Genomic DNA, 57,331 nt, shown 5'->3' with positions numbered 1-57,331 from the left:
CGGGTGGTGCCGTGGCGGGCGGTGCGGTCGTGGGGGTGTCGCGGCGGCCGCGGTCGGGGGTCTCGGGCCGGGCGGGTCAGGCCTTCCCGGCGGTGGGGTCGACGATGCGGACGCCGAAGTGGGCGCTGAGCGCGGTGCAGGCGCGGCAGGGGCCGGCGAAGCCGCCGTGCAGGGGGTCGCCGTCCTCGCGGATGCGCCGGGTGGTGAGTTTGGCGTGTTTCAGGCTCTTGCGGGCCTCGCCGTTGCTCATGGGTTTGCGGGAGGCACGTTTGCTCCGGGCGGCGTCGGCGACGGTGATGTGCCGGGAGATCAGGATGGTCTCGGCGCAGCGGCCGGTGAAGCGGTCGCGCTGGGCGCTGGTGAGGGCGTCGAGGAAGTCCTGGACGAGGGGGTGCAGGGCGGGCGGCTCCTCGCCTCGGGCGGCGGTGCCGGTGAGCGTGGCGCCACGCACGGAGAGGGCGGCGGCGACCGTCGGGAGAATGCCGTCGCGGCGGTGGCGGAGCGCGGGCGCGTGTGGTGTCTCGGCGCTGCTCCAGCCGACTCTGGGGTCGCCGGAGGCGCTCGTGTGCGGTCCCGTCTGCGTCGCGTTCATGATCGTTTTTCCCTCCCGTGCATCCCCCGGAAACTCACAGAGTGCCAAATGCCGTGCCTGCTGCGGAAGCTGGGGCGGTGTGACACACCCCGTCCGGGGCAGTGCGTCACTGCAGGGTGACGGCTGGTCACGGTGGGGCCGGGCCGGCGGGTGGCGGCCCGGTGACCGGTGACGTCGTACCGCATAGGCTGTCGGCACGCCGCGATGCGCGCGGTGGACGCGTTGGAGAGAAGTAGGGATACGGGCCTCGGCGGGGCGGAGCAGCGAGCCGGTCGCCGTGGGCCGTACAGAGTGCCGCAGGGGGCAACAGCCATGACGACAGGTCGGCTCGGGCTTGGGGTACCACCCGGCCGCCAGGCTGGGGGACAGGCCGCGCCGCCGAACGCGGCCTATGCCGGGCAGGTCGTGCACTTTCCGGATCCGGTCCGGGCCGCACGTCACCCCAGAGGGGTGCGGGTGGACGACCGCGGTTTCCCCGAGTTCTCGCCGTACGCGCGGGCCGCGGTGGAGATCGCGGAGCCGCCGCAGGGGTTCGGGGTCGACGAACTGCGGCTGACGGACTACGTGTCCGCGAACGCGGCGATGGCGGCGTCGGGGCACGAGTTGTGGGACACGGTGCCGAACGTGGCCACCCCGCACGGCTGGACGTGGCACCACGTGACCGGCTCCCGGCGCCTGGAACTGGTTCCGGTGGAGGTGAAGGCGCTGCTGCGCCACCACGGCGGGATCGCGACCGCGAACGTCGACCAGGGCAAGCGGGGCACCCGCCCGTTGCAGGAGACGCGGCCGGCGCACTTCCGGCTGCCGAAGTCGGGTGCCGCGGTGTTGGAGCAGCAGGTGCAGGGGGTCGAGGAGGACCTCGGGTACCGGCTGCCGGGCGCCTACCGCTCCTTCCTGAAGGCCGCGGGCGGCTGCGCGCCCGTCGGGACGGCCCTGGACGCGGAGTTGGGACTGCTGGTCGACCAGCCGTTCTTCACGGTCCGCGAAGAAGCGGCGGTCAACGACCTGGTCTACGTCAACAAGTGCCTGCGCGACCATCTGACCAAGGACTACCTGGCCGTCGGCTTCGTCCAGGGCGGACTGCTCGCCGTGAAGGTGAAGGGCGAGCGGGCCGGTTCGGTGTGGTTCTGCGCGTACGACGACGCACGGGACGTGGATCCGTCCTGGCCGCAGGCGGAGCGGGTGCAGCGGCTGCTGCTGCCGTGCGGTGAGGACTTCGACGCGTTCCTGTCCCGGCTGGCGGGTTCGCCGCCGGAGCTGGAGACGGTGGCGAACCTGATGGTGGACGGCGGTTTCGTCCGTGCCGTGGCCGTCTCGTCGGTGGGAGAGTGAGTCGAGCGATGGTGACGTTCGCGCAGGCGCAGGAGCGCGCCGAGGAGTGGATCAACGGGGATGTGCCCGCGTACCAGCACCGCGAGGTGCGGGTACGGGAGTTCGAGCTGGGCTTCGTGGTGTGGGCCGAGGACCGTGAGGGCGGCCCGCGCCTGGACGGGGGCGCGCAGCGGCTGGTGATCGCCCGGGACAGCGGGGAGGCCACGCTGTGGCCCGCGCTGCCGGTGGGCGAGGTGGTCCGCCGGTACGAGGAGGAGTACGGCCGGGTCGAGCCGGCCGCCGGCGCGGCCCCGGCGCCCCCGGCACGGGTGGACCTGAATCAGACGTCCTTCCTGCTGAGCCCGCCGGAGTGGCTTCAGGAGGCGGCGGACCGGATGGGCATTCCGGACCGGCGCGGTGACTCGGGCACGGGTGGCGGCGCGGCTGCCGCCGCCGCGTCGGCGGAGGCGGCCGGGAGTGGTCCGCTTCCCCAGACGCAGGCCGGGGTGCCGCTGGGCGCGTCCGCGGACGCGGGTGCGCCGGGTGCGCCGGCCGGGGCGACCCCGTGGGCGGGTACGGACACCAACGCCGACACCGGGGACGACCGTTCCGTACCGCTGCCGGCGACCGTGTTCGCGCCGCCGCTGAGCGGCTCCGACGACGACACCCCGCCGCCCGCCGCCCCGCCGGACGCCAAGACGGCGCTGATGGCGGGCGGCAGCGCGCTCCCGCGCACGGCGTTCTCACCGGCGGTCGACGATCCCAACGGGCCAGTACCGCCGGGCACTTCGCCTGCGCCGGGTGCGGGGTACGGGTATCCGCAGGGGCCGGGTGGACCGGGTGGCCCGGCGGCTCCGGGTACGCCGCCTCCGCCGTCGGTGCCGGGTGTGCCGCAGGGCAGCACGCCTCCGCCGGCGTCCGGACCGGTGGGTGACGCCGGGTACGGGTATCCGCAGGGGCCGGGTGGCCCGGCGGCCCCCGGTACTCCGCCGCCGGTGCCGGGTGCGCAGGTGCCGGGCGGTGCCGGTCACGGGCGGCCGCTCGCGCCCAACGCCGGTGACATCGCCGACGCCGCGACCAGCAAGGCGGCGCCTCCGCCGCGCCGCGGGGGCGGTTCGACCACGCCTCCGCCGCCGGGTGCTCCGGGCGCTCCGGGCGCGCGGCCGGGTGGTCCGTCCACGCCTCCCCCTCCGGGCGCCGCGGGCGGTTACGTGCCGACCCAGATGGTGTCGTCGCTCGGCCCCGACGGGCCCGAGGGCCTCACCGGTCCGGGCGCGCCCGGCGGTACGCCCCCGGGCGGCGTCCACCACGCCGCCACGATGCTCGCCGACCCCGGCCAGAGCGGCGGGGGTGCCCCGCACCCGCCGGCTCCGCCCGGCGCTCCGGGTGCTCCGGGCGCACCGGGCGCACCGGGTGCTCCGGGTGCGCCCAAGCCGCCGGGTGCCGCCGCCGGCGCGCCGCAGCCGCCGACGCCCCCTGGCACTCCGGGTGCTCCTGGCACTCCTGGCGCGCCCGGTGTTCCTCCGGGTGCCACTGGCATGCCCGGCGCCCCGGGCGCGCCTGGCGCCCCGGGAGCCGTGCACCACGCGGAGACGATGCTGGCCGCGCCCCCCTCGGGCGGCCCCCACACGCCTCCGCCCCCCTCGGGCGGCCCTCACACGCCTCCGCCGCCCCCGGGCGCTCCCGGCGCCCCGGGCGGCCCTGGCGTGCCTGGTATGCCTCCGGGCACCCCGCCGCCCATGCCGCCGGGCGCGGTACCGCCGCCGGGCGCGCCGCCCATGCCCGGTCAGGCCGTGCCCGGTCAGCCGCCTGTCCCTGGTCAGGCGATGCCCGGTCAGCCGTCCGTTCCCGGGCAGCGTCCCCCGGCCTACGGCTACCCCCAGCAGGGGCAGCCGACCGTCGGGCCCGGCTACCAGGCCGTGTTGCGCTACCGCGCGCACGACGGTTCCGAGCAGCAGCTGATCCGGCGCTCCGCGCCCGGCACGCCGCACCCGGAGTGGCAGATCTTCCACGAGCTGCGGGCCATGAACGTGCCGCCGGACCGGGTCCTGGAGCTGCACACGGAGCTGGAGTCCTGTGAGTTGCCCGGCGCTTACTGCGCGCGGATGATTCGTGAGCAGTGGCCGCAGGCCCGTATCGCGTCCATCGCCCCGTACGGCACCGACCACGCGAGCCGTCAGCAGGGTATGCAGCAACTGCTCGCTCACCAGGGTGAGTTGCACCAGGTGGCGGATGGTCCGGCCCGTCCGGGACCGGTTCGCGCACCACTGCCGCCGGTGCAGCCGGTGCCGCCGATTCCCCCGGAGGGGATCGCGCAGGAGCTCGCCGCGGCGTTCGGGCCGGGTGTCTTCCGGTTCGAGCAGGCGGCGGTCTCCCGCCAGGGCGTACCGCCGGTCGTGGCGCACACGCTGGTGGTGGCGGGTCTGCCCATGGACATGGGGCCGTTCTTCTGGGCGCAGGCTCAGCCGGGCCGTCCGGTGCCGACGCTGGCGGAGCTGGCGGCCGAGCGCGGGGTGCAGCCGGCCTCGGACGCGGGTTCCTACCTCGTCATGGGCAGCGACTTCGGCAAGGCGATCTGCGTGCAGTACGGCACGGCGAACATCGTGGCGGTGCCCGTGAAGGCGGGTCCGGGCGGTGCGCCCGTGGCGCCGCAGTTCGTGAACACCGGTCTGCCGGAGTTCGCGCGCTGCCTGGCGCTGCTCGGCCGGATGTGGCGGCTGCGGTTCGGCCTGAACCAGGAGCAGGCGGGCCGCTGGACCGTCGACTTCCAGGCGCAGTTGGCCGCGCTCGACCCGGCGGCGCTCGGTTCGCCCGAGAGCTGGTGGTCGGTGCTGCTGGAGCAGATGTGGGACGGGCTCCTGTGAGCGTGTGAACGTTCGGCCCAGGGGGCCGGGCCCGGTCGTGTGACCGGGCCCGGCCCTTTTGTGTTCGAGGCCGACCGCCGCTTCCGCTCGGAGTGTCGCGTTATGAACATTTCCGCCCAATCCCTCAAGATGTGCGCGAAATCACCGACGGCGGGAGAGGGGTCCAGGATGGGCAGCGCACCGATGTCGCTCCACGGCTTCGTGGTCGTACGGGGAGGCGGCTACCGCCCCGATCAGGTGAAGGCATTCGCGGACGCCCTCTCCGACGACCGGGACGCCGGCTGGGAGCGGGCCGCGCGGCTGACCGTCCTGGCCAGGAACATGGAGGAGGAACTCGCGGCCCTGCGGGAGAGGGTCGCGCGACTCGGCGAGCAGACCTACGAGTCGCTGGGCGAGGGCGCCCGGCGGCTGTACGAGCTGGGGCTGGAGGAGGCGCGTACGGTCCGGGAGCGGGCGCGGCAGGAGGCGGACGAACTGCTGGAGACGGCGCGGACGCACGCGGACGGCGTGCTCCAGGACGCGCGGGCGCACGCCGACGCCGTACGCGCCGAGGCCGACGAACGGGCCCGGCAGCGGCTGCTCGCGGCCCAGGCGGAGGCCGACGACATCCGGATCTCCGTGCGGCGCGAGATGAAGGAGTCCCGCGGCGAGGCGCTGGCCGCGCTGCGGGAGATGCGGCAGCGCACGTCCGGGATGCTCGCCGAGCAGTCCCGCGAACAGGCGGACGCGCTGGTCGACGCGGAGCAGGAGGCGACGGAGCGTCAGGCCGCGCTCGAGGTGGACCACATCGAGCGGGTGGCGGCCGCCGAGAGGGCGCTGTCCGAGGCGGAGCAGGCTCTCGCCGACGCGCGGGAGGAGGCCGGGCGGGAACCGGAGGAGGCACGCGCGCTGGCGGCGGAACTGCTGGCCGAGGCGCGGCTGCGCGCGGACCGGATCGCCCACGAGACCGAGCGGGTACTGCGCGAGCACGGCGAGGTGTGGGACGACGTACGGGTCCAGATGGACACCGTGCAGGACAGCATCACGGCACTGAAGGAAGGAGCGTGGGCCGAGTAGCGCCCCGCGGCCGGCCGCCTACTCCTTCAGTACCGGGAAGCGGCGCGGCGCCAGTACCAGCAGCACCGTGAACGCCAGCGCCGCCGCGCACCCCGCTCCCACGTACACCGCGTGGACCGCGTCCGCGATGGCCCGCCGTGTGGCCTCCGGCGCCGTGCCCGAACTCAGCGCCCGCGTCACCGAGTCCAGGTCGCTCGCGCCACCGAGGCGCGTGGCCAGCACCCCGTTGGCGACCGCGCCGAAGACGGAGGCGCCGAGCGTCTGGCCGGTCTGGCGGCAGAACAGGATGGAGGCGGTGGCGGTGCCCCGCTCCGACCACCCCACCGTCGACTGGACGCCCACGATGAGGGGGAGCTGGAACAGGCCGAGGGCCGCGCCCAGCACCAGCATCAGCGCGGCGGGCTGCCAGGCCGCGCCGGGATAGGGCAGGAAGGGGAAGGCGAACAGGGTCAGCGCCGCCGTGCCGATGCCGAGCATGGCGGTGTTGCGGAAGCCGATCCGCCGGTAGACGTGCTGGCTGAGCGCGGCCGACACCGGCCAGCTCAAGGTCCAGACCGACAGGACGAATCCGGCGGCCACCGGCGCCAGGCCGAGCACCGACTGGGCGTACGTGGGCAGGAAGACCGTCGGGGCGACCATCAGCAACCCCAGCGCGCCCAGGGCGAGATTCACCGCGGCGATCGTACGGCGGCGCCACACCCAGCCCGGGAGGATCGGCTCGGCCGCCCGCCGTTCGATCACCACCACCGCGGCGGCCAGCGCCAGCCCCGTACCGAACAGGGCGAGCGACGGCGCCGACAGCCACGGCCACGCCACCCCGCCCTGCACCACCGCGGTGAGCAGGGCGCCCGCGCACGCGAACACCGCCAGCGCGCCCGTCCAGTCGACGCGCGGGCGCGACCGCGGCTCCCGCTCGGGCTCGCGCAGGTGACGGACGATCAGCCACAGGGCGACGGCGCCGATCGGAAGGTTGACCAGGAAGATCCAGCGCCAGTCGGCGTAGGCGGCCAGGACGCCGCCCAGGGCCGGTCCGGCGATCGCCGACACCGCCCACACCGTGGAGAGCTTCGCCTGGATCTTCGGACGCTGCTCCAGCGGGTACAGGTCGGCGGCGAGTGTCTGGACCGTGCCCTGCAACGCCCCGCCGCCCAGGCCCTGGACGACGCGGAAGGCGATCAACGCGCCCATGCTCCAGGCGCCGGCGCACAGCAGGGAGCCGACGAGGAAGACGACCGCGCCCGCGACGAGCACCGGTTTGCGGCCGAAGGTGTCGGACAGCTTGCCGTAGACGGGCAGAGTCACCGTCACCGCCAGCAGGTAGCCCGAGAACAGCCACGAGAACACGGAGAAGCCGCCCAGGTCCCCGACGATCTGCGGCACGGCCGTCGACACGATCGTCGAGTCGAGGGCGGCCAGCGCCATGGCCAGCATGAGCGCGGCGACGACCGCGCCCCGCCGGTCGGTCGCGCCGGGTCGAGCGGCCTGCCGTGTCGCGGGTTCGGTGCTGCCCACTCCGGATCCTTTCCCCCTGCATCCATCTGCCTCGGACAGCTTCCCACTTGACCTTCACGTAGCGGGAGGGCGGAGGCTGAGGGGGCCGGGAGGCGGAGGCGACCCTGAGAGCGTGTCCACCCATGGGGGGAGACCCCCTAGGGGAAGCTCCGTACCCGGGGTCGGGGAGGGTTCGTACCGACGGAGGACGAGCGGGGACGGGGGCGGTCCTTAACCTGGCTTTACGCCGCGTGGGGCGGTACGCCGGAGCGGCGGGGGTGGGGTTTTCCCCCGGAGAAGACTGCGCTGAGCACCAGCGCGCCGGACACCCCCCGTCGACCAGACTCGACGGCGTACCGCAGCGCACGACGTACACGCACCGACTCGATCCATCGAACGCGGCTCACCACCGCGATCCACCACCGCGATTCACCAGCAGACGCCACTCGCCACCAGACGCGTTTCACCACCAGACCGACATAGGAGACTTGACGTGACAACGGCTGTGACCATTCCCAGGCACGGGGGTACTGGAGGGACTACGGCCGTCGCCGCTCGGGCGCGGCAGGTCGTGAAGGCGTACGGGGCCGGGGAGACCCGTGTCGTCGCCCTCGACCACGTCGACGTGGACATCGCCCGCGGCCGGTTCACCGCGATCATGGGCCCCTCGGGCTCCGGCAAGTCCACGCTGATGCACTGCCTCGCCGGCCTCGACACCGTGACGAGCGGCCAGATCTTCCTGGACGAGACCGAGATCACCGGGCTGAAGGACAAGAAGCTCACACAACTGCGCCGGGACCGGATCGGCTTCATCTTCCAGGCGTTCAACCTGCTGCCCACGCTGAACGCGCTCGAGAACATCACCCTGCCCATGGACATCGCCGGCCGCAAGCCGGACCGGAAGTGGCTGGAGCAGGTGGTGGAGACCGTGGGCCTCGCGGGACGGCTCAGGCACCGGCCCAACCAGCTCTCCGGCGGCCAGCAGCAGCGCGTCGCCGTGGCCCGGGCCCTGGCCGCCCGGCCCGAGATCATCTTCGGTGACGAGCCGACCGGCAACCTGGACTCCCGTGCGGGCGCCGAGGTGCTGGGCTTCCTGCGCCGGTCCGTGGACGACCTCGGCCAGACGATCGTGATGGTCACGCACGACCCTGTGGCCGCCTCCTACGCCGACCGCGTGCTGTACCTCGCCGACGGCCGGATCGTCGACGAGATGAACCAGCCGACGGCCGATCAGGTCCTGGACCGCATGAAGGACTTCGATGCCCGGGGGCGTACGTCATGACCGTCCTGAAGACCTCCCTGCGCAACTTCTTCGCGCACAAGGGACGCATGGCGCTGTCGGCCGTCGCCGTGCTGCTGTCGGTGGCCTTCGTGTGCGGCACGCTCGTGTTCACCGACACCATGAACACCACCTTCGACAAGCTGTTCCAGGCGACCGCCTCGGACGTGACGGTGAGTGCCAAGACCTCGTCCGACACCGGCGAGACCACCTCCCGCACCGGCAAGCCGCCGGTCATGCCGGCCTCCGTGCTCGGCGAGGTGCGCCGGGCCCAGGGCGTGGGGGCCGCCGAGGGGACGGTGTTCTCCACCTCGGTGACCGTCGTCGACGCCGACAAGGACAAGCTGTCGCCCAGCAGCGGCGCGCCCACCATCGTCGGCAACTGGAACGACAACGACTCCCGCACCATGAAGATCACCTCCGGTGCGGCGCCCAGGGGCCCGGACCAGGTGATGGTCGACGCCGACACCGCCGACAAGCACCACCTGAAGCTGGGCGACGAGATCGGTGTGATCACCGCGGTCGGCACCCACCGCACGCACGTGTCCGGCATCGCCGCCTTCACCGTCACCAACCCCGGCGCGGCGATCTTCTACCTGGACACCAGGACCGCCCAGCAGACCCTGGTCGGCCGGACCGACGTGTACACGAACGTCAACGTCACGGCTGCCAAGGGCGTCACCGACGAGCAGCTGAAGAAGAACGTGGCCTCCGCGCTCGGCGCCGGCTACAAGGTGCAGACCGCCAAGGAGGTCGCCGACGCCAACCAGAAGGACATCGAGAGCTTCCTGAACGTGATGAAGTACGGGATGCTCGGCTTCGCCGGAATCGCCTTCCTGGTCGGTATCTTCCTGATCATCAACACCTTCTCGATGCTGGTCGCCCAGCGCACCCGTGAGATCGGCCTGATGCGCGCCATCGGCTCCTCCCGCCGCCAGGTCAACCGGTCCGTGCTGGTCGAGGCGCTGCTGCTGGGCGGGGTCGGCTCCGTGCTCGGTGTCGGGGCGGGCGTCGGCATCGCGGTCGGCCTGATGAAGCTCATGAGCCAGATGGGCATGCACCTGTCCACCGACGACCTCACGGTCGCCTGGACCACCCCCGTGATCGGCCTGGTCCTCGGCGTGGTCGTCACCGTCCTCGCCGCCTACCTGCCCGCCCGGCGGGCCGGCAAGGTCTCCCCGATGGCCGCCCTGCGCGAGGCGGGGACCCCGGCCGACGGCAGGGCCGGGACCGTACGGGCCGTCGTCGGCCTGGTCCTCACCGGCGCCGGCGCCGCGAGCCTGTACGCCGCGGCCAACGCCGACAAGGCCACTCAGGGCTCGGCGTGGCTGGGTCTGGGCGTGGTGCTCACCCTGATCGGCCTCGTCGTCGTCGGCCCGCTGCTCGTGGGCGGCCTGGTCCGGGTGCTCAGCGCGGTCCTGCTGCGGATCTTCGGCCCGATCGGGCGGATGGCCGAGCGCAACGCGCTGCGCAACCCGCGCCGCACCGGCGCGACCGGCGCCGCGCTGATGATCGGCCTGGCCCTGGTGGCCTGCCTGTCGGTGGTCGGCTCCTCGATGGTCGCCTCCGCCACCGACCAGCTCGACAAGACCGTCGGCACGGACTTCATCATCCAGAGCGACAACGGCGAGGTCATCACCCCGCAGGCGGTGAAGGCCGTGAAGGACGCCCCGGGGCTGGAGCGGGTCACCGAGTACAAGCTCGTGGACGTCTCCCTGACCACGCCGGACGGCCGTACCTCGAAGAACGGGATGATCAACGCGGCCGACCCGACGTACGCCCAGGACCTGCGCACCAAGACGGTCTCCGGCACGCTCGCCGACGCCTACGGGCCCGACTCGATGTCCGTCCCCGAGGGCTTCGCCAAGAAGCACGGCATCAAGCAGGGGTCCACGGTCGGGGTCGGGTTCAGGGGCGGCAGGACGGCCGAGTTCACGGTCCGCGCGATCACCAGCGACGACGGCATGATCGACAACGGCGCGATGTACGTCTCGATCGCCACGGTCGGAAAGTACCTGCCGGCCGACCGGATGCCGCTCGACCTGCTGCTCTTCGCCACGGCCAAGGACGGGCAGGAGACCGCCGCGTATCAGGCGCTCAAGTCCGCGCTGCACGACTACCCGCAGTACACCGTCCGCGACCAGACCGACTACAAGGAGGAGCTGCAGAACCAGATCGGCCAGCTGCTCAACATGGTCTACGCCCTGCTCGCCCTGGCGATCATCGTCGCCGTCCTGGGCGTGGTGAACACCCTGGCGCTGTCGGTGGTCGAGCGGACGAGGGAGATCGGCCTGATGCGGGCGATCGGCCTGTCCCGCCGCCAGCTGCGCCGCATGATCCGCCTGGAGTCCGTGGTGATCGCCCTGTTCGGCGCGCTGCTCGGCCTGGGGCTCGGCATGGGCTGGGGCGCGACCGCCCAGAAGCTCCTCGCCCTGGAGGGCCTGAAGGTCCTGGAGATCCCCTGGGTCACGATCGCCGGAGTCTTCATCGGCTCGGCCTTCGTGGGCCTGTTCGCCGCCCTGATCCCGGCCTTCCGGGCGGGCCGGATGAACGTTCTGAACGCGATCGCGACGGAGTAGCGAGCGCGACGCGCCCCCTCCGTGGACGGGGGTCACGGTGGAGCCCGGTGCCGGGAAGTCAGGGGGACTTCCCGGCACCGGGCTTGTGCCGGACGGGGCGGCGGGGGCGCGACCGGGGTTGTCCACAGCCCCCGCGGCCCGCCTGCCCGGCGGCGTACGCTGAAGGAATCCCCGGCCCGCGCACGAGTCGGGATCTTCGCGCTGCCCACCCTCGGACGGATTCGGACGGAAAGCCCCCCATGAGCCTGCACGGTCTGCTCGACGCCGTCGTCAAGGACCCAGCCCTCGCGGAAGCGATCACCGCGGCGGCGGACGGCAACCGCATGCACGTCGACCTCGTCGGTCCTCCCGCTGCCCGCCCCTTCACCGTCGCCGCCCTGGCCCGTGAGGCCGCCCGTCCCGTGCTCGCGGTGACGGCGACCGGCCGCGAGGCCGAAGACCTGGTCGCGGCCCTGCGCTCGCTGCTGCCGGCGGAGGGCGTCGTGGAGTACCCCTCCTGGGAGACGCTGCCGCACGAGCGGCTCAGCCCGCGCAGCGACACCGTGGGCCGCCGCCTGGCCGTGCTGCGCCGCCTGGCCCACCCGAACCCCGACGATCCGGAGACCGGCCCGGTCTCCGTCGTCGTCGCACCCGTGCGCTCGGTACTCCAGCCACAGGTCAAGGGCCTGGGCGACCTGGTGCCGGTGTCCCTGCGAACGGGGCAGACGGCGGACCTGAACAACGTGGTGGACGACCTCGCCGCCGCCGCGTACTCCCGCGTGGAACTGGTGGAGAAGCGTGGCGAGTTCGCCGTGCGCGGCGGCATCCTCGACGTGTTCCCGCCCACCGAGGAACACCCCCTGCGCATCGAGTTCTGGGGCGACGACGTCGAGGAGATCCGGTACTTCAAGGTCGCCGACCAGCGCTCCCTGGAGGTCGCCGAGCACGGACTGTGGGCCCCGCCCTGCCGTGAGCTTCTGCTCACCGAGGACGTACGCATGCGGGCGCGTGCACTCGCCGAGCGGCACCCGGAGCTCGGCGAGCTGCTCGGCAAGATCGCCGAGGGCATCGCGGTGGAGGGCATGGAGTCCCTGGCGCCGGTCCTCGTCGACGACATGGAGCTGCTGCTCGACGTGCTGCCCAAGGGCGCCATGACCGTGGTCTGCGACCCGGAGCGGGTGCGCACGCGCGCGGCGGACCTGGTGGCGACCTCCCACGAATTCCTCCAGGCGTCCTGGGCGGCCTCGGCCGGCGGCGGCGAGGCGCCCATCGACCTCGGCGCGGCCTCCCTGTGGTCGATCGCGGACGTGCGGGACCGGGCGCGCGATCTGGACATGATGTGGTGGTCGGTGTCGCCGTTCGCCGCGGACGAGACGGTGTACGACGGGGACGGGGACACGCTCAAGCTGGGCATGCACGCGCCCGAGGCGTACCGCGGGGACATCGCGAAGGCGCTCGCCGACACCAAGGGCTGGCTCGCGGACGGCTGGCGCGCGGTGTTCGTCACCGAGGGCCACGGCCCGGCCTCGCGCACCGTCGAGGTGCTGGGCGGGGAGGGCATCGCGGCCCGCCTCGACGTGGACCTCGGGCAGGTGTCCCCGTCGGTCGTGCACGTCGCCTGCGGCGGCATCGACCACGGCTTCCTCGACGCCGCGCTGAAGCTGGCCGTGCTCACCGAGACCGACCTGACCGGCCAGAAGACGGCCGGCCGGGACGGCGCGCGGATGCCGGTGCGGCGGCGCAAGACCATCGACCCGCTGAGCCTGGAGACGGGCGACTACATCGTCCACGAGCAGCACGGCGTGGGCCGCTACATCGAGATGGTGCAGCGCACGGTGCAGGGCGCGACCCGCGAGTACCTGGTGGTGGAGTACGCCCCGGCCAAGCGCGGCCAGCCCGGCGACCGGCTGTACATCCCCACCGACCAGCTGGAGCAGATCACCAAGTACGTCGGCGGCGAGGCGCCCACGCTGCACCGGCTCGGCGGCGCCGACTGGACGAAGACCAAGGCGCGGGCGAAGAAGGCGGTCAAGGAGATCGCCGCCGACCTGATCAAGCTCTACAGCGCGCGGATGGCGGCGCCCGGGCACGCCTTCGGCACGGACACGCCGTGGCAGCGCGAGCTGGAGGACGCCTTCCCGTACGCGGAGACCCCGGATCAGCTGACCACGATCGCCGAGGTCAAGGAGGACATGGAGAAGTCGGTCCCGATGGACCGACTGATCTGCGGCGACGTCGGCTACGGCAAGACGGAGATCGCGGTCCGTGCCGCCTTCAAGGCCGTCCAGGACGGCAAGCAGGTCGCGGTCCTGGTCCCGACGACACTGCTGGTGCAGCAGCACTTCGGCACGTTCTCCGAGCGGTACGCGCAGTTCCCGGTGAACGTCCGAGCGCTCTCCCGCTTCCAGACCGACACCGAGGCGAAGGCGGTCGTGGAGGGCCTCGGGGACGGCGCGGTGGACATCGTCATCGGCACCCACCGCCTGTTCTCCTCGGAGACGAAGTTCAAGGACCTCGGCCTGGTCATCGTCGACGAGGAGCAGCGCTTCGGCGTCGAGCACAAGGAGCAGCTGAAGAAGCTGCGCGCGAACGTCGACGTCCTGACGATGTCGGCGACCCCGATCCCGCGCACCCTGGAGATGGCGGTGACCGGCATCCGGGAGATGTCGACGATCACCACGCCGCCCGAGGAGCGGCACCCGGTGCTGACGTTCGTCGGGCCGTACGAGGAGAAGCAGATCGGCGCGGCGATCCGCCGCGAACTGCTGCGCGAGGGCCAGGTCTTCTACATCCACAACCGGGTGGAGTCCATCGACCGCGCCGCGGCCCGGCTGCGGGAGATCGTCCCCGAGGCGCGCATCGCCACCGCCCACGGCCAGATGTCGGAGGCGGCCCTGGAGCAGGTCGTCGTCGACTTCTGGGAGAAGAAGTTCGACGTGCTGGTCTCCACGACGATCGTCGAGTCCGGCATCGACATCTCCAACGCCAACACCCTGATCGTGGAGCGCGGCGACAACTTCGGCCTGTCCCAGCTGCACCAGTTGCGCGGCCGGGTGGGCCGCGGCCGCGAGCGCGGCTACGCCTACTTCCTGTACCCGCCGGAGAAGCCGCTGACGGAGACGGCCCACGAGCGCCTGGCGACCATCGCGCAGCACACCGAGATGGGCGCCGGCATGTACGTGGCGATGAAGGACCTGGAGATCCGCGGCGCCGGAAACCTGCTGGGCGGCGAGCAGTCCGGGCACATCGCGGGTGTCGGCTTCGATCTGTACGTCCGCATGGTCGGTGAGGCGGTCGCGGATTACCGGAGGCAGTTGGAGACAGGGGAGGCCTCGGCGGGAGGGGCGGAGGAGCCACCGCTCGAGGTCAAGATCGAGCTGCCGGTCGACGCGCACGTCCCGCACGACTACGCGCCCGGCGAGCGGCTGCGCCTCCAGGCCTACCGGTCCATCGCCTCCGCGAACTCCGAGGAGGACATCAAGGCCGTCCGCGAGGAACTCACCGACCGCTACGGCAAGTTGCCCGAGCCGGTGGAGAACCTGCTGCTGGTGGCCGGGCTGCGCATGCTTGCCAGGGCCTGCGGTGTCGGCGAGATCGTCCTGCAGGGCAACAACATCCGCTTCGCCCCGGTGGATCTGCGCGAGTCGCAGGAGCTGCGCGTCAAGCGCCTCTACCCGGGCTCGGTGATCAAGCCGGCCGTCCACCAGGTCCTCGTACCCCGTCCCAAGACCGCGAAGATCGGCGGCAAGCCGCTGGTCGGCCGTGAACTGCTGGGCTGGGTGGGGGAGTTCCTGGCGTCCATCCTGGGGTCGTAGCCCGCGCGTCTGTGGGGTCGCGGAGGGTGCGCGGTGCGCGCGTTCGCCCCTCGTGACCCCAGTACCCCCCGTGTGGCCTGGGCGTATTCCCCGCTACGGTGGGCACCAGGTGAAGGACGCCCGAACCAGGGGCGGGACCAGGCAGGTTAGGGGAGGGGCGCAGCGTGACGCGTCTGAGGGGCGGGGCGGTTGCGGCTGCCGTCGTGGCACTGTTCGTGACCGGATGCACGGAGCAGTTGGACGGCGGCGCGAGCGGACCGGAGCCGGCGAAGACCGGCGGCGAGGCGCTCGCCGCCGCCGAGTCGCTGACCGTCAAGGGGCGGTCGCCGAAGACCGGTTACGTCCGGGAGAAGTTCGGCACCGCCTGGGCGGACACCGACTCCAACGGCTGCCCCACCCGCGACGACATCCTCAAACGGGACCTGAAGCAGGTGCGGTTCACCGACGGGGACTGCAAGGTGTCGTACGGCGTGCTGGAGCGGGACCCGTACTCCGACAAGGAGATCGTCTACCGGCGTGGGCGCAGCCAGGTCGACATAGACCATGTCGTCGCCCTCTCGGACGCCTGGCAGAAGGGCGCCGCGTACTGGGACGCGAGCAAGCGCATAGCGCTCGCCAACGACCCGCTCAACCTGATAGCCGTGGACGCGAGCGCCAACCGCTCCAAGGGCGACGGCGACGCGGCGACGTGGCTGCCGCCCGCCAAGGCCTACCGGTGCACGTACGTCGCCGCGCAGGTCGCGGTGAAGAAGAAGTACGAACTGTGGGTCACCGCGGCCGAGAAGACCGCGATGAAGAAGATCCTGTCCACCTGCCCCAGCCAGAAGCTCCCTTCGGGTGGCAACCCGACGAAGGCACCGGAGCGGTTCCGGGCCCGCTGAGAAGCGGTCGGCGTCGCCGTCACGCGCCGTGACGCCCTGGGGCCGGGGAGGCGGGTATTCCTCCCCGGCCGGGGCGGCGGTCCGACCCGCTCCCCCCAGAGGGGTGACGGACCGCCGGAGGGGTGGTCGGGTGGGGCGCCGTTCGGGCGTCAGAGCTTGTCGAGGTCCAGGACGTCCTTGTCGGCGGGCGGCACCGCCTGGACCGGCTTGCCGTAGTCCGTGAAGGAGATGTTCTCCGGCTGCTTCGCCGTGGTGTTCTCGATCCGGAGCAGGTACGGCTTGCCCTCGGTGGCGACGTAGAGGGTGTAGCGGTCCTTGCCCTCGGCCTCGGTGAGGGTGAACGCGGGGGTGCCGTCGAGGGTCGTCGCCTTGCCCTTGCGGGCCGCCGAGCGGGTGTCGTCGAAGTCGGCGAGCAGTTTGTCGAGGTCGCAGAAGTCGGCCATGTCCTTGGCGTCGTCGCTGTCGGCGCCGGTCTTCACCCAGCGGTCGGCGAGCATGTCCACCACACCGTCGACCTCGGACTTGGACTGCCCCTTGCCCTCGGAGCGCAGGTACGCCTCGTCGAACTTCATGTAGACGGTGTCGTCTGTCCTGATGAGGCCGACCTTGCCCTCGCCGTACATGCCCAGGGTCCCGGCGCAGTGCCCCTCGCGGTCCAGGGCCAGGTCCAGTTCGATGGTGCCCTCGTCGTCGGGGACGCTGCCCTTCAGGGTGAGGGAGGTGGCGCTCCGGGTGGCCTTGAGCGCCCTGTCGACGATCTCCTGCCCGGACAGGTCGGCGAACGGGGCGCGTTCGGCCGTGGCGCCGGCGGATTGGTGTGCCTTGCCCTTGGCGTCGCCGCCCGCCGCGTCCGGCTTCTCGGAGCCGCACGCGGTGAGCGCGAGCGAGGCGGTGACGGCGGTCAGGCAGAGTGCGGCGGCGGTGTGACGCATGGGGGTCCCCCGAGGGTGTCGTGAGGTGGGTGAGCGGCTGCCGTGCCCTGGTGTCGGCACGGGCAGGGGGTGTGGTGCGGCGGGGAGCGCCGGGGACCGGGGGCCCGGTGCGGTGCGGTGCGGGGCGCTGGGTGCGAGGCCCCGAAGCGGTGCGGCACCGGGTGCGGGGGCCCCGGTGCTGGAGGGGGAAGCAGGGGATGAGAGGCGTGCGGCGCGGGGCGCGGGCCTGGTCCGCCGGCTCTAGAAGTTGCCGTTGCCGAGCAGTTCGCCGTCGGCGTCGTAGATCGTGACGAGGCCGTTCTTGCTGTGCTTCCAGTCCGCGAAGGCGGAGGCGATCAGATTGGCGGGACCCGTTCCCTTGCCCATCAGGCCGCCGGTGAAGTCGGTGTGGACGTCGACGCTGTCGAGGATGTCGTTCTGCTCGTCGGCGCCCTGGACCTTGGTGACGTGGGCGACGGCCTCCTTCTCCTTCGCGGTGCCGTTCTTGTTCACGAAGGCCTTGAACTGGTCCGCCTGGGAGCCGTTGACGGCGTCGGACTTCTTGTCCTTGGCGCCGCCCTTGCCGGAGGTGCCGCCGCTGGCCCCGTCGGCCGCCGCCGAACTGGACGAGCCGCTCTTGGAGTCGCCGGTGTCCGCGCCGCACGACACCGCGCCGATGATCGCGAGACCCACGGCGGCACCCATTGCGAGCTTCGTCTTCATGCCCATGAGAAATCCCTCCCCCAGGATGGCGGCCGCCGATCCGGCGGCCGCTCGTTCCGATGGGTCAATCAGAGCAGGCTTTGTGAACCGAGTCAACATGGCAACTCTCGATTCATCGATTCACCTCGTGAAGGGGGCTTTCGGGCGTCCTTGGGTATGCTCGACGCCACAGAGCCATCACGAGGGGAGCCGCGCGGGTGCAGGACAACGCCACTGAGGTGACCGCCGCCGGAATCGCACGCCTCGCGGGGGTCGGCCGGGCCGCCGTCAGCAACTGGCGCCGCCGTCACGCCGACTTCCCCCGGCCCGTCGGCGGCACCGAGGCGAGCCCCGCCTTCGGGCTCGCCGAGGTCGAGGAGTGGCTGCGCAAGCAGGGCAAACTCGCCGAGGTCCCGCTCCGCGAACGGGTCTGGCAGCAACTTGCCGGACATCCCGCCGGCCCCGTCACCGCCCTCGTCCACGCGGGCTGCGCCCTGCTCCTGATCCGCGACCGGCCCACCGAATGGCTGAAGCTGAGCGGCCTGACCGACACGCGTATGGCGGAGCTGCTGCCCGCCCAGCTCGCCAAGGCCCTCACCTGGCGGTTCGGTTCACAGATCGCTGTGAACACCGAGGGCGCCACCCCAGCCCCGGTCGACGCCGGCCACAGTTCACAGGCGTCTGTGAACACCGACGGCGTTCCCTCCGCCGCCGCACCCGGTTCCGGCCCGGTGGCAGCCCCCGTCGGCCACACCGGCCACGCGGCCCTGACCCCACCCGGCCCCGCCGAACTGGCCGCCTCCGTGCCGCTGCTGAGGGGCGTCGGCGAACTCGCCGTCGAACTCGGCACCCGCCGCGCCTTCGAGTTCCTGCTCGGACGGCAGCTCGACGCCAACCCCCGCCAGTACACGCTCACTCCGGCCGGGCCGGCCGCCCTGATGGCCGAACTCGCCGGCCGGCCCCGTACGGTGCTCGACCCCGCCGCCGGCACCGGCGCCCTGCTCGGCGCGCTCGGCTCGCCGACCGTCGTGTACGCGCAGGACGCCGCCCCCGACCTCGCCGCCCTCACCGCGCTGCGGCTCGCCCTGAGCACCGACGCCGAGGTGCACGCGCGCGTCGGCGACACCCTGTGCGCCGACGCCTTCCCCGGCCTCGCCGTGGACGCGGTGCTGTGCCATCCGCCCTTCAACGAGCGCAACTGGGGCCATGACGAACTCGCCTACGATCCGCGCTGGGAGTACGGCTTTCCCGCCCGTACCGAATCCGAGCTGGCCTGGGTCCAGCACGCCCTCGCCCACCTGCGCGACGGCGGCACCGCCGTCCTGCTGATGCCGCCCGCCGCCGCGTCGCGCCGCTCCGGCCGCCGCATCCGCGCCGACCTGCTGCGCCGCGGCGCCCTGCGCGCCGTGATCGCGCTGCCCGCCGGATCGGCGCCCCCGTACAACATCCCGCTGCACCTGTGGGTGCTGAGCCGCCCCGCCGCCGGAGCCCAGCCCTCGCCGCCCGAACTGCTGCTCGTGGACACGGCGGACGCCGCCGACGGGCGCGCCCGCGGCGACTGGCAGGCCGTGCGCTCCGCCGTCCTCGATGCCTGGCGGCCCTTCGACCGCACCGGCACGGCCGACGAGCAGCCGGGGCTCAGCCGCTGCGTACCGGTGATCGACCTCCTCGACGACGATGTCGACCTGGCCCCCGCCCGCCATCTGCCGCTCCCGGCCGACGGCGGAGCCGAGCGACTGGCCGACGTCGGCGCACGCCTGGGCGACACCCTGCGGCTCGCCGCCACCCTCGCCCCGCCGCCGCCCGCCACCGGGGCGCCGCCGGCGCGCTGGCCGCTGACCACCGTCGGCGAACTCGCCCGCGCCGGAGCCCTGGTCCTGCGCACCTCCGGCAGTTCCGGTCCCACGGCGGCGTCACACCCCCGCACCCCGGCCGCCGGCCGGCCGGCCCGCGCGGGCGTCCCCGTCCTCACCGACCACGACGTCCTCGCCGCCGCGGCGCCGTCCGGGGTGCTGCCCGACGGGGAGCCGGCCGAGGACATCGTGCTCACTGAAGCCGGCGACGTCGTCGTCCCCGTCCTCGGCGGGGGACGCGTCGCCCGCGTCGTCGACGAGCGCACCGCCGGGGCCGCGCTCGGCCGCAACCTCACCCTGCTGCGCCCCGACCCGGTCGCGCTCGACCCGTGGTTCCTCGCCGGATTCCTGCGCGGCACCGCCAACAACCGCCAGGCCAGCAGCTACGCGTCCACCGCGACCCGGCTCGACGTGCGCAGGCTCCAACTCGCCCGGATCCCGCTGGAGCAGCAGCGGACCTACGGCGAACGGTTCCGCGGGCTGGCCGCCTTCGAGGACGCCCTGCGACTGGCCGGACACCTCGGCGAGCAACTCGTGCGGGGCATGTACGACGGGCTGACCGACGGGACGGTCCCGCCCGGCGGCTGACGGACCGGCGGCCGAGCGGGCGGCGCGGCGGGACGGGGCTGGGCGGTGCGGCGGGAAAGGGAGACGGCAACGGTTCGGTACATCCCAAGCCGGTTCTCCGGGTTGACCGATACCCTCGGAACACGCTCGGAACACCCTTGGTTCCGCACCGTCCGCACCGTCCCCGCAGGAGCCCTGCCAGGGCCTCGGCACTAGGAGCAGTCATGCACGGCCCCGGCTACGCGCCGCCGCAGCCTCCGCGCCCCTCGACCGCGCTGGTGGTCGGGCTCAGGGTGCTGTTCGTGGCCCTCTCGGTGCTGAGCCTCGGCTTCCTGGCCTGGGGCACCATGCTGCGCGTCGCCTGCATGACCCGGGCCCGGCGCGACTGGGTCCTGTTCGCGCTGTCGCTCGTCCTCCTGTTCGTGGGGTGCGTGTTCCTCGGCGTCGACGGCACCGGCGAGGAGGGCGACCTGGAGACCTGGCGCGGCGACGTCGGTGTGGCGCTGCTCCTGCTGTCCGCGTTCGGCAGCGTCGGCTACTTCCTGTACCGGGACCTCCGCCACCACGAGGCCCTCCTGGCGGGTCGGGTCGCCCCCAGTGCCACGGCCGCCACCGTGGTGTACGGCTACCCGCCGTCCCCCGCCCCGCAGAGCTACGGTCCGCCGCCCACCCCGTACGGCCGGCCGCAGCCCGCGCCCTACTCCCCGCCGCAGCCGGGGCCTTACTCCCCGCCGCGGCCCGCCTCCTTCCCACCCGCGCCGAACCCGGCGCACGCCCCCAACGCGGTGCCCCAGCAGCCGCAGCGTCCCGCGCCCGCCCGGATCGACCAGGTCCGCGCCGAACTGGACGAGTTGAGCGACTTCCTGCGCGGCCAGGACAACGGCCCCGGCCATGGCGGCCAGTCCGGCCATGGTGGGCGGTCCGGCCATGGTGGGCGGTCCGGACCGGGTGGGACCCCGGGTACCGGGGACGCCGGGTTCACCACGAGCTGGGGCGCGGGGGACGACCGGTGACCGCACGCGTCGTCGCCGGACGCTACGAACTGTCCACGCTCATCGGGCAAGGCGGCATGGGCCAGGTCTGGACGGCCTACGACCAGCGGCTCGACCGCCGGGTCGCCGTCAAGCTGCTGCGCCCCGACAAGGTCGCGGGCCCCCGCAGCCAGGACGCCGCCGAGCTGCGCCGCCGCTTCGTCCGCGAGTGCCGCGTCACCGCGCAGGTCGACCACCCCGGCCTGGTCACCGTGCACGACGCGGGCAGCGAGGACGAGAACCTCTACCTCGTCATGCAGTACGTCGACGGCGCCGACCTCGCCGACCACCTCGCCGAACACGAGCCGTACCCCTGGCAGTGGGCGGTCGCCGTCGCCGCCCAGCTGTGCGCCGTACTGTCCGCCGTGCACGCCGTACCGATCGTCCACCGCGACCTCAAACCGCGGAACGTGATGGTGAAGCCGGACGGCACCGTCACCGTCCTCGACCTCGGCGTCGCCTCCGTCCTCAACGCCGAGACCACCCGCCTCACCCGCACAGGATCACCCATCGGCAGCCCTGCCTACATGGCCCCCGAACAGGCCATGGGCGGCGCCGTCGGCCCGTACACCGACCTGTACGCGCTCGGCGTGGTGCTGCACGAACTCCTCAGCGGCGATGTCCCGTTCGCCGCGTCCACCGCGGTCGGCGTGCTGCACCGCCACCTCTACGAGCCGCCGGTGCCCGTGCGCCGGCTGCGCCCCGAGATCCCCGACGCCCTCGAATCCCTCGTGCTGCGGCTGCTCGCCAAGGACCCCCAGCACCGCCCGGCCAGTGCCCAGGCGGTGTACGAGGACCTGCTGCCGCTGCTGCCCCCGCGCGGCCCGCACACCGGCGGACCCCTCGATCCGACCCGCCCCTTCCTGCGCCCGCACGCCCCCTGGCCCGACCGCGCCGTCATCCCCGCGCCGCGCCCCGAACCGCCCACCGCCAGGACCGGCGGCCACCACGATGTCGCCACCGCCGTCGACGAGGTCAAGCGGCTGCTCGGCGAGGGCCGCATCACCCAGGCCGTCGACATCCTCGGCGCGATCCTCCCGGCCGCCGCCGCCCAGCACGGCGAGCACTCCCCGGTGGTGCGCACCCTGCGCAAGCAGTACGCGGCCACGCTGATGGACGACGGCCAGTACCGGCGCGCCCTGCCCGAACTGCGACGCCTCGCCGACGAACGGGCCACCGAGGCGGGCGCCGCCGACCCGCAGTCCCTCCGGTTCCGCTACGACGCGGCGCAGTGCCTCGAACAACTCGGCGAGCCGGCCGCGGCGCTCACCGAGTACCGGGCCCTGCTGCCCTACTTCGAGAACCGGTTCGCGGAGAACCCGTACACGGCCGCCGACCCCGACCTGCCCCTCGAGATCCGCCGCCGCATCGGGCACCTGCTGCTCGCCCTGGGCGACCCGACCGCCGCCCACGACACCCTGCTGCGCCTGCTCCACGACGCGGAGCGGCGGCACGGACCCGTGCACCCCTTCCCGGTCGAGATCCAGCGCACCCTGCAGTGGCTGGGTCAGGTGCACGGCTGACCGGTGCGGTTCAGCGCGCGCACGGGATGTGGTTCGGCGTCCGTTCGGGGCTGCGGCTCAACGCCCGTACGCGGTGCGGCTCAACGCCCGTAGGGGTAGCCGTACGTGCCCTGCGGCACCGTGGGTGAGGAAGGGGCCGCCCCGTACCCGGCCGCTGCCGCCGCTTGCGGTATTCGCCGGTCGAACACGGCGAACAGCAGCATCCACGTCGCCATCAGCAGGCACAGGATGATCACGGCGCCGAGCACCGCGGCGGCGTCGCTGTCGTCGGGCACGAGGGACAGTCCCGGCATCACGGCGCACTCGTACAGGACGAACGCGGCGAAGGCGCCCCAGTCCGATCCGCGTCCGCGGCGGATCGCCACGTACAGGAACGGCACCCACACCAGCAGGCCCAGCGAGCCCCAGACCAGGACGGACCAGGCGATCCGCTGGAACCAGCCGGCCTCCAGCCGCTTGTCCATCTCCACCCCCAAGCGCTCCGCCACTCGGGGACGGAGTCGTCGCAGGGCAAGGTTAGGCCACGGCGGGGGGTGTGGAGGCCGCTTGTGGACGACGGGCCGGGTGGCGGGAAGGGGCGAGGGGCGCAGGGGAGCGCGCGGGCTCAGGACTCCTTGCGCAGGGCGCCGACGATCCGGAGCGTGAGCTTCTTCGCCGTCGCCGCCCCGTTGTCATGGCCGTCCGTCGACATGACGCTGACGACGTTCGTGCCGACGCGGGCCGCGACCAGGGTCGTGCCGTTCTCCCAGGACGGGTCGGTGAGGGTGAGGGTGTAGGCGCCGTCGCCCAGGCCGGGCGTGGAGCGGCCGGTGACCTTCACCTTGGTGTGGGTCTGCGAGTCGGTGAAGCCCGCGCAGTCCGTGGCCGTCCTCTCCACGGCCTTGAGGACGCTCGCCGCCGTCGTGCCCCGGTAGGTGTCGATCTCCTGGCCGATGTCCTCGGAGGTGTCCTTGCGGACGTAGTCGTTCTGGGCGAAGGACACGCCGGTGATCCCGGTGACGTCTATCCAGGCGGTGCCGCCCAGCTTGGTGCAGTCCGGCTTGGCCGCCGGGGCGTTCGACGGGGGCGTGTAGGTGTCGCCGGAGTCCCTGGCCCCGCTCAGGTCGACGGCGAAGCCGGAGGCGAAGAACGACGCCGGGGCGAGGGCCTTCTTCAGCTGGGTGCCCGTGAGCAGACCGGCGTTGGGGTCGCGGGTGGACCCGGAGGACGCGTGGCCGGCGGACCCGGACGAGCCGGTCGAACCGGACGAGCCGCAGGCCGTCAGGGCCAGGGGAAGAGCGGCCAGGGCGAGGACATGGGCGGCGCGGGACGCGAAGTGCATGTGAGGTGCTTTCTCGGGCTGGGCCACAGAGGAGTGGCCAGCGGACCTTATGCTGCCCGAGCAGGCCGGACCGTCGCCCGTCGCAGGTAACACGCGTGTTTTTGCTGCGTCTTGAGTGATTCTTGTGCCCTGCGAGGCGATCACTTTTCGGGCCGGAGACATTCCGTCGGTTAGCGTGCCTCCGCACACGCGCAACAAGCACGTACACGACAACAGGGGTGGGGATGGCCGAACACCGGCAGTCGAAGAAGCGCAGGTACATCACGTGGGCGGCGGCCGGGGCCGTCGTCGTCGCCGGCGCCGGGATCGCGGCCCAGACCTCCATGGCGGCCACCGCCTGGCCCGCCCAGAAGACCTTCACCGGCCGTGCCTTCGACACCTGCACGGCGCCCTCGCTGAGCGCCATGAAGGCCTGGAACACCGGCTACTACGGCGCCGCGGCCGTCTACATCGGCGGCAAGAACCGCGGCTGCGCCCAGCCCAACCTCACCGCCTCCTGGGTGAAGTCGGTCAGTTCTATGGGCTGGAAGCTCATCCCGCTGTACGTCGGCGCCCAGCCGCCCTGCCAGAAGAGCGCCAACCCCGAGCGGCTCACCGCCGCCACGGCCGCCTCCCTCGGCACCAGCGACGCCAAGGACGCGGTGGCCAAGTCGGCGGCGCTCGGCATCAAGGCCGGCAGCCCGGTCTACCTCGACATGGAGCCGTACGACATCACCGACAAGGCGTGCAACAACGCCGTGCTGACCTACGTCCGCGCCTTCGACAAGGAACTGCGCGCCAAGACGTACCGGGCCGGCTTCTACGGCTTCACCAGCTCCAGCGCCAAGGCCATCGCCACCGCGACGGACAAGACCGACCTGCCGGGCAACCTCTGGTACGCCCTGTGGGACGGCAAGGACACCACCACCACGGACTGGCCCTTCGGCAAGACCCAGTTCACCGACCACAGCCGCGCCCACCAGTACATGGTCAACAGCAAGGAGACCCGCGGCGGCTACACCCTCACCGTCGACCGCGACGCCTGGGACGCCCCGGTGGCAATCACCGGCTGATCCGGGACCGGGCGGTGACGCCCGGCTTCCGTGTCGGCCGACGTCCACTCGGACGGGACGTGGTGCGACGGTGCCCGAAGTCGTGGTGAATCGTTGGTCGAATGGGTTGGCCGGAGCCCGGCCGCTGCCTAATATCGATCACCGCAAGACTTTGTGCACCGCCGCACAATCTCCACCACGGGAGGTTTCCTTGCACCGCCGCCGTCGCACCGCGCTCGTCCTGTCCGCCGCGATCCTCGCGGCGGCCCCCCTGCTCACCGCCTGTGGAAGCGACGCGCGTCCGGGCGCGGCGGCCGTGATCGGCGGCCAGCGGATCACGCTCGGGCAGTTGCAGAGCCGGGTGAGCGAGGTGCGCGACGCGCAGCGTGCCGCGGTGGCCGACGAGGCGCAGTACCAGCAGGCTGTCGCCGCGACTGGCACCCTCACCCGGGACACGCTGCACCAGATGGTGCTCGACCGGGTGCTGGACCGCGCCGCCAAGAACGCCGGCCTCAGCGTCAGCCGCCGCGAGATCCAGCAGCTGCGCACCGGTCTCGAACAGCAGGCGGGCGGCGCCAAGGCGCTCGAGGACACCTGGCTCCAGCGGTACGGGGTACCGCCGCGGCGCCTCGACGACAACCTCCGCCTCCAGCTGGAGGCGCAGAAGCTCGCGGCCCATCTGAACACCGACGCCGGCCAGCCGGTCTTCTGGAAGGCGCTGTCCGAGGCCTCCGCCGAACTCCACGTCGACCTCAACCCGCGCTATGGCACGTGGGACGTCGAGAAGAGCACCCTCGTGAACGCCAAGACGCCGTGGCTGCGGGACGTCTCGGCGGTGGACGCGAAGCAGTCGGCCTGACCGGACGCCGGACGACCGGACGCCGGACGACCGGGCCTGTGGACAACCGGGCCGGGGGACAGCCCCCGGCCTGTGGACAACCAGGGGTGGCGTCGCCGGTGTGCGTTACGTTCGGACCGTGAACACCACCAGCGCGACCACCTCCGCAGCGGCCCCGGGCCGGATCGTCCTGCTCACCACCAGCCACCGGGTCGCCCCCGGGCTGCTGTCCTGGCCCGCCTGGCAGGCGCTGCGGGCGGCCGACCGGGTGCTGTGCGCTGACGGCGCCCATCCGCAGCTGCCGTATCTGCGCGAGGCGGGCATAGCCGTGGACGAGTCGGCACCGAGCGCCGAGGAACTGGTGGACGCGTGCACCGGCGGCCGTACGGTCGTCGTCGTGGCCACCGGCGAGGGCGAACCCGCCCTGACCGACGGACTGGCCCGTCTGGCCGGCTCCGGCCGTGTGAACATGCCGGAGCTGGAGTTGCTGCCCGCCTCCTACGACCTGCCCGGCGCCCGCCTGCTCGACCTCGTCCAGGTCATGGACCGCATCCGCGCCGAGTGCCCCTGGTCGTCCCGGCAGACCCACAAGGGCCTGGCCAAGTACGGCATCGAGGAGGCGTACGAGCTGGTCGAGGCGATCGAGGACGGCGACCGCGAGGAGCTGCGCGAGGAACTGGGCGACGTCCTGCTCCAGGTGGTCTTCCACGCCCGTATCGCCGAGGAGGACCCCGAGGAGCCGTTCTCCATCGACGACGTGGCCGGCACCATCGTCGCCAAGCTGATCCACCGCCACCCGCACGTCTTCGGCGACGAGACCGCCACCACCCCGGAGGAGGTCAAGGAGCACTGGCTGCGCACCAAGGCCGAGGAGAAGCGGCGCACCTCCGTGACCGAGGGCGTCCCCCTCGGCCAGCCCGGCCTCGCCCTCGCCGCCAAGCTGGCCTCCCGGGTCCGCACGGCGGGCCTGGAGGTCCCCCTCCCGGCGAGGGAGGGCTTCGGGTACGAGCTGCTGGCGCTGGCCGCCCGCGCCGAGGCGGAGGGCGTCGACCCGGAGGCGGCACTGCGCGCGGCGGCGCGCGCGTACCGGGACGCGATCGTAGAGGCGGAGGGCAACTGAAGCCCTGAGGGCGCGGGCGGGGTGGGGGTGGAGCGGCAGGGGATCCGGGGGCATCGCCGCCAGGGACGGGAAGGGCCGGAGCCGCGACGGCGGGGGCGGAAAGCCTTGCGCCGAACCCCCGGCGCTAGGGTCAACCGTATGCACGACCAGCCACCCGCCCTGTTCACCTGGGAGTTCGCGAGCAACCCCTACCCGGCCTATGCCTGGCTCCGCGAGCACGCCCCCGTGCACAGGACCCGGCTGCCCAGCGGAGTGGAGGCCTGGCTGGTCACCCGGTACGCGGACGCCCGGGAGGCCCTGGCCGACCAGCGGCTGTCGAAGAACCCGGCGCATCACGCCGAGCCCGCGCACGCCAAGGGCAAGACCGGCATCCCCGGTGAGCGCAAGGCCGAGCTGATGACCCACCTGCTGAACATCGACCCGCCGGACCACACCCGGCTGCGCCGGCTGGTCAGCAAGGCGTTCACCCCGCGCCGCGTCGCCGAGTTCGCCCCGCGTGTGCAGGAGTTGGCCGACGGACTCATCGACGGGTTCGCCGAGCGCGGCACCGCCGACCTCATCCACGAGTTCGCCTTCCCGCTGCCCATCTACGCCATCTGCGACCTGCTCGGCGTTCCCCGCGAGGACCAGGACGACTTCCGGGACTGGGCGGGCATGATGATCCGCCACGGCAAGGGCCCGCGCGGCGGGGTCGCCCGCTCGGTGAAGAAGATGCGCGGCTATCTCGCGGACCTCATCCACCGCAAGCGCGAGGCGCTCCCGACCGAGCCCGCCCCCGGTGAGGACCTCATCTCCGCCCTCATCCGCGCCTCCGACCACGGCGAGCACCTCACCGAGAACGAGGCCGCCGCCATGGCCTTCATCCTTCTGTTCGCCGGTTTCGAGACCACCGTCAACCTCATCGGCAACGGCACCTACGCCCTGCTCACCCACCCCGAGCAGCGGGACCGGCTCCAGCGGTCCCTCGCCGAGGGGGACGGCGGCCTGCTGGAGACGGGAGTGGAGGAACTCCTGCGCTACGACGGTCCGGTGGAGCTGGCCACCTGGCGCTACGCCACCCGGCCGCTCACCATCGGCGGGCAGGACATCGCCGCCGGCGACCCGGTCCTCGTCGTCCTCGCCGCCGCCGACCGGGACCCGGAGCGGTTCGCCGGCCCCGACGTCCTCGACCTCGGGCGGCGTGACAATCAACACCTCGGCTACGGACACGGCATCCACTACTGCCTCGGCGCACCGCTCGCCCGTCTGGAGGGCCAGACCGCGCTGGCGACCCTCCTCACCCGGCTCCCGGACCTGCAACTGGACACAGATCCAGCCGACTTGCGCTGGCGCGGCGGGCTCATCATGCGCGGACTGCGGACGCTGCCGGTGCGGTTCACACCCGGTCGGTAAGTCACAGGGAAGCCGGACAAGGCAGGAAAAGGCGCCTGCCGCCGCTCCACGCCTACCCAATGACGGGCACGAAGGTGACACATGTTCAACGGTGTGATCTTCACGTGATCTGTGCGGCATGAACTTGTGACAAGCGATCGTCAGCCGATACTTTCACCCATCAGCGTGGCGCCGAGTCTGCGGTCGCCACGCGGGTCACCGCTGTCGCACGAAAGGTCTCCGTATGCTCTCCGGGAACGGTCGTCACCGTCGGCCCCGTCAGGCTCCGGCCCTCCTCGTCGCCGCCGGAGTGGCCGGATCCGCCATCGCCATCCCGCTGATCGGCGCCGGCGGCGCCAGCGCGGCCGACGGCAACGCGTGGGACAAGGTGGCCAAGTGCGAGAGTGGCGGCGCCTGGAGCGCCAACACCGGCAACGGCTACTACGGCGGCCTTCAGTTGACGCAGGACGACTGGGAGAAGTACGGCGGCCTCGACTACGCCTCGAGCGCCGACCAGGCCAGCCGGTCCCAGCAGATAGCCGTGGCCAAGAAGCTGCTCGCCGACAAGGGCCCCGGTGCCTGGCCGACGTGCGGGCTGCTCTCCGGGCTCAACGAGAAGTCCGGGGCGGCGAAGGTCGACACCGGTGTGGGCAATTCATCCGGAGCCTCCAACTCGTCCGGAAAGTCCCTCACGGACGACCTCGGTCTGTCCGACTCGTCACAGGCATCGTCGAGCGATCCGTCGGGTTCGACTGGTTCGTCCGGTTCGCCGGATACCGACCCGGGTCCGGCTGATTCCTCCGGTTCCTCTGGCTCGCCGACCGCGTCCCCCACCACGTCCTCCCCTTCGCCGTCCTCGCCCGCCGAGAAGGGCAACCCGGCCAAGTCCGACACGTCCCCCGATGTCGCCGCAAGCGGGTCCCAGTCGCCCGACGCCTCGCCCTCGGTCACGCCGCAGCCGAGTGGCACGGACAACTGGGGGCAGGTCGGCGGCACTTCGACCCTGGTCGACACCGGGGCGCTCGACACCGGGGTGCTCGGCGGTGGGCGGCACCGCGGCGGCAGTGCCGCCGAGGACCCGGCCGACAGTCACGCGGCCGCGTCCTCCGGCCGCCACGCCTCCCGCGGCGGCGTCACGCGCGCCGTCGTCGCCGACTCCTACACCGTCCGTGCCGGCGACTCACTCGAGTCCATCGCCGACTCCCTTGACCTCCAGGGTGGATGGGATGCGCTGTATGCGGCGAACAGGGGGGCGATCGGGTCCGACCCCAACTACATCTCCGCCGGTCAGACCCTGAATCTCCCTACCGAAACGCCCTAAAGGCAGCGGGAGTTCACGCCCCACTTCGCACTGAATGTCCCATTCGGTGAAAGTGTGGGATGACTCTCAGAAGCCCTGATCGTCTTTGGAATTCGGCGGAGCGCGTGCCTACGGTCGTGACCGCTCGTCACCGCGAGCCCCGGCTGCCGCAACGCCGAATCCTGCCAGCGGCCGTACGGGAACAGTCGTCGCGTCAAGCGCCGTGGGCAGGAGCGGGGGACCCAAGGTAAGTGCCGCGCCCGGCAGTTGACCGGAGCGGCTAGGGGTGGAGCCGTGCCTCACGCACGAGGCACGGCCGGGCAACTCAACCGGCCCGAACCCGACAGCTCACCTCGCAGGCGTCGGTGAGGGGATCCCACCATGCTGTTCTCCAGCAAGGGCAAGCACCGTCGTACGTCCAAGACCACCCGTGTCATCGCGCTCGCCGGTGTCGCCGGCGCCGCCGTCGCCGCCCCGCTGATGGCGGTCGGCGACGCCTCCGCCGCCACCGCCTCCGAGTGGGACGCGGTCGCCCAGTGCGAGTCCGGCGGCAACTGGTCCATCAACACCGGCAACGGCTTCTACGGTGGCCTCCAGTTCACCAACTCCACCTGGGCCGGGTACGGCGGCACCGCCTACGCGTCGCGCGCCGACCTGGCCTCCAAGTCGCAGCAGATAGCCGTTGCCGAGAAGGTCCTCGCGGGCCAGGGCAAGGGCGCCTGGCCGGTCTGCGGCAGGGGCCTGTCCGGCGCCGCCTACACCGGCAGCGCCCCCGCGTCCTCGTCTCCTTCTTCGTCTTCTTCTGGCGGCAGCTCCGCCAAGAGCACCACCACCCGCTCGACCGAGCAGCAGGCCGCCAACCGCTCCGCGACGCGTCCGGCCCCGAGCAAGACCGTCACCACGCCGACCGGCGAGAAGGTCAAGAAGGGCGACGGCGAGTACAAGGTGGTCTCCGGCGACACCCTCAGCTCCATCGCCGCCGAGCACGGCGTCCAGGGCGGCTGGAAGAAGCTGTTCGAGCTGAACAAGGACATCGTCGACGACGCCGACCTCATCTACCCGGGCCAGCAGCTCCACCTGAAGTAAGGGCCCGTCCCGCCCTCGGCGCTTTCCAGGGCTCCCCGCCCCGGCGCGTTCCCCCCTACGCGCCGGGGCGGGGTTTTTCGTCTCCCGCACGCCCGGCCGTTCCCGAACCTTCCCCTCCTCCTTTGTTCCGAGTGGGAACAATGTGTACCGTCACTCTGTCCACGAGGCGGTCGGTCGGCCGGTCGCCGCCCCGGGACGGTTAGGCTCTAGTCGCAAGGCTCACGCCCCGCACTTCCAGCGTCACATCCCAGAAGGAGATGCTCGTGCCGTCCATCGACGTCGTCGTAGCCCGGGAAATCCTGGACTCCCGAGGCAACCCCACGGTCGAGGTCGAGGTCGGCCTCGACGACGGCAGCACCGGTCGTGCCGCCGTCCCCTCCGGTGCCTCCACCGGTGCCTTCGAGGCCATCGAGCTCCGTGACGGCGACCCCAACCGCTACCAGGGCAAGGGCGTCGAGAAGGCCGTCCTCGCCGTGATCGAGCAGATCGGCCCGGAGCTCGTCGGCTACGACGCCACCGAGCAGCGTCTGATCGACCAGGCCATGTTCGACCTGGACGCCACCGACAACAAGGGCTCGCTGGGCGCCAACGCCATCCTCGGCGTCTCCCTCGCCGTCGCCCACGCCGCCTCCGAGGCCTCGGACCTCCCCCTCTTCCGCTACCTCGGCGGTCCGAACGCGCACCTGCTGCCGGTGCCGATGATGAACATCCTGAACGGCGGCTCGCACGCCGACTCCAACGTGGACATCCAGGAGTTCATGATCGCCCCGATCGGCGCGGAGTCCTTCTCCGAGGCCCTGCGCTGGGGCACCGAGGTCTACCACACCCTGAAGAAGGTCCTGAAGAGCAAGGGCCTGTCCACCGGCCTCGGCGACGAGGGCGGCTTCGCTCCGAACCTCGGCTCCAACCGCGAGGCCCTGGACCTCATCCTCGAGGCGATCAAGGAAGCCGGCTACGCCCCCGGCGAGCAGATCGCCCTCGCGCTCGACGTCGCCGCCTCCGAGTTCTACAAGGACGGCAAGTACGTCTTCGAGGGCAAGGAGCGCTCCGCCGCCGAGATGACGGAGTACTACGAGGAGCTCGTCGCGGCCTACCCGCTCGTCTCCATCGAGGACCCGCTGTTCGAGGACGACTGGGCCGGCTGGAAGGTCATCACCGACAAGCTCGGCGACAAGGTCCAGCTCGTCGGCGACGACCTGTTCGTCACCAACCCCGAGCGCCTCGCCCGCGGCATCGAGGACGGCGCCGCCAACGCGCTGCTCGTGAAGGTGAACCAGATCGGTTCGCTCACCGAGACCCTGGACGCCGTCGAGCTGGCCCAGCGCAACGGCTTCAAGTGCATGATGTCCCACCGCTCCGGCGAGACCGAGGACGTCACGATCGCCGACCTGGCCGTCGCCACCAACTGCGGCCAGATCAAGACCGGCGCCCCGGCCCGCTCCGAGCGCGTCGCCAAGTACAACCAGCTGCTGCGCATCGAGGAGATCCTCGACGACGCCGCGGTGTACGCCGGCCGCTCGGCCTTCCCGCGCTTCAAGGGCTGAGCCGCTTCGAGGGCTCAGCCGTTCCGAGGGCCCAGCCGCCCCGGGGGCTGAGCTGCAAAGCGTAAGGCCTCGCCAGTCGCACGTACGTCCCCGTACCCGGTCCCGTACCGTGTCCGGGGACGTACGCACGTGTGTGCGCGGGCACGAACGGGAGGCGGGACGATGGCCGTCAAGGACCGGGACCGGTTCTCCACCACGACCAGGCTCAGGCTGCTCGGTGAGCAGACCGCGGCCCGTGTCTACCGTTCGCAGACCCGCCGCCAGGCCCGCCGCTCCCGCCTCACCGGCCGCGCGGCGCTGCTCGCGCTGGTGCTGTGCTCGTTGGTGGTCGCCCTGGCGTACCCGATGCGGCAGTACGTCACCCAGCGCGCCGACATCGCCGACCTGCAACGGGAGAAGCGGCAGGCCCAGCAGCGGGTGGAACAACTGCGCGACCTCAAGGCACGCTGGCAGGACGACGCCTACGCCGAACAGCAGATCCGGCAGCGGCTGCACTACGTGAAGCCCGGGGAGACCGGCTACGTCGTGGTCGACCCGGGCCCGGCCGAGCGGTCCCGCGCCGAGCGGGGGACGGCCCGCCGCCCCTGGTACGCCAACGTCTGGGACGGGGTCGACAAGTCCGACGCCTCCGACCAGTGAACTGACAGAGAGACATACGCAAGGCATGGAAACCCCACCGCCGCCCACCGAGCGCACCGAACCCACCGAGGCGGACGTCGAGGCCTTCAGGCAGCAGCTCGGGCGGCCGCCGCGCGGGCTGCGCGCGATTGCGCACCGCTGCCCCTGCGGGCAGCCCGACGTCGTGGAGACGGCCCCGCGGCTGCCCGACGGCACGCCCTTCCCCACGCTGTACTACCTGACGTGCCCGCGGGCCGCCTCGGCCATCGGCACGCTGGAGGCCGACGGCGTGATGAAGGAGATGACGGAGCGGCTGGGCACCGACCCGGAACTGGCGGCCGCGTACCGGACCGCGCACGAGGACTACATCCGGCGCCGGGACGAGATCGAGGAGCTGACGGGCTTCCCCAGCGCGGGCGGCATGCCGGACCGGGTGAAGTGCCTGCACGTCCTGGTCGCCCACTCGCTGGCGGCCGGGCCGGGCGTGAACCCGCTCGGTGACGAGGCGATCGCGATGCTGCCCGAGTGGTGGCGCAAGGGCCCGTGCGTGACGCCCGCCGCGCCGCCGTCCGGCGAGGGGCGGCAGAACGGGGCCTCCGAGGACGGCGGGTTCGCCGCCGGGCCCGTCGGGACCGAGGAGGACCGCGCATGACCCGGGTCGCCGCCGTCGACTGCGGCACGAACTCCATCCGTCTGCTGGTCGCGGACGCCGACCCGGCGACGGGCGAACTGCTCGAGCTGGACCGGCGCATGACCATCGTGCGGCTCGGCCAGGGCGTGGACCGCACCGGCCGGCTCGCCCCCGAGGCGCTGGAGCGTACCTTCGCGGCCTGCCGGGAGTACGCCGAGGCCATCAAGGAGCACGGCGCCGAGCGGCTGCGTTTCGTGGCCACCTCCGCCTCCCGGGACGCCGAGAACCGGGACGAGTTCGTGCGCGGGGTGATGGACATCCTCGGTGTCGAGCCCGAGGTGATCTCCGGTGACCAGGAGGCGGAGTTCTCCTTCACCGGTGCGACGAAGGAGCTCACGGGCCGTGCGGACCTCGCCCGGCCCTTCCTGGTGGTGGACATCGGCGGCGGCTCGACGGAGTTCGTCGTGGGCGACGACCACGTCCGCGCGGCGCGCTCGGTGGACGTGGGCTGCGTCCGCATGACGGAGCGTCATCTGGTGCGGGACGGGGTGGTCACGGACCCGCCGACCGAGGAGCAGATCGCCGCCATACGGGCCGACATCGAGGCCGCGCTCGACCTCGCCGAGGAAACGGTCCCGCTGCGCGAGGCGCACACCCTGGTGGGCCTGGCCGGCTCGGTGACGACGGTGTCGGCGATCGCGCAGGAGCTGCCCGCGTACGACTCGGCGGCCATCCACCACTCCCGTGTCTCCCGCGAGCGCGTCCGCGAGATCAGCGACCGCCTGCTGCACTCCACGCACGCCGAGCGCGCGGCGATCCCCTCCATGCACCCGGGCCGTGTCGACGTCATCGGCGCGGGCGCCCTGGTCCTGCTGGCGATCATGGAACGCATCGGCGCACGGGAGGTCGTGGTCAGCGAACACGACATCCTCGACGGCATCGCGTGGTCGGTGGCGTAGGCGCGTTCCGCGCTGGATCTACTGGCCGGTAGCCTCCGGTTGAGCAGTCCGGATACCGTGTGAGCGCACCGCGGGGGGCCCGCCGGGCACCTCTCGGTGACGCCCTGCCAGGAAAACTTCGTGAAGTTCTTCACAAGGAATGCGGCCCTGTCAAGGGCCGAAAGGGCCTCCGGGGGCCTTTTCGGGGTCTCAGCAGGCAGAAAACCGTGCTCGGGTGAGCGCCGGGAAGCGGTTCCGGAAGGGCCGCAGGGTCCCTCCGCGGGGGACCTTCTTCGGTCGGAGCAGCAGCTCACGCGGCCTTGACAACGGTCCGAACCGGACGGCGGCCGCCTGCCGCCGCCAGGGCCCGGCGAGCGGGGTCGCGGAGTTTAGCACAGGGCCTGCCCAACCTTGTGAAGGGGCGCACGAGCACCCCCCCTGGGGCAGGTGGATACTCGATGGCATGAGCACCACGGAGCGTCCCAGGATCCTCGTAGTAGGCGGTGGGTACGTAGGCCTGTACGCAGCTCGGCGCATCCTCAAGAAGATGCGCTACGGAGAGGCGACCGTCACGGTCGTCGACCCCCGTTCGTACATGACCTACCAGCCCTTCCTCCCCGAAGCCGCAGCCGGCAGCATCTCCCCCCGGCACGTCGTCGTCCCGCTGCGACGCGTGCTGCCCAAGGCGGAGGTCCTCACCGGCCGGGTCACCACCATCGACCAGGACCGGAAGGTCGCGACGATCGCCCCGCTGGTCGGCGAGGCGTACGAGCTGCCCTTCGACTACCTCGTCATCGCGATGGGCGCGGTGTCCCGCACCTTCCCGATCCCGGGCCTTGCCGAGCAGGGCATCGGCATGAAGGGCATCGAGGAGTCCATCGGCCTGCGCAACCACGTCCTGGAGCAGCTCGACAAGGCCGACTCCACCACGGACGAGGAGATCCGCCGCAAGGCGCTCACCTTCGTCTTCATCGGCGGTGGCTTCGCCGGCGCCGAGACCATCGGTGAGGTCGAGGACATGGCCCGGGACGCGGCCAAGTACTACAACAACGTGTCCCGCGAGGACATGCGCTTCGTCCTCGTCGACGCCGCCGACAAGATCCTCCCCGAGGTCGGCCCGAAGCTCGGCCAGTACGGCAAGGAGCACCTCGAGGGCCGCGGTGTGGAGGTCTACCTCTCCACCTCCATGGAGTCCTGCGTCGACGGCCACGTGGTGCTCAAGAACGGCCTCGAGGTCGACTCCAACACGATCGTGTGGACCGCGGGCGTCAAGCCCAACCCGGCGCTGGCCCGCTTCGGCCTGCCGCTCGGCCCGCGCGGCCACGTCGACTGCGCGCCCACCCTCCAGGTGCAGGGCACGGACTACATCTGGGCCGCCGGTGACAACGCGCAGGTGCCCGACCTCGTCGGCCGCCGGGCGGGCAACGAGAACGCCTGGTGCCCGCCGAACGCCCAGCACGCGCTGCGCCAGGCCAAGGTCCTCGGCGACAACGTGATCTCCCAGATGCGGGGCTTCCCGCAGGGGGACTACGAGCACGCCAACAAGGGCGCGGTCGCGGGTCTCGGCCTGCACAAGGGCGTCGCGATGATCGTCATGGGCAAGATGAAGATCAAGCTCAAGGGACGCCTCGCCTGGTACATGCACCGCGGCTACCACGGCATGGCCATGCCGACCTGGAACCGCAAGATCCGCATCTTCGCCGACTGGACCCTCGGCATGTTCCTCAAGCGCGAGGTCGTCTCCCTCGGCGCCATGGAGAACCCCCGCGAGGAGTTCTACGAGGCCGCCAAGCCCGCGCCGGTGCCCGCCGCGAGCGAGACCGAGGAGAAGGCCAAGGCCTCCTGACCTTCAGGTCTCCAGACCTTCAGGCCTCCGGGCCTCCCGGTCCGACGAACGAACCGAAGGACCTCCCGCCATCCGTGGTGCGGGAGGTCCTTCGGCGTTCCGCCCGGCGTGACCCAGAGCCGTTGCGGTGGAACGGTGGTATTTGCCCAGTCGTAACTACGTTGCGGGACTGCGTTCGACGCGTCCCGGTGTTTACGTGGTGGATGACATTCCGGCGTTCGTCGTCATGGAGGTGTGCACCATGCCCGATGCCGCGCTGCGGCTCACACGACTCCTCGAACAGCTGCTGGGGTCCCCGCTTCCCCTGCGCATTCGCGCCTGGGACGGCTCCGAGGCGGGGCCGCCGGACGCACCGATGCTCGTCGTACGCAATCGCCGGGCCCTGCGCCGGCTGCTGTTCAAGCCGGGCGAACTGGGCCTGGCCCGTGCCTGGGTGGCCGGCGACCTGACCGTCGAGGGCGACCTCTACGCCGCTCTGGAACGGCTCTCGGGCCTGATCTGGGAGCGGGGCGAGGACGCCCGCGGCCTCACCGCGACGCTGCGCGACCCGCAGGCCCGCGCCGCCGTCCGCGGCCTGGTGAAGCTGGCCGGCCCGCCGCTGCCGCCCGCCCCGCCCCGCGAGGAGGCCCGCAGGCGCCGCGGCCACCTGCACACCCGGCGCAGCGACAAGAGCGCCATCAGCCACCACTACGACGTCGGCAACGACTTCTACGAGCTCGTCCTCGGCCCCTCCATGGTGTACTCCTGCGCCTACTGGCCGGCCCCCGAACCCCTCGCCACCCTCGAACAGGCCCAGCACGACAAACTCGAACTCATCTCGCGCAAGCTGGACCTGAGGCCCGGTCAGCGCCTCCTCGACGTCGGTTGCGGCTGGGGATCGATGGCCGTCCACGCGGCCCGCGAGCACGGCGTGGGCGTCGTCGGCGTCACCCTGTCCCAGGAACAGGCGGCGTACGCCCGCAAGCGCGTCGCCGACGAGGGGCTCACCGACCGGGTGGAGATCCGCGTCCAGGACTACCGGGACGTGCGGGACGGCCCCTACGACGCGATCTCCTCCATCGGCATGGCCGAACACGTCGGCGCCGCTCGCTACCTGGATTACGCGCGTGAGCTGCACGCCCTGCTGAAGCCCGGCGGACGGCTGCTCAACCACCAGATCGGCCGCCGCCCGCAGCGGGACGAATCGTCGTACCACGTGGACGACTTCATCGACGCCTACGTCTTCCCGGACGGCGAGCTCGCACCCGTCGGCACCACCGTCACCCAGCTGGAGCGGGCCGGCTTCGAGGTGCGCGACGTGGAGTCGATCCGCGAGCACTACGCGCTCACCCTGCGCCGCTGGGTGGCCAACCTGGAGGCGGACTGGGTCCGGGCAACGCGGCTCACCAGCCCGGGCCGCGCCCGCGTCTGGCGCCTGTACATGGCGGCCTCCGCGCTCGCCTTCGAACGCAACCGCATCGGCGTCAACCAGGTGCTGGCCGTGCGGACCCCCGGATCCGGTGACTCGGGTATGCCACTGCGGGCCCGTACCTGGGGGGCGCCCGCCGCCTAGTGCTGCGACCGGAAAGGTTCACCGGCTCTAGCGCACACGCCGATGGGGCCCCTTCCGCCATGGAAGGCGCCCCTTCGGCACAGAGTCGCCGCTACTCCGATTTGATGGCCTGGAGCATGTTCAGCCGTGCCGCGCGCCGGGCCGGCCACAGCGCCGCCAGCACGCCGACCGTCGCCGCGAGAAGCAGGAAGACGGTCAGCCGCGACCAGGGCAGGACCAGTTCGTACGTCGACAGACTGGAGCCCAGCAGCTCACCGGCCGCCCAGCCGAAGAACACGCCGAGCCCGATGCCGAGGACGCCGCCGAACAGGGAGATCACCAGGGACTCCAGGCGGACCATCCTCTTGATTCCCTTGCGGTCCAGGCCGATCGCGCGGAGCATGCCGATCTCCTGGGAGCGCTCGAACACCGACATCGCCAGGGTGTTGATGACGCCGAGGACCGCGACGATCACCGCCATGGCGAGCAGGCCGTAGAGCAGGTTCAGCATCAGGGTGAACATCTGCGCGATGCCGTTGGAGATGTCCTTCTTGTCCTGAACCTTGATCGCCGGGTTGGTGCCGAGGGCCTTCACCAGCCGGTCCTTGGTCGCGTCGGACGCGCCGTCGGCGGTCTTGACCATGACCTGCATGTCGGTCGGGTCGGGCTGGTGCGGCGCGAGGGTGGCGTTGTCGAGCATGATCCCGCGGATCATCTCGTTGCCCTCGTAGACCCCGGCGACGGTCAGGCGCTGCTTCTTGCCGTCCTCGAAGGCGGCGGTGAAGACCGAACCGGCCTTCCAGTCGTGCGACGTGGCGGTCTTGGCGTCCACGACGACCTTCGTGCCACCGACCGTGAAGGAGCCGTCGTCGACGCGGAGATCGGTCAGCTCGCCGATCGACTCGCCGTTCACCCCGGTCAGGAACTCGGTCCGGCCGTCGATGCGGGAGGGCGCGTTGCGCAGCGGGCTGGTGGCCGTCACGCCCTCTGCGGCACGCAGCTTCCTGTCGACGTCCGGGGAGAGGAAGTTGCCGTTCGCCATCGACACCACGTAGTCGGCGCGGATCGCGGACGAGGCCATCTTGTCGATCGCGTGCTGGAGGCTGCCCGCCATCACCGTCATGCCGGTGATGAGGGTCAGGCCGATCATCAGCGCGGACGCGGTGGCCGCCGTACGGCGCGGGTTGCGCACCGAGTTCTGCCGGGCCAGCTTGCCGGAGACGCCGAAGGCGCGCAGGACGGGGGCCGCGGCGGCGATCAGCGGACGGGACAGCAGCGGGGTCAGGATGAACACGCCGATGATCAGCAGCACCGCGCCGAGACCCATGGGCGCCTGGGCGGCCTCGATGTCGTCCATCGCCGTGGCCACCAGGACCACGGCGACACCGGCGGCCGAGAACAGGGCACCGATGGTGTTGCGCAGCACCAGCGACTTGGTGGTCGCCTGCGCGTGCAGGCTGCTCATCGCCGCCACCGGCGGGATCTTGGCGGCCCGGCGGCCGGGCAGCCACGCGGCCAGCATGGTCACGAGGACGCCGACCGCGAGGGCGGCGGCCACGGTGCCGGGCGTGACGACCAGCGGCCCGTCGGGCACGGTGGCGCCCATCGAGCCCAGCAGGGACTTGAGTCCGGCGCCGATGCCGATGCCCGCGACCAGACCGGTCACGGCGGCCACCGCGCCCACCAGCAACGCCTCGATCAGCACGGACCGGGTGACCTGCCGGCGGGAGGCGCCGACCGCGCGCAGCAGCGCCAGCTCCTTGGTGCGCTGGGCGACGAGCATGGTGAAGGTGTTGGCGATGATGAACGTACCGACGAACAGCGCGATGCCGGCGAAGACCAGCAGGCTTTGACGCAGTCCGCTCATCGAGTCCGAGATCATCCGCGCCTGGTCGTCGGCGAGCTGCCTGGCGGTGGTCGTCTCGGTCGTCCCCTTCGGCAGCACCCGGTCCAGCTGCGCCTTCAGCGCCGCCTGGCTGGTGCCCGCCTTCGCCCGCACGTCGATCTCGTCGTACGTGCCCGGCTTGCCGAACAGCTTCTGGGCGGTCGCCGTGTCGAACAGGGCGAGGCTGCCGCCGGCGGCGACGTTGCCGTCGTCGGTGGTGAAGACGCCGCTGACGGTGGGCGTCAGGACGGGGCCGTCGACGGAGATGCGGATGGGGTCGCCGACCTTGTACCCGGCGCGCCGGGCGGTCTCGGAGTCGATGAGGACCTGGCCCTCGCCGTGCGGGGCGACGCCGGACTTCAGCGGGTAGCGGGCGTCGTTCGCGCCCCAGTAGTTCCCGCCCTGCGACTGGAAGCCGCCGCCGATCAGCTTGCCGTCCTTGTCGGCGATCGCGGTGAAGCCGTGCACGACGCCGATGGCGGAGCCGGCGCCGGGGACGCGGGCGCTCTCGTCCAGCAGCGCCTGGGTCAGCTCGGGCCGCTTGCCGACCCGGTCGCCCTTGCTCTGCTGGAACTTGGGCCGCACGGCCACGTCGACATGGTCGAAGCCCTTGGCGGAACTCTTCTGGAACGCGTCCGAGATGGTGTTGGTGAAGACCAGGGTCCCCGACACGAAGGCGACGCCGAGCATCACGGCGAGCACGGTCATGAGGAGCCGGGCCTTGTGCGCGAGTACGTTGCGCAAGGCTGTGCGGAACATGGGTTCGTCTCAGTCCAGGGTGTACGAGGGGGTGGCGAGGGGGGTGGGAGGCGGCGGGAGGTCAGCCGACGCAGCTCTTGCCGTCGGACTCGGGGGTCCGGAGGTTCCCCCCGGGAAGACGCCGCATGAGGTCGAGGACCGCGTCCGCCGTGGGCTCGTACACCTCGTCCACGATCCGCCCGTCCGCGAGGAACACCACCCTTTCCGCGTACGCCGCAGCCACCGGGTCGTGGGTCACCATGACCACCGTCTGGCCCAGCTCGCGCACGGAGTTGCGCAGGAAGCCGAGCACCTCGGCCCCGGCGCGCGAGTCGAGGTTTCCGGTGGGCTCGTCACCGAAGATGATCTCCGGCTTGGCGGCCAGCGCCCGGGCGACGGCGACGCGCTGCTGCTGACCGCCGGACAACTGGGAGGGCCGGTGGCCCAGCCGGTCGGCGAGCCCGACCATCGCGATCACGGAGTCGAGCCACTGCCGGTCCGGTTTGCGGCCGGCGATGTCCATCGGAAGGGTGATGTTCTCCAGGGCCGTGAGCGTCGGCAGCAGGTTGAACGCCTGGAAGATGAAGCCGATCTTGTCCCGGCGCAACCTGGTGAGCTGCTTGTCCTTCAGCGAACCCAGCTCGGTGTCGCCGATGCGCACCGAACCGGAGGAGAACGTGTCCAGGCCCGCCACGCAGTGCATCAGCGTGGACTTGCCGGACCCGGAGGGGCCCATGATCGCGGTGAACTCGGCCTGGCGGAAGTCGACGGAGACCCGGTCGAGGGCGACCACCTGGGTCTCGCCCTGTCCGTAGATCTTCGACAGATCCGTGGCACGCGCGGCCACGGCGGTGGTCCGGCCGGCGATGGAGGAGGTGGTCACGGGTGGGTGCTCCTGACGGGACGACGATGTTCGCGGGATGTAGACCATCGTCGCGGCCGATCGGGCCCGTGCAGTCAGCCGCTGTTCCCGTTCCGGGGGCCGACTGGGGTCGGACCGGGGCCGGGCACGTCATACCTGGGGATGAGGACCGTCCCTGATACCCGGGGAGGAGGCCGTCCCCGAGACGTGTCCTCCGGGCCGGTTCGTCGAGAACAGGTGGAGCCCCCTGGTTCGGACGGTGAAATTCCGTCATTCCACGTGCGCGCCCGGCACTCGCCCGGAAGGCTGTTGGCAAGTGCCGATGGCCACCCCCGCGTGCTGATGCTCCCTCAGTTACCAATAAAATAAGACAACATGAGTCCACCCGCCCGCTGTTCGGGGAAGGCGTCCCGATAGGGTCGGAGCCGCAGCGCGGAGCCCATGGCCTGCCCGGATGGTGGAAAGCAGACACGGCGAGCTTAAACCTCGCTGCCCCTTCGCGGGCGTGCCGGTTCAAGTCCGGCTCCGGGCACCACCACGCCGCACACGGTCCGGCCAACGGGCCGTGCCCCGCGGCAGGAGGGCGGGTCCGAGCGGGCCTCCCCGCACCCGGGGCCCGCGCGCTCTCACTTCACCTCATGCGCGGCGGCGCGCTTCCATACCCGCGACACCCCGTCGATGCGGGCACTCATTGACACGCCCCCCGTTGACGACGGCAACCATTGACATCGGATGGGTCCGGACGGAAACTCAGGACACATCACAGTGAAACAAATTTCACCAGACGAACACACGGGGATGTTCAGTCGCCCGTCCAGTCATCGACTCCGTCATCCATCCAGGCGACGACGCCCATCCGAAGGGAACGACCGATGCGCACCACCGTCGGCATCATTGGAGCCGGACCGGCCGGCCTGCTCCTCGCCCGGCTGCTCCACAACGCCGGGATCGACTCGGTCGTCCTGGAGAGCCGCGACCGCGCCTACGTCGAGCACCGGCAGCGGGCCGGGATCCTGGAGCAGGGCACCGTGGACGTGCTGCGCGCGGCAGGGGCGGGGGAGCGGATGGACCGCGAGGGGCTGCGGCACGACGGGATCGAGCTGCGCTTCGACCGGCGCCGGCACCGCGTCGACTTCCCCGCGCTCACCGGTGGGCGGTCGGTGATGGTCTACGCCCAGACCGAGGTCTGCAAGGACCTCATCGTCCTGCAGCTCGAGGAGGGCGGCCCGCTCCTGTTCGAGGCGGAGGCGCTGGCCGTGGAGGGGGCGGAGAGCGACCGCCCCTCCATCCGGTTCCGCCACCAGGGGCGCGGGGACGTCCTCGAGTGCGACTACGTCGTCGGGTGCGACGGCTTCTGGGGCGTGGCCCGCACGGCCGTCCCCGCCTCGCTCTCCCGGGTGTTCGAGCGGACGTACCCCTTCGGCTGGCTCGGCATCCTCGCCGACGTGGCGCCCTCGCACGACGAACTGGTCTACGCCCGCCACGACCGCGGGTTCGCCCTGCTGTCCATGCGCTCCCCGTCCGTCTCCCGCCTCTACCTCCAGGTGCCCGCGGACACCGACGCCGGGGCCTGGAGCGACGAGGAGATCTGGGACGAACTCGAACGGCGGCTGGAGACCGCCGACGACTGGGCCATGCACCGCGGCCCGATCACCCAGAAGTCGGTCACCCCGATGCGCTCCTACGTCCACGAACCCATGCGCCACGGCCGTCTGTTCCTGGCCGGTGACGCCGCCCACATCGTGCCGCCGACCGGGGCCAAGGGGCTGAACCTCGCCGTCGGCGACGTCGTCACCTTCGCGCGGGCGCTCGTCCACGAGAAGGAGACGGGCTCCGCCGAACTCCTCGACGCCTACTCGGAGACCTGCCTGCGGCGCGTCTGGCAGGCCGAGCGCTTCAGCTACGACATGACGACGATGCTGCACCGCGATCCGGACGCCACCGCCTTCGAGGGACGGCTGCAACTGGCCCGGCTGGACCGGATCGGCTCCTGCCGGGCCGCCGAGACCGACCTCGCCGAGGGCTACACCGGGTTCCCGATCGGCTGACGGGCAACCGGGTGGTCTCCGGCCGGTTCCGGACGTGTTCCGGGTCGGTCATGAAGGGGGCCCTCCCTGGCCGGGAATCATGCGGCGACGTAGCGTGTTCCGCAGCATGGCGAGGGAAAGATCCTTCCGAGGTACTAGGGTCAGCCCTTTGCCTTTCCATTACTCTTGAGGCCAAGGCCGCGCCGTGCGGCCATGGAGGAGTGAGATGAGGAGCAGAAACCCGGTCTTCTCGCGACGGGGGTTCAGCCGCGACAACGGCTACGCGGGCTTCAACGCCGCGCCGCAGGCCGGGGGTCCCGCTGTCGGCACGCAGGGCAATCCGTACGCGCAGGGCAACCCGTACGCCCAGCCGAGCGGCAACCCCTACGCGCAGAACCCTTACGCTCAGCAAGACCTTCAGCAGGGCGCGCCGCCGCAGGCCCCGGCCACCACCGGCCGGATGACGATGGACGACGTCGTCCTGCGCACCGCGTCCACACTCGGCACCCTGGTCGTGACGGCCGCGCTCGCCTGGGCGCTGCTGCCGGTCGACAGCGCCAACATCAACCGTTCCTACGGGATCGGTATCGGCGCCATGGTGATCGGCATGGTCCTGGCCCTGGTGCAGTCGTTCAAGCGCAAGGCCTCACCCGCGCTGATCCTGACCTACGCCGCGGTCGAGGGCGTGTTCCTCGGCGTCGTCTCCAACATCGTGGACACCCACATCGCCAGTGGCGCCGCCATGCAGGCCGTGCTCGGCACGATGGCCGTCTTCGTCGGCGTCCTGCTGGCGTACAAGGCGGGCTGGATCCGCGTCACCCGCCGGTTCTACGGGTTCGTGATGGCGGCGGCGCTCGGCTTCGTGCTCCTCATGGCCGTCAACATGCTGTTCGCGGTGTTCGGCGGCGGTGACGGCCTCGGCTTCCGCAGCGGCCCGCTCGGCATCCTCTTCGGTGTCATCGGCATCATCCTCGGCGCCTGCTTCCTGGCCCTGGACTTCAAGCAGGTCGAGGACGGCATCGCCTACGGCGCGCCGCGCGAGGAGGCCTGGCTCGCGGCCTTCGGCCTCACGCTGACGCTGGTGTGGATCTACATGGAGTTCCTGCGTCTCATCGCGATCCTCAACCAGAGCGACTAGTCCCCAGCGCACCTCGCGCCGGACGAACGCGACGCACGCAAGGGCCCCGGGTCTTCCCGGGGCCCTTCGTCGTTCCGGCGCCGTGTCCGTCCGGCGGCGTCGGCACTGCACTGCGCTGCGCTGCACGCCTAGAGCAGCTTGCGCGCGGCCCTCCTCAGGTCGTACTCGTGGATGAGCGCCTTGGCGTGGCCGTACGCGAGGTCGTGCTCGTGGCGGAGCCAGCTGACCTTCTCCTCGAAGCGGAGCGCGGGGCCTTCTTCGACGGTGCGCAGCCAGTCGGAGATATCACGACCGGTGCAGTGGGGGATGCGGGCGAGCAGATTGCGATGGGTCTCTTCGGAGAAGACTTGGGACATCGGCGCCTCCGGACGCACTCGAAGCCGGTCCTTCACGTCACCGTGCCTGAGGGTTCGCGTATTGGCAACAGTCGTGCCGCGACGCGTAGTCTCGCGGCGTGGTTGACACGACATCTCTGACCCGGGCAGTGGATCACTTCGCCGACCGCCTCAGGGCGGCGCCGCAGAGCCGGCTGCAACGGGCGGGCGCAGCGGAGGCACTCGCGCTGGCCAGGGAGTTCGCCCGGCGGGCCCAGCTCGCCGAATGCCCCGGGTGCGAGCCGCGGGAGATGCCTGACGCGGGGATGTTCGCGGCGGCGGACCAGGTCACGGTCGCCGGGCACGATCTGGCGCTCGTACTGAAGAGCGAGGACGAGGTCGAGGAGGCCGTACGTCTGGTGCAGGAGGCGCTGAAGCGCGCCGGGGTCTGAGCTGCGCGCCTGTTCAGGGGCGGACGGGGCGCTGACGCGAGTGGGAGCCGGCGGCCCCCGCTACAGCGACGCGATGACCCGGTCCGCCAGGATGTACACCTGCTCGGCACCGCAGGTGAAGGTGAGCGTGTAGGCGCCGGAGACGCCCGAACCGCCGAGCAGTACCGGGGTCTCGCCCGCGCGCAGGGCGTCGGCCAGGCGTTCCGCGGTCTCGCGGTGTCCCGGGGTCATGCACAGGGTCGTACCGTCGGCGAAGACGTAGACGTCGAGGGTGCCCAGCGGGCCCGGGCGGACGTCGGCCAGTTCCACGCGGGACTCGGCCAGGTCCTCCAGCGTGGCGAGCGTCTGTTCGTGGTCGCCCCCCACGGGCGACGAGTGCGGGGTGAAGTCCGGGTGCGAGGGGTGACGGCGACGGGCCGCGGCCAGCTCCGGGGACTCGCCGGACGTGCCGCCCTGGACGCAGTCCTTGCCGGAGAGCTCGTCGGCCTCCGGGGCGGGCTCGGCCACCGGCTCCAGGTTGTCAAGCCCGGTGAAGTCGGTCTGCCGGGGCAGGAACAGGTCGCTGTCGGGGAGCCCGAGCAGGGAGGGCGCGTCGGTGGCGTCGCGGGCCTCCTGGGCGGCCCAGAAGGCGCGCGCCTCGGCCAGCTCCCGCTCCCGCTCCTCGGAGAGCGCCTGCACCACGGCGGCACGTATCTGCTCCGCGTCCGCGTGGCCGCGGGCGGCGGGCACCAGTGCGCGCGCGGTGGCGGCGTGGTTCTCCGCGAGCTGCGTGTGCAGGGCCGCGAGCTGGCGGCGCAGCACCCACAAGACGCGCAGGACGGCGACGCCCACGGCGCCGGTGGCGGCCGTGGTGAGCAGCAAGGCGATCGGCATGGCGCTCACTGACGTACTCCCGGGTTCAAGGTCGACCCCCGACTTCCTACATCAGCTTGAAGGGCGGACTATCCAAGTGTCAGTGCGTAATGTCACGAAACGGACAGAATTGCGGTCCGATGCGGCCCTGGAGCCCTCTGGAGTAAAGCGCTGACCTGCGTAAACCTCTCTGCCGAGGGAGATAGGTCACATCCTGAGGGAGATTGGATCACAAAACGGCCCGGAACCAAGGGGTTTCTTGGATTCCGGGCCATTCGGTCACAGCGGGTGGTAAAGCGGCCACTGACGGTCTCTCAAGTGGCCATGGTGAGGCGGTGTGTCAGCTGAGGCGTTCGACGACCATCGCCATGCCCTGTCCGCCGCCCACGCACATCGTCTCCAGCCCGAACTGCTTGTCGTGGAACTGGAGGGAGTTGACGAGCGTGCCGGTGATGCGCGCGCCGGTCATGCCGAAGGGGTGGCCCACCGCGATCGCGCCGCCGTTGACGTTCAGCCTGTCCAGGTCGATGCCGAGGTCGCGGTAGGAGGGGATCACCTGGGCGGCGAAGGCCTCGTTGATCTCGACCAGGTCGACGTCGCCGACGGTCAGCCCGGCCCGCTTCAAGGCCTGCCGGGACGCCTCGACCGGACCCAGGCCCATGATCTCCGGGGACAGGGCGGAGACGCCGGTGGAGACGATCCGGGCGAGCGGGGTGAGGCCCAGCTCGCGGGCCTTGGTGTCGGACATGATGACGACCGCGGCGGCGCCGTCGTTGAGCGGGCAGCAGTTGCCGGCGGTGACCAGGCCGTCCGGGCGGAAGACGGGCTTGAGGCCGGCCACGCCCTCCATGGTCACGCCGGGGCGCGGGCCGTCGTCCTTGCCGATCACGGTGCCGTCGGGCAGCGTCACCGGGGTGATCTCCCGCTCCCAGAAGCCGTTCTTGATGGCCTCCTCGGCGAGGTTCTGCGAGCGCACGCCGAACTCGTCCATGTCCTGGCGGGTGACGCCCTTGAGGCGGGCCAGGTTCTCGGCGGTCTGGCCCATCGCGATGTAGGCGTCCGGGACCAGGCCGTCCTCGCGCGGGTCGTGCCAGGTCGAGCCGCCTTGCTCGGCCCTGGCCGCGGTACGGGCCTCCGCTTCGGCGAACAGCGGGTTGTGCGTGTCCGGCAGGCTGTCGGAGTTTCCCTTGGTGAACCGGGAGACCATCTCGACGCCGGCCGAGACGAAGACGTCGCCCTCGCCGGCCTTGATCGCGTGCAGGGCCATCCGCGAGGTCTGGAGCGACGAGGAGCAGTAGCGGGTGATGGTGCAGCCGGGCAGGTGGTCCATCCCCATCTGCACGGCGACGATCCGGCCGAGGTTGTTGCCCTGCTCGCCGCCGGGCAGGCCGCAGCCGAGCATCAGGTCGTCGATGTCCCGGGGGTCCAGCTCGGGGATCTTCGCGAGCGCCGCCTGGATGATCGTGGCGGTGAGGTCGTCGGGGCGCAGGTCCTTGAGGGAGCCCTTGAAGGCACGGCCGATGGGGGAGCGGGCAGTCGAGACGATGACGGCTTCGGGCATCACGACTCCATGTCGATAGGGCGGCGCGCAACGCTCGTGGAGGGCGGTGGTCGGGCGACCGGGCGGCCGCGTGGTCGATGACGGGCGGGCTGCTTGGAAGTTACCCGTACGTACGGTCGGGGTCACTCCAACCGGGGTGTGACCCTGACCGCAATTTTCTAAGCGCTTGCTTTCCCTGTGTGCTTGCCCTGTGCGCTTTCCCCGCGCGGCCGGGTTCGCTCCCGGGCCGCCCTCAGACTCCCCCCAGTTCCTCGAACTGAGGGGAGTCCTCGGACGGGCCGGAAGAGGCCGGCTCGGGCTCCGGGACCCGGCGCCGCCGGCGCCGCTTGAGCAGGGCCCACGGTCCGCGCGGACCGGTCGGCAGTGCCGCCGTGACCTCCGTGCCCGCCTGCGACGCGGCCTCGGCCGCCGCACGGGCCACCGGCAGGAAGCCCTCGCTCCGGGACACGTCCGGACGCTCCTCCTCGGCCGGCCACAGGCCCAGCGCCGCGCACACCGTCGGCAGCACCGCCATCGCCGCCGTCGCGTACCCCTCCGCGGAGGGGTGGTAGTTGTCCGGACCGAACAGCTCCCGCGGGTTCGCCGCGAACTCCGGACCCAGCAGGTCGCCCAGCGACACGGTCCGGCCCCCCTGCTCCACCGCCCCGATCGTCTGCGCCGCCGCCAGCTGACGCGAGGCCCGCCGGGCCAGCAACCGCAGCGGCTGCTGGACCGGCTCGATCGTGCCGAGGTCCGGGCAGGTGCCCACGACGACCTCGGCTCCCGCCGTGCGCAGCCGCCGCACCGCCGCCGACAGATGGCGCACCGAGCGTGTCGGCGGCATCCGGTGGGTCACGTCGTTCGCGCCGACCATGATCACGCAGATGTCCGGCACCCGATCCGGGTCGCCCAGTACCAGCGCCACCTGGCGGTCCAGGTCGTCCGACCGGGCACCGGGCAGCGCCACGTTGCGCATCCGCACCGGACGTTCCGCGACCGCCGCCAGGCCCGACGCCAGTAGCGCGCCCGGCGTCTGCCCGGCCCGGTGCACGCCCTGCCCCGCGGCCGTGGAATCGCCGAGCATGACCAGGCTCAGCGGCAGCTCGCCGGGAGTGTCGTAGGCGCGGCCGTACAGGCCGTCCGCGACCGGCACGTGGTTGTCCGTGCCGTTGCCCACGTGACGCTTGGCCATCTGCACCTCGGCCAGCAGCAGACCGACGGCCGCGGCACCGACCAGACCGAGTCCGCCGCCGCCGTACGCGGCGCCGGCCGCGATCCGCCGGGCCACTCTCGCCCTCGACATGTTCGTCATGCCCGCCGACACCTCCTCGTAGCCGTACATCCACTCCTTGCCCCGTACGGACCGTTGTCCAATCTCGACGGGGAGTGAACGCCCACCCCGGGCGGTCCCCCTGGCCTTAGGCTGGCGGCACACTACGACCACATCTTTTGCAGCAACCGGAGACAACGGTGCAATTCCACGACTCGATGATCAGCCTCGTCGGCAACACCCCGCTGGTGCGGCTCAACAGCGTCGCCAAGGGGATCAAGGCGACCGTCCTGGCGAAGGTCGAGTACTTCAACCCCGGCGGCTCCGTGAAGGACCGCATCGCCCTGCGCATGATCGAGGCGGCCGAGCAGAGCGGAGAGCTCAAGCCCGGTGGCACGATCGTCGAGCCGACCAGTGGGAACACCGGTGTGGGACTGGCCATCGTGGCCCAGCAGAAGGGCTACAAGTGCATCTTCGTGTGCCCGGACAAGGTCTCCACGGACAAGATCAACGTGCTGCGCGCGTACGGCGCCGAAGTGGTCGTCTGCCCGACGGCCGTCGCGCCGGAGCACCCCGACTCCTACTACAACGTCTCCGACCGGCTGGTCCGGGAGACCCCCGGGGCCTGGAAGCCCGACCAGTACTCGAACCCGAACAACCCGCTGTCGCACTACCACTCCACCGGTCCTGAGCTGTGGAAGCAGACCGAGGGGAGGATCACCCACTTCGTGGCAGGCGTCGGCACCGGGGGCACCATCTCCGGCACCGGCCGCTACCTGAAGGACGCCAGCGACGGCAGGGTCAAGGTCATCGGCGCCGACCCGGAGGGCTCGGTGTACTCCGGCGGTTCCGGGCGGCCCTACCTCGTCGAGGGCGTCGGTGAGGACTTCTGGCCGACCGCCTACGACCGGACCGTGGCCGACGAGATCGTCGCCGTGTCCGACAAGGACTCCTTCCAGATGACTCGCCGCCTCGCCAAGGAGGAGGGCCTGCTGGTCGGCGGCTCCTGCGGCATGGCCGTCGTCGCGGCGCTGCGGGTGGCCGAGCGGCTGGGCCCGGACGACGTCGTGGTGGTCCTGCTGCCGGACAGCGGGCGCGGGTACCTGTCGAAGATCTTCAACGACGAGTGGATGGCCGACTACGGCTTCCTGGAGGACGAGGGCCCGAGCGCCCGCGTCGCCGACGTCCTCAGCGACAAGGAGGGCGGCTCCATCCCCTCCCTGGTCCACATGCACCCGGACGAGACCGTCGGCCAGGCCATCGAGGTGCTGCGCGAGTACGGCGTCTCGCAGATGCCGATCGTGAAGCCGGGCGCGGGCCACCCGGACGTCATGGCGGCCGAGGTCGTCGGCTCGGTCGTCGAGCGGGAGCTGCTGGACGCGCTGTTCACCCGGCGGGCCGCGCTGGAGGACCCGCTGGAGAAGCACATGTCGGCCCCGCTGCCCCAGGTCGGCTCCGGCGAGCCGGTCGCCGACCTGATGTCGGTGCTGGGCACGGCGGACGCGGCGATCGTGCTGGTGGAGGGCAAGCCGACCGGGGTCGTCAGCCGTCAGGACCTGCTCTCCTTCCTGGCCAAGGGCGGAAAGCACTGACGCACCGCCGCCGGGGCCGGCGTGCCGGCGCACGGGCGGGGAACGTGCGGTGACCTGCGGCTGAGAGGCAGTCGTGGAAACGGTACGAGCGTGTCACGTGCACGCAGCACCCGCTTAACACGCGTCCGGCACATTGGTGGACGTCGGAAGGGGCGGGGGATCGCCTCCCGGGCGCCGTGCGCCGGGGAGGCCGTCTGCCCCGGCCGGCGCCGTGCGGCGTCGCGGACCTCCGGAGCGGCTCCCGGACCTCCACGAACGCCACGGACGCGAAGGCCCGGTCCTGACCCGGCCCGCGTCCCTCGCGGGGACCGCCGTCGTCCCGCCCCCCGGTCACGGGGGTGCGGCGGTCCCCGCGCATACTCCTCGCCCCGCGCGCGGTCGCGCCGGGGGCGCGGCCACCGGCTCGTGCCAGGCCGGCGCGGCCGCTCAGTCCTTCCAGGTGTCGTCCTCGGCGCGGTCGCGGCGGCGGCCGGTGAACAGACCCGGGTTGGTGCGGGCGGCCTGGACGGCGTTGACGCCCACGATCCCGAACCAGGCGACGATGAGGCCGGGCAGGTGCGCGACGCCGCCGCCGATCGCGGACAGCGGCACGGCCAGTACCAGCGAGACGATGCCGAAGCCGAAGCGCTCGCCCCAGGAGTCGGTGGCCTTCGGCGAACGGGAGCCCCGCGCCACCGTCATCTGCTGCTCGGCGAACTGCCGGCGCATCCGGCGTTCGACGGCACCGTCGATGCGCTGGTCGACCTTCTCCAGAAACGAGTCGACCAGCGCGGACTCGTACTCCTCGCCCAGTTCCCTGCGGGCCTGCAGGGAGGCGTTGAGGTCCTTCTTCAGGTCCGTGTCCCGCGCGTCCATTCCGGTCATACGGACCAGGCTAGGGAGCCGGGGTGCCCGCCGCACTGGTGCTAGCCCCCCTGTCGGTGCGGGGGCGGGCCGCCGCCGGTGTCGCCGGGGCTGCGGCCGGCGACACCGACGGGGCCTGCTCACACTAAGCACGCTGATAGTCGCGCTCTGTGCCTGTCTGGGCGAGTTTAATGACATTTGGCCGATCCCTTGCCCTGGCTGTATGACTTCATGCAGAGTTCTTGATGTCTGAATAGAAAATGGTCGGGGAGATACCCTCCCGGGGCGTCGACGACATCTGGAGGGGGAGCACGTCATGAGCGTGACCGACAGCCCTGCCGCGCGGCTGCAGGCGCTCTTCGAGGGGCACCGGCTCACACCGACCCAGCGGCGTATCGCGCACAGCATGGTGCGGCGGGCCGCCGACGTGCCCTTCCTGTCCAGCGTCGAGCTGGCCGAACTGGCCGGGGTCAGCCAGCCGTCGGTGACCCGCTTCGCGGTCGCCCTGGGCTTCGACGGCTACCCGGCGCTGCGCCGGCACCTGCGCGAGGTCGCGCCCGCCGAACCGGCGGCCCAGCCGGCCTCGTACAACGAGTACCAGCAGGCGGTCGAGGCCGAGATCGAGAACCTGAGGCACCTGGCTCAGGCGCTGGCCGATCCGCGGCCGGTGCGCAGGGCGGGACAGGTGCTCGCCGCCTCACGCCCGCTGCCGGTGCTCGGCCTGCGGGCCGCGGCGGCCCAGGCCTACGGCTTCGCCTACTTCGCCGGCAAGGTCCACCCGGACGTACGGCTGCTCGACGAGGGCGGCACGATGATCCAGGACCGCATCGACGGCGCCGTACGGGCGGGTGCCTCGGCGCTGCTGTGCTTCGCGCTGCCGCGCCATCCGCGCGAGGTCGTGGACACCCTCGCCTACGCCAAGGACGCGGGGCTGACCGTCGTCACGGTCGCGGACTCGGCCTTCGCGCCCGTCGCCAAGCACTCCGACCTGCTGCTGCCCGCCGCCGTCGGCACCGGGCTCGCCTTCGACACCGCGTGCGCGCCGATGCTGCTCGGCCGGGTGCTCCTGGAGGCGATGTGCGACGACCTGCCCGACGCGCAGGCCCGCCTGGAGGAGTTCGACCAGGGGGCCGCGGCACGGGGGCTGTTCGTGGAGTGACGTCTCGTGGCCTGATGCCGGGGTCGGGTGCTCTCAGACTCGTCTCACCAACGCTCGTTAGCCTGCCCGCCCGGACGAGGGTGCCGGGACGACGAGGAGGCAGGGCATGGCGCGCGCTGGTCGCTCAGGTCGGGGAGGTCAGGGCCTGGCCCGGGTGGCCGTCGTGGTGCGGGCCGGAGCCGCGCCGCTGTGGTGGCTCGGAGTGTTCGCGGCGGGGATCGGCGTGCTGGTGCCGGGGCTGACCGGGCGCCGGATCGGGGCCCTGGCGGGGGCCGCGCTGTTCCTGGTGACGGCGGCCGTCGTGGCCTGCGTCCGGCGCCGGCGTTACCGGGCGCTGGCCCGGGGCGCCGCCCGGGCCGGACGCCACGACGTGCTCCAGGACCGGGCGGTGAGCGTCCGCGTGTGGCGCCGGGGGCACCGCTGGTGGCTCGCCCCGGCCTTCCTGGCCGCGCTGGGCAGCTCCTTCGTCCTGCCCGCGGCCAGCGGCCTGCTGCTGGCCGGCGCCGGGGTGGGGCTGTGGCTCAAGGCCGGCTGGCTCGGGCGGCTGGAGCGGGCCGAGGACCCACCGCTGTGGGTGCGCGTCGACTGGCTGGGCAGGCGGGGCGGGCATCCGGCGGGCAAGGCGGTGCGGGGCTACCGCGGCACCGGCCTCGCGGCGGGCGACGCGGCCCCGGGCGGAGCACGCCGCCGCACCGCGGCGCTCGGCTAGGACAGGTCCAGGGGCCCGCCCTGCGGGCCCGGGGTCAGACCTCCAGGTCCTCCTCGATCCTCCTCAGCTGGTGGCGGGCCATCGCCAGGTTGGCCCGCTTGGCGTCGAGGACGAGGTAGAGGAACAGTCCGTTCCCGCCGCGCCCGCTGATCAGGCGGATCAGGTGGTACTGGTCGGTCAGGGTGATCAGGATGTCCTCGATCTGCGCCTTGAGGCCGAGGTGCTCCATGGTGCGCATCTTGGCCCGTACGACATCGGTGTTGCCCGCGGCGGCGACGTTCAGGTCGAAACTCTTGCTGCCGCCCATCGTGCCCAGCGCCATGCCGCTGGTGTAGTCGACGAGCGCGACGCCCGTCGCTCCCTCGATGGAGGCGAGCGCTTCCTTCAGGCAGGTCTCGGTGTTGGCCATGGCCGGGTCTCCTTGTTCTGTCAACTATCAGTAGTGGTGCGCGCGTTGGTGGCAGTGGTGCGTGGCGCGCGGGTGGTTCTGGTCCGTGCGGTGCCGGTCCTGGTGGCCGGTTTCACGGCTTTCGCGGGCGTCGTGCCGGAAACGTCGGCCGCCTCGGCGTCGACCAGCTCCCCGATGCGGGCGCCCGCACGGCGGCCCTCCAGATGGAGGCGGCCGACGTTGACGCGGTCCTGGGCGAGCAGGGTCAGCACCGCGCTGCGGCCCGCCGCGTAGGTCGCGACATAGCCGTGGACGCCCCGCACGAGCAGTTCGCGCAGATCGCCCTGGCCGGTCACGTCCGACATGCGCACGGCGACGCCGAGCGCGGTCGCGGTGAGTGCCGCCACGCTCTCCGGCTCCACGCCGGGGGTGTCGTGGGCCAGTACGAGGCCGTCGACACTGGCGGCGAGGGCGCCGGTGAGCTGGGGTACCCGGGCTCTGAGCCGGCGTAGCTCGTCCAGGATCTCGGGCTCGGCTGCCATCCGGTGTCTCCTCTCAAAGGGCCTCCAGCGCATCCCTGAGCCTCTTCAGCAGCGTGATGTGGGGGTCGGTGGTGTACGCCGGCCGGTCGGCGAGCGCGGGGGTCTGCCCGGTGCCGTCCGGCACGGGCGCGTGCCGTGGCGCGACGACAGGCGCGACGAGCCCCGCGGCCGCCAGACGCCGTACGTCGACCAGGATGTGGAACGCCTGCCGGCCCAGCTCCCGGGCCAGGTCGGTTGCCGTGCGAGTGCCGTCGACCCGCTCCAGGAGCCTCTGCTGGCGGGGCGTCGTCTTCGGTGCCGAGGCGGCGTGCGTCCGCACCAGCGGGGCGCTGTCCGGCGCGGTGTCGGGCCAGACACGGTGCAGCAGCTCGCGGCGGCGCAGGATCTCGCGCTCCAGGGCCGCCACCGGGACCGGCAGGACGGGGCCGAGCGGGTGGGTGATGCCGTAGCGGAACCGGCCCGGGGTGCTGCTCGGGGCAAGCGCGAAGTAGGCGGCGTCGTGGAGCGCACCCAGGTGGCACAGCTCCAGGGCGCCCTCGGTCAGATGGCCGCCGGCCAGCAGCAGGCGTGCGGCGCCGTGCCGGTCGTCGGCGCGGGTGACCGCGTCCCGCCACGCCTCGGCCGTCACTGTGCCGTGGGCGGTGAGCAGCAGGTCCAGCCCGGGGCTCAGGGGGCTCTCGGCGTGGACCACACGGCCCTCGGCGAGGTGGAGCGTGCCGTGTTCGCGGACCAGGACGCCGGTGGCGTGCTCGGCGGCGAGCCGGGTCAGCATCGGTGAGAGGCCGCCCCAGGCCGCGTCGTCGGCGGCCGGCTTGCTGCGCACCGGCAGCTGGGGCGGGGGCGGGGTGTCGACCACGGTCATCCCAGCACCAGCCGCTCGGCCATCTCGCCCAGGCGTATGCGGGCCAGGGCGAGGTTGCCCTCGGCGCGGGTCAGCCACAGATGCAGGAACACGCTGCTGTCGAAGGACGTGTCCACGAACCGCAGCAGGTGGTAGCTGTCGCGGTTGCTGACGATCAGGTCCTCCACCGGGGGACGCTCCCCGTCGGGGTCCTCGGCGGCGGCGAAGGCGCCGTGCTCGGCGGCCAGCCGGGCCAGTTCGGCGGCCTCCGTCGCGGTGGTCTCGTGGTCGCCTCCCGGGGACTCTCCGACGGTGCCCAGGGCAAGTCCGCTCGTCCAGTCGACCAGCGCGGCGCCTCTGGCACCGGGCAGCCGCATGGCTTCCAGTAGGCACTCGTCGATTCCGGGCACCGTTGTTCCTCTCCCACCGGGGGTTCGGCTGAGTGATGCCGACGCTACGCACGGTGTACGCCGGTGGTGAGGGTTACGGCATTTTCCGGTGGAACATGCGACCGAGGGGCTAATGTGGGTCGACTGAACCGGGTTTCAGGCGGGGTTCGCCATGTCTTCGGCGCACCTAAAAGCTTTTCGGTGTGTCTCAGGCGCGCTCGGGGGCGCGCAGGGTGGTGAGCGCCGACGCGTGCGCCCCTCCTGACTCGGTCACGATCTCCTCGACCGGCTGCGGCTCGCGCACGACCGCGAAGGCGACACCCCCGGAGCCGTCCGGAACGTAGCCGTAAACCCCTGGCCGGGGCAGGGAGTTGTAGGCGTAGTGGTGGGCGAAGTAGTAGGCCCCGGTGTCCAGCGCCGCCACGTGGTCGCCCGGCTCGAGTGGGGCGAGCGCGCGGGCCTCGGCGAGCAGGTCGCCCGCGAAGCAGGCGGGCCCGGCCACGTCCTGCACCACCTCGGGTCCCGGCTTGGGCCGCCCCTTCGCGTCGTACGCGGCCAGGCGCAGCGGCCAGGCCTCCGGCACGTAGACCGTGCGCGTCGCGACCTGCACGCCCGCGTGGGTCACGGCGACCGGCCGCCCCCCGGCGCTCTTGGTGTACTCCACCCGGGCCACCATCGTGCCCTGCTTGGCCAGCAGCGACCGCCCGAACTCGGTCACCAGCCCGTACCGCCCCTCGCACAGTCCCGGCACCACCTCGCGCAGCAGCCGCGCGTACCGCGCGTACGTCGGAGCGGTCGCCTCGGAGCCGAAGTTCACCGGCAGCCCGCCGCCGATGTCGAGGGTGTCGATCTGCCGCCGCCCCGCGCGCGCGTTGATCTCCTCGGCGAGCTCGTACGTCCGCGCCACGCCCTGTGCCATCAGGGCGAGCGGGATGCCCTGGGACCCGGTGTGGGCGTGCAGCCGGGTCAGCCACGGCCGGTCCAGATACGCCCGCACGACCCACTCGCGGGCGCCCTCGTCACGGAGCCCCACCCCGAACTTCGAGGTCGCCGTGGCCGTCGACAGCGCTTCGATGGCACCCCCGCCGACCTGCGGATTCACCCGTATCCCGAGCGGCGAGCGAGGGGTGGCGGAGCCCACGAGGGCGTCGATGCGGGCCAGCTCCTGCGGGTTGTCGGCGTTGACGGCGATACCGAGTTCCAGCGCCTCGCGCAGTTCGGCCGGCGTCTTGGCGGGTGAGTCCAGGACGGTACGGGCGGGCGGCACCCCGGCCGCCCGCGCCAGCGCCAGTTCCCCGGGGCTCGCCACCTCGGCGCCGATGCCCTCGTCGTGCAGCAGCCGGAGGACGGGCACGAGCGGGGTCGCCTTGACCGCGAAGGCGTGCAGCACCGGAGTCCCTGGCGCCAGCACCGCCTCGAACGCCGCCCGGAGCGCCGCCGCGGACTCCCGGATGCCGGTGACGTCGAGCAGGCCCACGATGGGGGAGCCGGGGCCGAGCAGCCCCTGCGCCACCGCGGCCCGCACCGCCTCGTCCCGCCGCACCGCCCGCTCGCGGTCCGCCTCGCCGATCCCGTCGCCGTGCTTCTGGTCCATGCCGTCGTCCATGCCGTCGTCCATGCCGCGTCCCCGGTCCCGTCGGTGTGCCTTCAGGTCCTGCCTTCCTGACCTGGAGCGGGCCAAACATCCACTGGCCGTGCGGGCCGGCCCGTGCACATGTATTGACTAGCTCTATTCATGACGCCAGGATGTGAATAGTCGCAGTAACAATCCGCCGGGAGCACCCACCAGGAGGCAGACCATGTCAGGACCCCGCCCCGTACGAGCGCCGCGCGGTACGGAACTGAGCGCCCTGGGATGGCAGCAGGAAGCCGCCCTGCGGATGCTCCAGAACAACCTCGACCCCGAGGTCGCCGAGCACCCCGACAAGCTCGTCGTCTACGGCGGCACCGGCAAGGCGGCCCGCGACTGGCGCTCCTTCGACGCCATGGTCCGCACGCTGAGGACCCTCAAGGCCGACGAGACCATGCTCGTCCAGTCCGGCCGCCCGGTCGGCGTCATGCAGACCCACGAGTGGGCCCCGCGCGTGCTGCTGGCCAACTCCAACCTCGTCGGCGACTGGGCCAACTGGGAGGAGTTCCGCCGCCTGGAGGCCCTCGGCCTGACCATGTACGGCCAGATGA

At 72.0% G+C, this 57,331-nt stretch carries 47 protein-coding genes, 1 tRNA gene and 1 riboswitch (1 of these 49 running past the window's edge); of the genes, 30 read left to right on the top strand and 18 right to left on the bottom strand.

Annotation, left to right across the window (positions count from 1 at the left end):
* Window positions 1-76: 76 nt before the first annotated feature.
* Window positions 77-592, bottom strand: a complete 516-nt coding sequence (locus ABZ818_RS07245; RefSeq protein ID WP_361411837.1) for a YwqJ-related putative deaminase — start codon at window positions 590-592, stop codon at window positions 77-79.
* A 312-nt stretch (window positions 593-904) separates the two neighbouring features.
* Between ABZ818_RS07245 and ABZ818_RS07240 the strand changes: the two genes are divergently transcribed.
* The 3 genes from ABZ818_RS07240 (at window position 905) to ABZ818_RS07230 (ending at window position 5,823) form a co-directional block, all read left to right on the top strand.
* Complete coding sequence (locus tag ABZ818_RS07240; protein WP_361411835.1) at window positions 905-1,924, top strand: SMI1/KNR4 family protein; 1,020 nt, start codon at window positions 905-907, stop codon at window positions 1,922-1,924.
* 8 nt (window positions 1,925-1,932) lie between these two features.
* A complete protein-coding gene (locus ABZ818_RS07235) occupies window positions 1,933-4,767 on the top strand; it encodes an SUKH-4 family immunity protein (protein ID WP_361411833.1) in 2,835 nt (944 codons plus the stop codon).
* Window positions 4,768-4,935: 168 nt separating this feature from the next.
* Window positions 4,936-5,823, top strand: coding sequence for a cellulose-binding protein (locus tag ABZ818_RS07230; RefSeq protein ID WP_361411831.1), 888 nt, complete (start codon window positions 4,936-4,938; stop codon window positions 5,821-5,823).
* A gap of 18 nt (window positions 5,824-5,841) precedes the next feature.
* Here ABZ818_RS07230 and ABZ818_RS07225 read toward each other — a convergent pair whose 3' ends face one another.
* Window positions 5,842-7,335 (bottom strand): MFS transporter, encoded by a 1,494-nt coding sequence (locus tag ABZ818_RS07225; RefSeq protein WP_361411829.1) that lies wholly within the window; start codon window positions 7,333-7,335, stop codon window positions 5,842-5,844.
* Between the two features lie 472 nt (window positions 7,336-7,807).
* Here ABZ818_RS07225 and ABZ818_RS07220 point away from each other — a divergent pair, with 472 nt between their 5' ends.
* The 4 genes from ABZ818_RS07220 to ABZ818_RS07205 all read left to right on the top strand — a co-directional run bounded on the left by ABZ818_RS07220 (window position 7,808) and on the right by ABZ818_RS07205 (window position 15,847).
* On the top strand, window positions 7,808-8,596 hold the full coding sequence (locus ABZ818_RS07220; protein WP_361411827.1) for an ABC transporter ATP-binding protein: 789 nt from the start codon (window positions 7,808-7,810) through the stop codon (window positions 8,594-8,596).
* Window positions 8,593-11,172, top strand: a complete 2,580-nt coding sequence (locus ABZ818_RS07215) for an FtsX-like permease family protein (RefSeq protein WP_361411825.1) — start codon at window positions 8,593-8,595, stop codon at window positions 11,170-11,172. Before ABZ818_RS07220 ends, ABZ818_RS07215 begins: the two co-directional genes overlap by 4 nt.
* A 239-nt stretch (window positions 11,173-11,411) precedes the next feature.
* Window positions 11,412-14,966, top strand: coding sequence for a transcription-repair coupling factor (gene mfd / locus ABZ818_RS07210; protein WP_361411823.1), 3,555 nt, complete (start codon window positions 11,412-11,414; stop codon window positions 14,964-14,966).
* A 164-nt stretch (window positions 14,967-15,130) separates the two neighbouring features.
* Complete coding sequence (locus ABZ818_RS07205) at window positions 15,131-15,847, top strand: HNH endonuclease family protein (RefSeq protein WP_361411821.1); 717 nt, start codon at window positions 15,131-15,133, stop codon at window positions 15,845-15,847.
* Between the two features lie 149 nt (window positions 15,848-15,996).
* Here the strand turns inward: ABZ818_RS07205 and ABZ818_RS07200 are convergent, their stop codons facing one another.
* Both ABZ818_RS07200 and ABZ818_RS07195 read right to left on the bottom strand, forming a co-directional pair.
* Window positions 15,997-16,779 carry a hypothetical protein gene (locus tag ABZ818_RS07200; protein ID WP_361411819.1) on the bottom strand — a complete coding sequence of 261 codons (783 nt, stop codon included), beginning with the start codon at window positions 16,777-16,779 and terminating at the stop codon, window positions 15,997-15,999.
* A 240-nt stretch (window positions 16,780-17,019) separates the two neighbouring features.
* The gene (locus ABZ818_RS07195; protein ID WP_361411817.1) at window positions 17,020-17,487 is read right to left on the bottom strand and encodes a hypothetical protein; all 468 of its coding nucleotides are present in this window, start codon (window positions 17,485-17,487) and stop codon (window positions 17,020-17,022) included.
* Between the two features lie 191 nt (window positions 17,488-17,678).
* On the opposite strand from ABZ818_RS07195, the gene ABZ818_RS07190 reads away from it, so the two are divergent.
* The 3 genes from ABZ818_RS07190 (at window position 17,679) to ABZ818_RS07180 (ending at window position 22,434) form a co-directional block, all read left to right on the top strand.
* Window positions 17,679-19,901 carry an N-6 DNA methylase gene (locus ABZ818_RS07190; RefSeq protein ID WP_361411815.1) on the top strand — a complete coding sequence of 741 codons (2,223 nt, stop codon included), beginning with the start codon at window positions 17,679-17,681 and terminating at the stop codon, window positions 19,899-19,901.
* Window positions 19,902-20,104: 203 nt separating this feature from the next.
* Window positions 20,105-20,893: a hypothetical protein gene (locus tag ABZ818_RS07185; protein ID WP_361411813.1), complete on the top strand. Its 789-nt coding sequence runs from the start codon at window positions 20,105-20,107 to the stop codon at window positions 20,891-20,893.
* Window positions 20,890-22,434, top strand: coding sequence for a protein kinase (locus ABZ818_RS07180; RefSeq protein ID WP_361411811.1), 1,545 nt, complete (start codon window positions 20,890-20,892; stop codon window positions 22,432-22,434). The genes ABZ818_RS07185 and ABZ818_RS07180 overlap by 4 nt, the downstream gene beginning before the upstream one ends.
* Before the next feature lie 80 nt (window positions 22,435-22,514).
* Here the strand turns inward: ABZ818_RS07180 and ABZ818_RS07175 are convergent, their stop codons facing one another.
* Together ABZ818_RS07175 and ABZ818_RS07170 are read right to left on the bottom strand one after the other, a co-directional pair.
* Window positions 22,515-22,922, bottom strand: a complete 408-nt coding sequence (locus ABZ818_RS07175) for a hypothetical protein (RefSeq protein WP_361411809.1) — start codon at window positions 22,920-22,922, stop codon at window positions 22,515-22,517.
* A 116-nt stretch (window positions 22,923-23,038) separates the two neighbouring features.
* Window positions 23,039-23,755, bottom strand: coding sequence for a hypothetical protein (locus ABZ818_RS07170; RefSeq protein ID WP_361411807.1), 717 nt, complete (start codon window positions 23,753-23,755; stop codon window positions 23,039-23,041).
* 224 nt (window positions 23,756-23,979) lie between these two features.
* On the opposite strand from ABZ818_RS07170, the gene ABZ818_RS07165 reads away from it, so the two are divergent.
* From ABZ818_RS07165 to ABZ818_RS07110, 12 genes are all read left to right on the top strand, one after another.
* Window positions 23,980-24,807: a glycoside hydrolase domain-containing protein gene (locus tag ABZ818_RS07165; RefSeq protein WP_361411805.1), complete on the top strand. Its 828-nt coding sequence runs from the start codon at window positions 23,980-23,982 to the stop codon at window positions 24,805-24,807.
* A 190-nt stretch (window positions 24,808-24,997) separates the two neighbouring features.
* Window positions 24,998-25,645: a SurA N-terminal domain-containing protein gene (locus ABZ818_RS07160; RefSeq protein ID WP_361411803.1), complete on the top strand. Its 648-nt coding sequence runs from the start codon at window positions 24,998-25,000 to the stop codon at window positions 25,643-25,645.
* A gap of 118 nt (window positions 25,646-25,763) precedes the next feature.
* On the top strand, window positions 25,764-26,744 hold the full coding sequence (locus ABZ818_RS07155; RefSeq protein WP_361411801.1) for a nucleoside triphosphate pyrophosphohydrolase: 981 nt from the start codon (window positions 25,764-25,766) through the stop codon (window positions 26,742-26,744).
* A gap of 138 nt (window positions 26,745-26,882) precedes the next feature.
* Window positions 26,883-28,136 carry a cytochrome P450 gene (locus ABZ818_RS07150; RefSeq protein WP_361411799.1) on the top strand — a complete coding sequence of 418 codons (1,254 nt, stop codon included), beginning with the start codon at window positions 26,883-26,885 and terminating at the stop codon, window positions 28,134-28,136.
* A 223-nt stretch (window positions 28,137-28,359) separates the two neighbouring features.
* Entirely contained in the window at window positions 28,360-29,436 is a 1,077-nt protein-coding gene (locus tag ABZ818_RS07145) for a transglycosylase family protein (RefSeq protein WP_361411797.1), read from the top strand.
* Window positions 29,437-29,624: 188 nt separating this feature from the next.
* Window positions 29,625-29,792, top strand: a riboswitch (cyclic di-AMP (ydaO/yuaA leader).
* A 4-nt stretch (window positions 29,793-29,796) separates the two neighbouring features.
* Window positions 29,797-30,501, top strand: a complete 705-nt coding sequence (locus tag ABZ818_RS07140; protein ID WP_361411795.1) for a transglycosylase family protein — start codon at window positions 29,797-29,799, stop codon at window positions 30,499-30,501.
* Window positions 30,502-30,758: 257 nt separating this feature from the next.
* Entirely contained in the window at window positions 30,759-32,045 is a 1,287-nt protein-coding gene (gene eno / locus ABZ818_RS07135; protein ID WP_361411793.1) for a phosphopyruvate hydratase, read from the top strand.
* A gap of 162 nt (window positions 32,046-32,207) precedes the next feature.
* Window positions 32,208-32,684 carry a septum formation initiator family protein gene (locus ABZ818_RS07130; RefSeq protein ID WP_361411791.1) on the top strand — a complete coding sequence of 159 codons (477 nt, stop codon included), beginning with the start codon at window positions 32,208-32,210 and terminating at the stop codon, window positions 32,682-32,684.
* A 25-nt stretch (window positions 32,685-32,709) separates the two neighbouring features.
* Window positions 32,710-33,315, top strand: coding sequence for a DUF501 domain-containing protein (locus ABZ818_RS07125; RefSeq protein ID WP_361411789.1), 606 nt, complete (start codon window positions 32,710-32,712; stop codon window positions 33,313-33,315).
* On the top strand, window positions 33,312-34,253 hold the full coding sequence (locus tag ABZ818_RS07120; protein WP_361411787.1) for a Ppx/GppA phosphatase family protein: 942 nt from the start codon (window positions 33,312-33,314) through the stop codon (window positions 34,251-34,253). The genes ABZ818_RS07125 and ABZ818_RS07120 overlap by 4 nt, the downstream gene beginning before the upstream one ends.
* Window positions 34,254-34,695: 442 nt before the next feature.
* Window positions 34,696-36,078, top strand: coding sequence for an NAD(P)/FAD-dependent oxidoreductase (locus ABZ818_RS07115; RefSeq protein ID WP_361411785.1), 1,383 nt, complete (start codon window positions 34,696-34,698; stop codon window positions 36,076-36,078).
* 241 nt (window positions 36,079-36,319) lie between these two features.
* Window positions 36,320-37,630: a cyclopropane-fatty-acyl-phospholipid synthase family protein gene (locus tag ABZ818_RS07110; protein ID WP_361412076.1), complete on the top strand. Its 1,311-nt coding sequence runs from the start codon at window positions 36,320-36,322 to the stop codon at window positions 37,628-37,630.
* Between the two features lie 91 nt (window positions 37,631-37,721).
* Here ABZ818_RS07110 and ABZ818_RS07105 read toward each other — a convergent pair whose 3' ends face one another.
* Window positions 37,722-40,253: an FtsX-like permease family protein gene (locus ABZ818_RS07105; RefSeq protein WP_361411783.1), complete on the bottom strand. Its 2,532-nt coding sequence runs from the start codon at window positions 40,251-40,253 to the stop codon at window positions 37,722-37,724.
* Window positions 40,254-40,314: 61 nt separating this feature from the next.
* Window positions 40,315-41,115, bottom strand: a complete 801-nt coding sequence (locus tag ABZ818_RS07100) for an ABC transporter ATP-binding protein (protein WP_361411781.1) — start codon at window positions 41,113-41,115, stop codon at window positions 40,315-40,317.
* A 427-nt stretch (window positions 41,116-41,542) separates the two neighbouring features.
* Here ABZ818_RS07100 and ABZ818_RS07095 point away from each other — a divergent pair.
* The 3 genes from ABZ818_RS07095 to ABZ818_RS07085 all read left to right on the top strand — a co-directional run bounded on the left by ABZ818_RS07095 (window position 41,543) and on the right by ABZ818_RS07085 (window position 44,259).
* Window positions 41,543-41,629, top strand: a tRNA-Leu gene (locus tag ABZ818_RS07095).
* A 337-nt stretch (window positions 41,630-41,966) separates the two neighbouring features.
* On the top strand, window positions 41,967-43,142 hold the full coding sequence (locus ABZ818_RS07090) for a 4-hydroxybenzoate 3-monooxygenase (protein ID WP_361411779.1): 1,176 nt from the start codon (window positions 41,967-41,969) through the stop codon (window positions 43,140-43,142).
* 205 nt (window positions 43,143-43,347) lie between these two features.
* Window positions 43,348-44,259, top strand: a complete 912-nt coding sequence (locus ABZ818_RS07085; protein ID WP_361411777.1) for a Bax inhibitor-1/YccA family protein — start codon at window positions 43,348-43,350, stop codon at window positions 44,257-44,259.
* A 128-nt stretch (window positions 44,260-44,387) separates the two neighbouring features.
* Here the strand turns inward: ABZ818_RS07085 and ABZ818_RS07080 are convergent, their stop codons facing one another.
* The gene (locus ABZ818_RS07080) at window positions 44,388-44,615 is read right to left on the bottom strand and encodes a DUF4287 domain-containing protein (protein ID WP_141360416.1); all 228 of its coding nucleotides are present in this window, start codon (window positions 44,613-44,615) and stop codon (window positions 44,388-44,390) included.
* A gap of 98 nt (window positions 44,616-44,713) precedes the next feature.
* On the opposite strand from ABZ818_RS07080, the gene ABZ818_RS07075 reads away from it, so the two are divergent.
* Window positions 44,714-45,025, top strand: a complete 312-nt coding sequence (locus ABZ818_RS07075) for a hypothetical protein (RefSeq protein WP_361411775.1) — start codon at window positions 44,714-44,716, stop codon at window positions 45,023-45,025.
* 60 nt (window positions 45,026-45,085) lie between these two features.
* Here ABZ818_RS07075 and ABZ818_RS07070 read toward each other — a convergent pair whose 3' ends face one another.
* The 3 genes from ABZ818_RS07070 to ABZ818_RS07060 all read right to left on the bottom strand — a co-directional run bounded on the left by ABZ818_RS07070 (window position 45,086) and on the right by ABZ818_RS07060 (window position 48,729).
* Window positions 45,086-45,907: a hypothetical protein gene (locus ABZ818_RS07070; RefSeq protein WP_361411773.1), complete on the bottom strand. Its 822-nt coding sequence runs from the start codon at window positions 45,905-45,907 to the stop codon at window positions 45,086-45,088.
* A gap of 310 nt (window positions 45,908-46,217) precedes the next feature.
* Window positions 46,218-47,438: an acetyl-CoA C-acetyltransferase gene (locus ABZ818_RS07065; RefSeq protein WP_361411771.1), complete on the bottom strand. Its 1,221-nt coding sequence runs from the start codon at window positions 47,436-47,438 to the stop codon at window positions 46,218-46,220.
* A 232-nt stretch (window positions 47,439-47,670) separates the two neighbouring features.
* A complete protein-coding gene (locus tag ABZ818_RS07060) occupies window positions 47,671-48,729 on the bottom strand; it encodes an SGNH/GDSL hydrolase family protein (protein WP_361412074.1) in 1,059 nt (352 codons plus the stop codon).
* Between the two features lie 158 nt (window positions 48,730-48,887).
* Between ABZ818_RS07060 and ABZ818_RS07055 the strand changes: the two genes are divergently transcribed.
* Window positions 48,888-50,279, top strand: a complete 1,392-nt coding sequence (locus ABZ818_RS07055; RefSeq protein WP_361411769.1) for a cystathionine beta-synthase — start codon at window positions 48,888-48,890, stop codon at window positions 50,277-50,279.
* Window positions 50,280-50,705: 426 nt separating this feature from the next.
* Here the strand turns inward: ABZ818_RS07055 and ABZ818_RS07050 are convergent, their stop codons facing one another.
* The gene (locus ABZ818_RS07050) at window positions 50,706-51,134 is read right to left on the bottom strand and encodes a hypothetical protein (RefSeq protein ID WP_361412072.1); all 429 of its coding nucleotides are present in this window, start codon (window positions 51,132-51,134) and stop codon (window positions 50,706-50,708) included.
* A 304-nt stretch (window positions 51,135-51,438) separates the two neighbouring features.
* Here ABZ818_RS07050 and ABZ818_RS07045 point away from each other — a divergent pair, with 304 nt between their 5' ends.
* Window positions 51,439-52,281 carry a MurR/RpiR family transcriptional regulator gene (locus ABZ818_RS07045; protein WP_361411767.1) on the top strand — a complete coding sequence of 281 codons (843 nt, stop codon included), beginning with the start codon at window positions 51,439-51,441 and terminating at the stop codon, window positions 52,279-52,281.
* A 106-nt stretch (window positions 52,282-52,387) separates the two neighbouring features.
* Complete coding sequence (locus ABZ818_RS07040) at window positions 52,388-52,990, top strand: hypothetical protein (RefSeq protein WP_361411765.1); 603 nt, start codon at window positions 52,388-52,390, stop codon at window positions 52,988-52,990.
* Between the two features lie 34 nt (window positions 52,991-53,024).
* On the opposite strand, the gene ABZ818_RS07035 is transcribed toward ABZ818_RS07040, so the two are convergent.
* The 5 genes from ABZ818_RS07035 to ABZ818_RS07015 form a co-directional block, all read right to left on the bottom strand.
* Complete coding sequence (locus tag ABZ818_RS07035; protein WP_361411763.1) at window positions 53,025-53,399, bottom strand: hypothetical protein; 375 nt, start codon at window positions 53,397-53,399, stop codon at window positions 53,025-53,027.
* A 20-nt stretch (window positions 53,400-53,419) separates the two neighbouring features.
* The gene (locus tag ABZ818_RS07030) at window positions 53,420-53,920 is read right to left on the bottom strand and encodes a roadblock/LC7 domain-containing protein (protein ID WP_361411761.1); all 501 of its coding nucleotides are present in this window, start codon (window positions 53,918-53,920) and stop codon (window positions 53,420-53,422) included.
* 13 nt (window positions 53,921-53,933) lie between these two features.
* Window positions 53,934-54,782 carry a transcriptional regulator gene (locus ABZ818_RS07025; RefSeq protein ID WP_361411759.1) on the bottom strand — a complete coding sequence of 283 codons (849 nt, stop codon included), beginning with the start codon at window positions 54,780-54,782 and terminating at the stop codon, window positions 53,934-53,936.
* Complete coding sequence (locus ABZ818_RS07020; protein WP_361411757.1) at window positions 54,779-55,171, bottom strand: hypothetical protein; 393 nt, start codon at window positions 55,169-55,171, stop codon at window positions 54,779-54,781. Before ABZ818_RS07020 ends, ABZ818_RS07025 begins: the two co-directional genes overlap by 4 nt.
* Window positions 55,172-55,358: 187 nt before the next feature.
* Window positions 55,359-56,744 carry a diaminopimelate decarboxylase gene (locus ABZ818_RS07015; RefSeq protein WP_361412070.1) on the bottom strand — a complete coding sequence of 462 codons (1,386 nt, stop codon included), beginning with the start codon at window positions 56,742-56,744 and terminating at the stop codon, window positions 55,359-55,361.
* 205 nt (window positions 56,745-56,949) lie between these two features.
* On the opposite strand from ABZ818_RS07015, the gene hutU reads away from it, so the two are divergent.
* Window positions 56,950-57,331, top strand: the start of a protein-coding gene (hutU, locus tag ABZ818_RS07010) for a urocanate hydratase (protein WP_361411755.1). 1,283 nt of this gene lie beyond the right edge of the window; the window shows 382 of its 1,665 coding nt (coding positions 1-382); its start codon is at window positions 56,950-56,952; its stop codon lies off the right edge, out of view.

This window comes from Streptomyces sp. NPDC047453 (assembly GCF_040643155.1).
GTDB lineage: Bacteria > Actinomycetota > Actinomycetes > Streptomycetales > Streptomycetaceae > Streptomyces.
The sequence above is the reverse complement of the archived record's forward strand: the minus strand, read 5'-3'. Positions and strand labels throughout refer to the sequence as shown.

Bases quoted from the DNA above. Each gene is read 5' to 3' on its own strand.
- ABZ818_RS07185 (WP_361411813.1), top strand. From the start codon at position 20,105: ATGCACGGCCCCGGCTACGCGCCGCCGCAGCCTCCGCGCCCCTCGACC.
- ABZ818_RS07115 (WP_361411785.1), top strand. From the start codon at position 34,696: ATGAGCACCACGGAGCGTCCCAGGATCCTCGTAGTAGGCGGTGGGTAC.
- ABZ818_RS07120 (WP_361411787.1), top strand. From the start codon at position 33,312: ATGACCCGGGTCGCCGCCGTCGACTGCGGCACGAACTCCATCCGTCTG.
- ABZ818_RS07125 (WP_361411789.1), top strand. From the start codon at position 32,710: ATGGAAACCCCACCGCCGCCCACCGAGCGCACCGAACCCACCGAGGCG.
- ABZ818_RS07230 (WP_361411831.1), top strand. From the start codon at position 4,936: ATGGGCAGCGCACCGATGTCGCTCCACGGCTTCGTGGTCGTACGGGGA.
- ABZ818_RS07215 (WP_361411825.1), top strand. From the start codon at position 8,593: ATGACCGTCCTGAAGACCTCCCTGCGCAACTTCTTCGCGCACAAGGGA.
- ABZ818_RS07040 (WP_361411765.1), top strand. From the start codon at position 52,388: ATGGCGCGCGCTGGTCGCTCAGGTCGGGGAGGTCAGGGCCTGGCCCGG.
- ABZ818_RS07080 (WP_141360416.1), bottom strand. From the start codon at position 44,615: ATGTCCCAAGTCTTCTCCGAAGAGACCCATCGCAATCTGCTCGCCCGC.
- ABZ818_RS07025 (WP_361411759.1), bottom strand. From the start codon at position 54,782: ATGACCGTGGTCGACACCCCGCCCCCGCCCCAGCTGCCGGTGCGCAGC.
- ABZ818_RS07050 (WP_361412072.1), bottom strand. From the start codon at position 51,134: ATGGACGCGCGGGACACGGACCTGAAGAAGGACCTCAACGCCTCCCTG.
- ABZ818_RS07245 (WP_361411837.1), bottom strand. From the start codon at position 592: ATGAACGCGACGCAGACGGGACCGCACACGAGCGCCTCCGGCGACCCC.
- ABZ818_RS07200 (WP_361411819.1), bottom strand. From the start codon at position 16,779: ATGCGTCACACCGCCGCCGCACTCTGCCTGACCGCCGTCACCGCCTCG.
- ABZ818_RS07130 (WP_361411791.1), top strand. From the start codon at position 32,208: ATGGCCGTCAAGGACCGGGACCGGTTCTCCACCACGACCAGGCTCAGG.
- ABZ818_RS07060 (WP_361412074.1), bottom strand. From the start codon at position 48,729: ATGACGAACATGTCGAGGGCGAGAGTGGCCCGGCGGATCGCGGCCGGC.
- ABZ818_RS07035 (WP_361411763.1), bottom strand. From the start codon at position 53,399: ATGGCCAACACCGAGACCTGCCTGAAGGAAGCGCTCGCCTCCATCGAG.
- ABZ818_RS07090 (WP_361411779.1), top strand. From the start codon at position 41,967: ATGCGCACCACCGTCGGCATCATTGGAGCCGGACCGGCCGGCCTGCTC.
- ABZ818_RS07145 (WP_361411797.1), top strand. From the start codon at position 28,360: ATGCTCTCCGGGAACGGTCGTCACCGTCGGCCCCGTCAGGCTCCGGCC.
- ABZ818_RS07085 (WP_361411777.1), top strand. From the start codon at position 43,348: ATGAGGAGCAGAAACCCGGTCTTCTCGCGACGGGGGTTCAGCCGCGAC.
- ABZ818_RS07105 (WP_361411783.1), bottom strand. From the start codon at position 40,253: ATGTTCCGCACAGCCTTGCGCAACGTACTCGCGCACAAGGCCCGGCTC.
- eno (WP_361411793.1), top strand. From the start codon at position 30,759: ATGCTCGTGCCGTCCATCGACGTCGTCGTAGCCCGGGAAATCCTGGAC.
- ABZ818_RS07065 (WP_361411771.1), bottom strand. From the start codon at position 47,438: ATGCCCGAAGCCGTCATCGTCTCGACTGCCCGCTCCCCCATCGGCCGT.
- ABZ818_RS07015 (WP_361412070.1), bottom strand. From the start codon at position 56,744: ATGGACCAGAAGCACGGCGACGGGATCGGCGAGGCGGACCGCGAGCGG.
- ABZ818_RS07240 (WP_361411835.1), top strand. From the start codon at position 905: ATGACGACAGGTCGGCTCGGGCTTGGGGTACCACCCGGCCGCCAGGCT.
- ABZ818_RS07045 (WP_361411767.1), top strand. From the start codon at position 51,439: ATGAGCGTGACCGACAGCCCTGCCGCGCGGCTGCAGGCGCTCTTCGAG.
- ABZ818_RS07110 (WP_361412076.1), top strand. From the start codon at position 36,320: ATGCCCGATGCCGCGCTGCGGCTCACACGACTCCTCGAACAGCTGCTG.
- ABZ818_RS07235 (WP_361411833.1), top strand. From the start codon at position 1,933: ATGGTGACGTTCGCGCAGGCGCAGGAGCGCGCCGAGGAGTGGATCAAC.
- ABZ818_RS07195 (WP_361411817.1), bottom strand. From the start codon at position 17,487: ATGGGCATGAAGACGAAGCTCGCAATGGGTGCCGCCGTGGGTCTCGCG.
- ABZ818_RS07170 (WP_361411807.1), bottom strand. From the start codon at position 23,755: ATGCACTTCGCGTCCCGCGCCGCCCATGTCCTCGCCCTGGCCGCTCTT.
- ABZ818_RS07165 (WP_361411805.1), top strand. From the start codon at position 23,980: ATGGCCGAACACCGGCAGTCGAAGAAGCGCAGGTACATCACGTGGGCG.
- mfd (WP_361411823.1), top strand. From the start codon at position 11,412: ATGAGCCTGCACGGTCTGCTCGACGCCGTCGTCAAGGACCCAGCCCTC.
- ABZ818_RS07030 (WP_361411761.1), bottom strand. From the start codon at position 53,920: ATGGCAGCCGAGCCCGAGATCCTGGACGAGCTACGCCGGCTCAGAGCC.
- ABZ818_RS07140 (WP_361411795.1), top strand. From the start codon at position 29,797: ATGCTGTTCTCCAGCAAGGGCAAGCACCGTCGTACGTCCAAGACCACC.
- ABZ818_RS07150 (WP_361411799.1), top strand. From the start codon at position 26,883: ATGCACGACCAGCCACCCGCCCTGTTCACCTGGGAGTTCGCGAGCAAC.